The sequence below is a fragment of the Stenotrophomonas sp. SMYL20 genome (assembly GCF_036320045.1).
GTDB classification, from domain to species: Bacteria; Pseudomonadota; Gammaproteobacteria; order Xanthomonadales; family Xanthomonadaceae; genus Stenotrophomonas; species Stenotrophomonas maltophilia_A.
In genome coordinates, this window is record NZ_JAWIRT010000006.1 from 133,276 (window position 1) to 173,814 (window position 40,539).

Genomic DNA, 40,539 nt, shown 5'->3' on the forward strand with positions numbered 1-40,539 from the left:
TTCGGCGGTATTGCTGCCCGCGCGCACGGCACGTGCAAGGCCCGCCGGATACTTCACTGGGACGCCGGCCAGGGTCTGCACATGCTGGGCCGGAGAGATCCTGCTCCTGATCACGAACTCGGCACAGCTGCCTTCGAGCAGATACACAGGCGATCCTGCCGGAAATTCGATCAACCGCAGGATGCGCGCCTCGCCCTCCTGCATGCTGCGGAGGGGCGCCCCCTGCGTCCGCAGGCGGCGCAGCGCGCGCTGGGCGCGGGACCACGGCCAGTAGAAGATGGCGTAGATGGCCACGCCGACAGCATAGACGGCAACGGCCGCCACTACCCACACGGCCGCCTCAGGCATCTGAAAAAATCCTGTCGGTGAAAAACCGCAGTTGAAAACGCAGACGGGCCGTACAAGGACGGCCCGTCTTCAACGCATGCAGGCCCGGACTGGGCATCGCCGAGACGATCTCCAGCCGGAACGACCGCCGCTTACAGGCGGCTGGCGATGGCCTGGGCAAAGCTCATGGTGGTGCCGGTGCCGCCCAGGTCGCCGGTCAGCGAATCCTTGGCTTCCATGGTCGCCACGATGGCCTTGCGCAGGCGCTCGGCATTTTCCGGCTGGCCGACATGGTCCAGCATCTGCGCCGCTGCCAGCAGCAGCGCGCACGGATTGGCCTTGCCCTGGCCAGCGATGTCCGGCGCGGTGCCGTGCACGGCTTCGAAGATCGCCGCGTCCTTGCCGATGTTGGCACCCGGGGCCAGGCCCAGGCCGCCGACGAGGCCGGCGCACAGGTCGGAGATGATGTCGCCGAACAGGTTGGTGGTGACGATCACGTCGAACTGTTCCGGACGCATCACCAGCTGCATGCAGCAGTTGTCGACGATCATTTCCTGGAATTCGATGTCCGGGTACTGCGCAGCCACTTCACGGGCGACATTCAGGAACAGGCCCGAGGTCGACTTGATGATGTTGGCCTTGTGTACGGCGGTGACCTTCTTGCGGCCGGTGCTCTTGGCCAGCTCGAAGGCGTAGCGCACGATGCGCTCGGAGCCCTTGCGGGTGATGCGGGTGCCGGAGAAGGCGGTCTCGCCGTCGGCCGACACTTCCTGGCCTTCGGCCAGGTAGGCGCCTTCGGTGTTCTCACGCACGGTGATCAGGTCGACGTTGTCGAAACGCGACTTGGTGTTCGGGAAGGTGTGGGCCGGACGCACATTGGCGTACAGGTCGAAGTGACGGCGCAGGCTGACGTTGATCGAGGTGAAGCCACCACCGACCGGGGTGGTCAGCGGGCTCTTCAGCGCGACCTTGTTGCGCGCGATCGATTCCAGGGTCACCGCCGGCATCAGGTCGCCGTGCTTTTCCAGGGCCACCAGGCCGGCGTCGGCGTCTTCGTACTCCAGGCCAGTCTTGAGCTGGTCGAGCACGAACAGGGTGGCGTCCATGATTTCCGGGCCAATGCCGTCGCCGCGGATGACCGTAATTTTCTGCGTCATTGATCGATGTTCCGAACAGGGGGAAAAACGCCGTCCGGACGTGCCCGGAAACGCCGGCGCAAAGGAAGTTTCACCGGCAATTATGCCTGAGCCGGGGCCGAGGTCCCAAATAGACCATGGTCCCAGTGCCCGGCTCAGGCAGAATTGCCCGCGCATCCCACCTTATCCCCGCGCCTGTCGGCGCGCCCCCTTGAGCAAACCGCTCTGCGGTTTGCCCGCGCATTCCACCTTATCCCCCCGCCTACCGGCGCGCCCCCTTGAACAACAAGGGGGCTCCTGGGCTGTTGGATCGCGGGAACGGCCCCTGCGTACCAGGTAGCGCCGGGCCACGCCCGGCGGCCGTTCGTTCAGGTGTCCGCCGGGCATGGCCCGGCGCTACCTCAGTGCGCGTGCGCTTCCGGGGCGGCGGCGCCGCCTTCGAGCTGGTCGAGGAAGTCGACCGCGCGGCGCAGGTGCGGGATCACGATGGAACCGCCCACCAGCAGGCCGACCGAGAAGGTCTCGAAGAACTCTTCTCGGGTCACCCCGGCGTCCTTGCACTGGGCGACGTGATAGCTGATGCAGTCGTCGCAGCGCAGCACCATCGAGGCCACCAGGCCCAGCAGTTCCTTGGTCTTCACATCCAGCGCGCCGGCCTGGTAGGTCTGCGTGTCCAGCGCGAAGAAGCGGCGCACCACCTGGTTCGGCTCGCCCAGGATCCGCTCGTTCATGCGCTTGCGGAAGTCGGTGAACTCGGCGATGCGGTCCTTGCTGCCGTCGTCGGCCGCGCTCATGCCTGGCCCTGCCCGGCCAGCAGCGGCTCGAGCTTGCCTTCACGGTGCAGGGCCATCATGTCGTCGTAGCCGCCCACGTGGACGTCGCCGACGAAGATCTGCGGCACGCTGGTACGGCGGGTCAGTGCCATCATCTTCTCGCGCTCGACCGGGTCCAGGTCGATGCGGACCTCGGTCCACTGCTGGCCCTTGCTCTTCAGGAAGTTCTTGGCGGCCACGCAGTACGGGCAGACGGCGGTGGAATAGATGGTGATGGCGGGGGCACCGCCGGCGGTCTGGGCTGTCACGGGAAACTCCACGATGGATCGACGGTCTACATATGGTACCGGTGCGCTGGAATTTCCACGCCACGGCCGCAACACTGTGGATTAACGAATGGTTGCCCCCCACCCTGCCACGCTTGGCGCGCCCTGCCCGAGGACCCACTGCTTGCGAGCCCTGCTGCTGACTACCGCCGTCACCCTGGCCCTGGCCATGCCGCTCGCCCAGGCCCAGGAGAAGCTGCCCGACATCGGCTCCTCGGCCGGCGAGCTGCTGACCCCGGCCCGCCAGGCCGAGTACGGCGCGATGATGCTGCGCGAGCTGCGCAACTACGGCTACCTGCTGGATGACCCGCTGGTCAACGACTGGCTGCAGACCATGGGTACCCGGCTCGGCTCCAACAGCGACCAGCCTCGCCAGCCGTACACCTTCTTCGTGATGAAGGACCGCCAGATCAACGCCTTCGCCACGCTGGGCGGCTACATCGGGGTCAATGCCGGCCTGGTGCTGACCGCCGAGCGCGAAGACGAGGTGGCTGCGGTGCTGTCGCACGAAATCGCGCACGTCACCCAGCAGCACGTGCTGCGCGGGGTCGAGCGTGCCCAGCGCGACCAGATCCCGATCCTGCTCGGCATGCTGGCGGCGGTGGTGGCCGCACAGGCCAGCAACAGCACGTCGTCCGGCAACGCGACGATGGCCGCGATCAGCTCGGGCATGGGCCTGATGCAGCAGCGCCAGATCAACTACACCCGGTCCAACGAGTCCGAGGCCGATCGCCTCGGCATCCGTACCCTGTCGCGCAGCGGTTACGACGTGGACGCCATGGCCGGCTTCTTCGAGCGGATGGCATCGGCGATGCGCGGCAACGAGGGTGGCTACAGCGTGCCCGAGTTCCTGCGCACCCATCCGGTCAACATCACCCGCATCAGCGAGGCGAAGGCCCGCGCCGACCAGATGAAGAAGGACACGGTGCTGCTGACCACCAGCACCCCCAGCGGCGAGCGCAGGGAGCGCGTGGACCCGGCCGATCCCAGCCTGGCCGAACCCCTGTTGCGCGGAACCAACCCGCTGCTGCCCAGCAGCGTGCTGCGCATCCCGATGGGCCAGCTCAGCCGCGGCGCCAGTGGCGACTTCGACTGGGCCCGCGAGCGCCTGCGCGTGCTCAGCGCGGATTCCACCCCCGAGCTGGAACGCGAGTATGCCGATCTGGCCAAGCGTCAGAAGGACGGCCTCAACGATGCCCAGCGCTATGGCCAGGCGCTGGCGGTGATGCGCAGCGGTCGCGCCGGCGCCACCCAGGCCCGGCAGACCCTGGCAGGCCTGCTGCAGACCCGCCCGGACAACCTGTGGCTGGCTCTGGGGCTGGGCGAGGCCGAATCGCGTGCAGGCCAGACCGCCCAGGCCAACAGCCGCTTCGAGCAGTTGCTGCGTCAGCACCCCAACAGCCGTCCGGTGGCGCTGACCTATGCCGAGATCCTGAACGAACAGGGCAGCCGCGAGGCGGGCCAGCGCGCGCAGGCCATGCTGCGGCCCCTGCTGTCGCAAAGCGGTAACGATCCGGTCTTCCAGCAGCGGTACGCCCGCGCCAGCGAGTTGGCCGGCGACAGCGTGCGTGCCAGCGAGGCCTACGCCGAGACAGCCTTCCTCAGCGGCCGGCCGGAACAGTCGCTGATGCAGCTGCAGGCGCTCAAGCGCAATCCGGCGCTGGACTACGTAGGCCGGGCACGGGTGGATGCGCGCATCGAGGCGATCACCCCCACCGTGCTGGAGCTGCGCCGGCAGGGCGTGCAGGACCCGGACCTGGACCGCCGCTGAGCGCTGCATGACCGGCCGATGGCAATCCCGAACGGTTCCGGTCAGGTAGTCACAAACATGTCATCAAACCGTAGTCTACTGGCACCACTCCAGTAACCGAGCCCTACGGTGTCCTCGTGCAGAAACGCATCCTGATCGTCGATGACGAGCCCGCGATCCGTGAAATGGTCGCCTTCGCCCTGCGCAAGGGCGATTACGAACCGGTCCACGCCGGCGACGCCCGTGAGGCCCAGACCGCCATCGCCGACCGCGTCCCCGACCTGATCCTGCTGGACTGGATGCTGCCCGGCACCAGCGGCCTGGACCTGGCCCGGCGCTGGCGCAAGGAAACCCTGACCCGCGAAGTGCCGATCATCATGCTGACCGCCCGCGGCGAAGAAAACGACCGCGTGGGTGGCCTTGAAGCCGGCGTCGACGACTATGTGGTCAAGCCGTTCTCGGCGCGCGAACTGCTGGCCCGCATCCGTGCGGTGATGCGCCGCGCCCGCGAGGACGACGAGGACGGCAGTGTGGCGGTCGGCCCGATCCGCATCGACGGCGCCGCCCATCGCGTGTTCGCCAACGACCAGCCGGTGCCGATCGGCCCGACCGAATACCGCCTGCTGCACTTCTTCATGACCCACCCGGAGCGCGTCTATACCCGCGCCCAGCTGCTGGACCATGTGTGGGGCGGCAGCGTGTACGTGGAGGAGCGCACCATCGACGTGCACATCCGCCGCCTGCGCAAGACGCTGGAACCGTTCAATGCCGAAAACATGGTGCAGACCGTGCGCGGCGCCGGCTACCGCTTCTCCACTGCTACCTGAGCCTCGTCGTGCCGGCGCCACGCACCTGCGGGTGCCGGCGCCGGCAACTCTGCTATAACCCTCGGTTCACCCCAGTGAACCGCCGCACCTCAACGACGAGATCGCAATGCCCCGCCACATCCGCTCTGCCTGGTTGAAGACCCTGGCCACCGTTGCCGCGGTACTGCTGTTCGCCGGACTGGTGGGGTGGTTCACGGGCCATCTGTGGTTGTGCATCGCGTTGGGCGCGCTGGCCACGCTGGCATGGCATTACTGGCGCCTGCGCAGCGTGCTGCGGCGCCTGACCGCGCGCCAGCGCTGGGATACCGCCGAAGAAGGCACCGGCGTCTGGAACGAGCTGGACCGCCTGCTGTACCGCAACCAGGTGGAAATGCGCGTGCGCAAGCGCCGCCTGCTGGACATGCTGCGCAGCTATCGCGCTGCGGCCGCCGCATTGCCCGATGCGGTGGTGGTGCTGGACCGCAACAGCCAGCGCGTGCAGTGGTTCAACGAAGCGGCCACCGCCCTGCTCGGCCTGCATCACCCCGGCGACCTCGGCGAAGCCCTGGTCGAACGCCTGCAGCCGATGCCGCTGGCGCACTGGCTGGCCGGCGGCCGCAATGCCGAGCCGATCCTCGACGTGCCTTCGCCGGTCGATCCGGCGATCCGCCTGAACCTGCGCCTGATTCCCTATTCGTCGGATTACTGGCTGCTGATCGCCCGCGACGTCAGCAAGCTGCTGCGCCTGGAACAGGTGCGCCGCGATTTCGTGGCCAACGTTTCACACGAACTGCGCACGCCGCTCACCGTGGTGCACGGCTATCTGGACATGATGGACCCGGAGGATTTCCCGGGAACCGGACCGATGCTGGAAGAAATGCGCAAGCAGAGCCAGCGCATGGCCCAGCTGGTGGAAGACCTGCTGACCCTGTCGCGCCTCGAATCGCAGGAACACAGCGAGGAAGAGACCGTGGCCATGCAGCCGATGCTGGCGACGCTGCGCCGCGAAGCCGAAGCGCACAGCCAGGGCCGCCACCAGATCAGCATCGACGACCTGGCCGGCGTTGACCTGCAGGGCTCGACCAAGGAACTGCACAGCGCCTTCTCCAACCTGGTCACCAATGCGGTGCGCTATACGCCGGCCGGTGGCCGCATCGCCGTGGAGTTCCGCCGCGAAGGCGACGGTGCCGTGCTGGCGGTGCGCGATTCCGGCTATGGCATCCCGGCCTCCCACCTGCCGCGCCTGACCGAACGTTTTTACCGTGTCTCCAGCAGCCGCTCCCGCGAAAGCGGCGGTACCGGCTTGGGCCTGTCCATCGTCAAGCACATCCTCGGCCTGCACCACGCACGGCTGGAGATTGAAAGCGAGGTCGGCAAGGGCTCGGTGTTCTCCTGCCATTTCGATGCCGACCACGTGCGCCCGCGCGAGTCCGCCCCCCTGACCTCCATCGAAGAATGACGCCATGAGCAGCCTCGGATCCCTCCCCCTCCCCGTGAGCCCGGACAACGATCCGTTGCGCGACCCGGCGCTGTACATCAACCGCGAGCTGTCGCAGCTGGATTTCAACTTCCGCGTGCTGGCCCAGGCGATGGACCCGCAGGTGCCGCTGCTGGAGCGCCTGCGCTTCATGTGCATCTCCTGCACCAACCTCGACGAGTTCTTCGAGATCCGCGCCGCTGCCGTACGCCACGCGCAGGAATTCGGCCTGCCGCCGGCGCCGGACGGGATGAGCCCGCAGGCCATCCTCAACGCCATCCATGACCGCGCCGCGGAACTGGTGGACCAGCAGTACCGCTGCTGGAACGAGACGCTGCGCCCGGCGCTGATGGAGGCCGGCATCGGCGTGCTCGGCCGCCATTCCTGGACCGATCGCCAGAAGCGCTGGCTGCGTGCGTACTTCCGCAACGAGATCATGCCGGTGCTGTCGCCGCTGGGCCTGGACCCGGTGCACCCGTTCCCGAAGATCCTCAACAAGTCGCTGAACATCGTGGTGGTGCTGAAGGGCACCGACGCGTTCGGCCGCGCCGGCCACCTGGCCATCGTGCGTGCGCCGCGCTCGCTGCCGCGCATCATCCAGCTGCCGGAAAAACTCGGCGGTCCGCAGAACTTCGTGTTCCTGTCCTCGGTGCTGTCCACGTTCGTCGATGAACTGTTCCCGGGCATGGAAGTCCAGGGTGCCTACCAGTTCCGCGTTACCCGCAACTCCGAGCTGGTGGTGGACGAGGAGGAAGTGGAGAACCTGGCGCTGGCACTGCGCGACGAACTGGTCGACCGCGGCTACCGGCCGGCAGTGCGCCTGGAAATCGCGCAGGACATGCCGCGCGACATCGTGCGCACCCTGCTGCAGAACTTCGGCCTGACCGAGAACGCGGTGTACCGCATCGACGGCCCGGTCAACCTCAACCGCATCATCCAGCTGTACGACCTGATCGCACAGCCAGACCTGAAGTACCCGCCGATGACCCCGCGCACGCTGCGCGACAGCGACGGCATCTTCGAGACAGTGGCGCGCCACGACCTGCTGCTGCATCACCCGTTCGATGCCTTCACCGCCGTGCTGGACCTGATCCGGCAGGCGGCGGTCGATCCCAACGTGCTGGCGATCAAGCAGACCCTGTACCGCACCGGCAAGGATTCGCTGATTGTCGATGCACTGATCCAGGCCGCACGCAACGGCAAGGACGTGACCGTGGTGGTCGAACTGCGCGCCCGCTTCGACGAGGAAGCCAACCTCGGCCTGGCTGATCGCCTGCAGGAGGCCGGCGTGCAGGTGGTGTATGGCGTGGTCGGCTACAAGACCCACGCCAAGATGCTGCTGATCGTGCGCCGCGAGGGCCGCAAGCTGCGCCGTTACGTGCACCTGGGTACCGGCAACTATCACAGCGGTACCGCCCGTGCGTACACCGACATCAGCCTGATCACCGCCGATGCGGACATCGGCAACGATGTGCACCTGCTGTTCCAGCAGCTGTCCGGGCTGGCCTCGAAGATGAAGCTCAAGCGCCTGCTGCAGTCGCCCTTCACCCTGCACACCGGCATCCTCGGCCGCATCGAGCGCGAGACGCGCATCGCCGCCGCGGGTCGCCCGGCGCGGATCATCGCCAAGATGAACGCCCTGAACGAACCGCAGGTGGTGCGCGCGCTGTACGCCGCCTCGCAGGCCGGCGTGCAGATCGACCTGATCATCCGCGGCGCCTGCACCCTGCGCCCGGGTGTGCCGGGCATCTCGGACAACATCCGCGTGCGCTCGATCGTCGGCCGCTTCCTGGAGCACAGCCGCGTCTACTGGTTCGGCAACGACGGCGCACCGGAGATGTACTGCGCCAGCGCCGACTGGCTGGAACGCAACCTGCTGCGCCGGGTCGAGACCTGCTTCCCGATCCTCGATCCGGAGCTGGCCAAGCGGGTCTACCGCGAGGTCCTGCAGAACTACCTGGACGACAACCTCAATGCCTGGGAACTGGATGCCGACGGCATCTACCACAAGCGTGCGCCCGCCCACGACGAGGCACCGCATTCTGCGCAGATGGCACTGATGCAGGGTCTGTAACCCGGTGTGTCGACCAAGGTCGACACCTACCAGGAGCGGTAGGCACCGATTTGGGGCTGGATAGGATCAGTGCCGACCAACGGTCGGCACCCACCATCAGATCGCAGAAATCTGTCGAAGGCGGGGTGGGTCCGGTTGAGGGGGCGTGAGCCGCATGGATGCGGCGACCGAGCTTACATGGACGTACTTGCAGCGTCCCCCTCGACCGGACCTACCCCGCCATCCCACGGATAGCCCGCTGTTGCTATTGCTGTTGCTTCGGCAGGTGCAGGGCGCAGCCCAGCCGCACTCCCCTCTTCCAAAATGTGAAGGCCGCGCGGTGACGAGCACACCGCCCCTTCGGCTAACATTCGTCCATGCCGCACACCACCACGACTCCGCCCGCATTGCAGGATGGCGACCTGCTGGCCGCCATCGACCTTGGCTCCAATAGTTTCCACATGGTCATCGCGCGCTACACGCTCGGCCAGCTGCGGGTAATCGACCGCCTGCGCGAGACGGTGCGCATGGCCGACGGCCTGGATGGCAAAGGGGGACTCTCCTCCGCTGCCCGGCAGCGCGCGCTGGAATGCCTGGCCCGCTTCGGCCAGCGCATCCGCAATGTACCGCCGCACCGGGTGCGCGCACTGGCCACCAACACCGTGCGCCAGCTGCGTTCACCGCAGTCGTTCCTGGTTCCCGCCGAAACCGCGCTCGGGCACGCCATCGAAGTGGTCAGCGGCCGCGAAGAAGCGCGCTTGATCTACCTGGGCGTGGCCCATGCACAACCGCCCAAGCCCGGCCAGCGCCGGCTGGTCATCGACATCGGCGGCGGCTCCACCGAATTCATCATCGGCATGGGCATGCAGACCCTGGAGCGCGAAAGCCTGCAGGCCGGCTGCATTGCCAGCACCCGGCGTTTCTTCCCCGGCGGCAAGCTGAGCAAGAAGCGCTGGAAGGACGCGCTGGCCGAGATCGGTCGCGAGTTCCAGCCCTTCGCCAGCAAGTACCGCGCGCTGGGCTGGCAGGAAGCGCTGGGTTCTTCGGGCACGCACAAGGCGATCAGCGAGATCTGCGCGACGATGAAGCTGAGCAAGGGCGCGATTACCGCCGAGGCCCTGCCGCAACTGCGCGACGAACTGCTGAAGGCCAAGAAGATCGACGACATACAGTTGCCGGGACTGTCCAGCGACCGCCGCCCGATCATTGCCGGCGGCATCCTGGTGCTGGAGGCCGCCTTCCAGGCACTGGGCCTGCAGAAGCTGCTGGTCAGCAAGGCCGCGATGCGCGAAGGCATCCTCTACGACATCGTCGGCCGCGCTGGCGAGAACGACCTGCGCGATGAATCGGTGTCCGCGCTCAGCCAGCGCTACGGCATCGATACCGTGCAGGCCGACCGTGTGCAGGACACCGCGCTGTCACTGCTGGAACAGGTTCAGGAACGCTGGCGGCTCGATGCCGACGACGCGCGCATGCTCGGCTGGGCCGCGCGCCTGCACGAGCTGGGCCTGATGATCGCGCACAGCGGCTACCACGTGCATGGCAGCTACGTGCTGGAACACTCGGATATCGCCGGCTTCTCGCGGCAGGAACAGCAGATGCTGGCCGCGCTGGTGCGCAGCCATCGCCGCAGCGTGACCAAGACCGCCTTCGACGCCCTGCCCGAGCGCCTGCTGCTGACCGCTCGCCGGCTGGCCGCCCTGCTGCGCCTGGCGGTGCTGCTCAATCGTGCCCATGAGGACGATCCACTGCCGGCGTTGGAACTGACCGCCGACGACAACCGCCTGTCGTTGATCGTGCCGCAGGCCTTCATTGATGCCCGGCCACTGCTGCGCGCCGATCTGATCGGCGAGACCGACGGCATCGCCGGGCTGGGCATCCAGTTCCGGCCCTTCGTAGCCTGAGGCTCACGCCTTCCCGCGAGGGAAAGAAGGTCACACACCGTTACGGTTCGCGCATGCGCCCCCGGTTGACCTGCTGCGACGCAGCAGATCAAGTCGGGGGAGCGCATTCAGCGTTACAGCTAAGCGACTGCTTTTGTTGAGCTTTCGTGAAATCTGACGATGAAGCCTGGTACAAATCGACACGACCTCTTTACAGAGCATTAACCAACGAGACTACTATCGGGTCATCGGTCCGCTTGTGGGCGGCCGATTTCTTCGACGCCCCTTTTGGCGTCCCTGCACGACCTGAGAGAGAGAGAGCTCGTCATGACTTCACGTACCACCCCCCTGGGGCAGGCCATCCGCTACGCCCTGGCAACCACTGCGACGCTGGCCGCCCTGCCTGCGTTCGCCCAGAGTGGCAGCACCGCCGCGCCGACCACCCTGGATCGCATCGAGATCACTGGCTCGCGCATCCGCCAGGTGGACGTGGAGACCGCTCAGCCGGTCCTGGCACTGAGCCGGTTGGACATCGAGCGCCAGGGCTTCAGCTCGGTGGCCGACATCCTGCAGAACGTGACCGCCATGGGCAGCCCGGCGATCAGCCGTGCAAACGCACTGAGCTCGGGCGAAAACACCGGCGGCACCTACATCGACATGCGCAACCTGGGCGCGCAGCGCACCCTGGTGCTGGTCAACGGCAAGCGCCTGGGCATCAGCACCTCGGGCCTGCAGGACGTGTCCTCGCTGCCGGTGTCGGCGGTGGAGCGCATCGAAGTGCTGAAGGATGGCGCGTCGGCCATCTACGGTTCCGATGCGATGGCCGGCGTGGTCAACATCATCACCCGTTCCAACGTCAACGGTGTGACCGCCAACGTCTACCACGGCCAGTACAGCGAAGGTGACGGCGCGCGCGACCGCTTCGACGTGGTGGGTGGCTGGAGCAATGACCGCGTGTCGCTGACCCTGGCACTGGAGCACTCCGAAGAAAAGAGCGTCTGGGCCAAGGACCGCTGGTTCAGCAAGTACGGCGTGAGCGACCGCCACCCGAACGATGCCTCCAACTGGACCACGCTGAGCCAGTGGGGCCAGGTCACCGGCCTGAAGGGCGGCCCGGGCTGCACCAACACCAAGGACGGCTGCGGCTACTCGCTCAACCGTGGTGCTGACCCGACCAACCCGGCCAACTACCACCTGACCGATGCGACCCCGTTCACCGGCGACGTCAGCAACGCCAACGAACAGATGCACGTCATGTATCCGCTCAAGCGTGATTCGGTGTACTTCGACGGTCGCTTCAAGATCACCGACCAGGTCAACCTGCGCACCGAATTCGGCTACAACAAGCGTTCGGCCGAGCGCCAGATTGCAGGCTACCCCCTGCAGTCCAGCTCGGTGTCCATCTCGGGCGACCCGACCGCCACCGGCCTGATGTCCAAGGACAGCTACTTCAATCCGTTCGGCAACCAGCACGGCTATGCCAAGCCAACCGACGTGGCCTGGAACCGCCGCACCTGGGAAATCCCGCGTGTGAGCACCAGCGAACTGAAGACCTACCGTGCGGTAGTGTCGCTGGATGGCAGCTTCGAGATCGGCCAGCGCTACTTCGACTGGGACGTGGGCTACCAGTACAACCGCAACGAGCTGACCGCTACCGCCACCGGCAACCTGCACAAGAAGCGCGTGCGCGATGCTGTGGGTCCGTCGTTCCTGGATCCGGCCACCGGCAAGGTGATGTGTGGCCGTCCGGGCGCGGTGATCAGCGGCTGCACGCCGTGGAACCCGCTGGTGCCCTACGGCAAGAACGATCCGAACGGGCTGACCGGCAATGAAGAACTGATGGCCTGGCTGTTCCCGGCGGAACGCACCACCGGCCGCACCACCACCAAGAACGCGTTCGCCAACCTGTCCGGCAGCATCATGACCCTGCCGGCCGGCGACCTGGGCTTCGCTTTCGGCGTGGAAAGCCGCAAGGAAGATGGCCGCTACACCCCCGATGCCCTGGCCCAGACCGGCGCCACCACCAACCTGGCCGCAGGCCCGACCGGTGGCAGCTACAACGTGAAGGAAGCCTACCTGGAGCTCAGCGTGCCGGTGCTGGCCGACCTGCCCGGTGCGCGTGAGCTGAGCTTCAGTGCCGCCACCCGCTATTCCAAGTACAACACCTTCGGCAACACGCTCAACAGCAAGTTCGGCTTCAAGTGGAAGCCGATCGACCAGCTGCTGGTCCGTGGTACCTGGGCAGAAGGCTTCCGCGCCCCGACCATCAACGACCTGTACGGTGGTGGTTCGGAAACCTTCGCGCAGTTCAGCGATCCGTGCGACACCGTGTTCGGCTCGGCCAAGGGCAGTGCTGAAGTCCGCGCGCGATGCGCACGTGACATCGCCGATGCCGCCAACTTCCGCCAGCTGAAGCAGGGCAACACGCCGGTAACCACGGCGCAGGATGCGACCCCGACGCCGTTCGTGTCCGGTTCGAACCCGCTGCTGGTTCCGGAAACCTCGACCAGCAAGACGCTGGGCCTGGTGTGGAGCCCGACCTTCATCAGCAACTTCAACGTGGCACTGGACTGGTGGAAGATCCGCATCGACAACACCATCGTCGGTGACAGCCCGAACCAGATCCTGAGGGACTGCTACGAGCAGGGCATCGAATCGCGCTGCAGCCGCTTCAGCCGTGACCCGTCCAACGGCATCGTCACCGGCCTGAAGTTCGGCAACCGCAATGCCGGCTTTGCCGAGACCGAAGGTTACGACCTGGATGTCAGCTACCGCGTCGACACCAGCTACGGCAAGCTGAGCGCAGGCTGGACCAGCACCTATGTGAGCAAGAACGTCTACCGCTCCACCAACGATGTCCGCGAAGCGATCACGCCGATCAACGGCGTTGCCAACACCATCGGCACCGCCACCAGCCTTGCGTTCCGCGTGCGCTCGAACCTGGTGCTGGGCTGGGATGTGGGTGACTTCGGCGTCAGCTGGACGGCACGCTACTACTCCGGTGTGAAGGAGCGCTGCCTCAACGCCTCGCGGTATGCGGACGAATGCTCCGATCCGACCTTCCTGGCTCCGTGGCTGAAGTCGCCGACCGCGTACAACGAGCGCGGTGCGGTGACCTTCCACGACGTGCAGTTCCGCTACAACCTGCCGTGGGATGCCACCGTTTCGGTGGGCGCGAACAATGTGTTCGGCAAGGAAGCGCCGGTGATGTACAGCAAGCCGAACTCGTCGTTCTCCTACTACGGTGGCTACGACATCGGTCGTTTCATGTACATGAAGTACCAGCAGCGCTTCTGATCCATCCGCGCTGTTGAAGCTCGACGACCACGGCCCTTCGGGGCCGTGGTTTTTTTCTGCCTCCGCGCAGACTGTCGCTTTCCACATTGACCGTGATGCGTTCAATCAGGGACACGGTCCTCTGCGCTGCGTCCGCCGCGATGCCACAGGTTGGAGCAATCGATTGATTTGCTTCCGCTTTGTGCAGAAGCGTCACGGCCGTCTGCAGCGCTTTCGTCGCTTGCCCATACGTCTCCCCATCCATCTTCACTAGGTTCGAACATCCACCGCCGCGGTGGAGTTGACGCAGCCCCGCTTGGCTGTGTTCCGAAGACTTCGAAGACTGAGAGAGAGACCCATGACCATCCGTATTCCCGAGCTCGGGTTGGCGATCCGTCGTGCACTGGCGATGACGGCCACCACCGCACTGGCCGCCCCCGCATTCGCCCAGCACGCACCGGAAGCCACCACGCTGGACCGTATCGAGATCACCGGTTCGCGCATCCGCCAGGTCGACCTGGAAACCGCGCAGCCGGTGCTGACCATCAGCCGCGCCGACATCGAGCGGCAGGGCTTCAATTCCGTTGCGGACATCCTGCAGAACCTGACCGCGACCGGCAGCCCGGCCTTGAGCCGTGCCAGCCCGCTCAGTGCGGGCGAGGCCGCAGGCGGCAGCTACGTGGACATGCGCGGCCTCGGTGCACAGCGCACCCTGGTGCTGGTCAACGGCAAGCGCCTGGGCATGACCACTTCGGGTTACCAGGATATATCCAGCATTCCCGCCGCTGCCGTGGAACGCATGGAAGTGCTGAAGGACGGCGCCTCGGCCATCTACGGTTCCGACGCGATGGCCGGCGTGGTCAACATCATCACCCGGCGCAACGTCCAAGGCGTGACCGCCAACGTCTACCACGGGCAGTTCAGCGAAGGCGATGGTGCCCGCACCCAGTACGACGTGGTTGCCGGCTGGTCGAATGACCGCGCTTCGATCAGTGTCGCCGCCGAGCATGTCGAAGAAAAGGGCGTTTGGGCGAAGGACCGCGGCTTCAGCGCCTACACCTATACCGATCGTCATCCGGACGATGGCTGGACCACGGTCGGGCAGTGGGGGCGCATCGTCGGCTTCGAGGGCCCGGGCTGCAGCAGCGCCCGTGGCTGCAGCTATTCGCTCGATCGCGGCAGCCAGCCGGGCGGGCCGGACAGCTTCCACCTCAGTGACAACACGCCGTTCACCGGTGATGTCAGCAACAGCAATGAACAGATGCACGTGCAGACACCGATCAAGCGCGATTCGCTCTTCGTCGATGCACGCATGGATCTGAACGACCAGATCCGCTTCAACACCCAGCTGGCCTACAACCGACGCACCACCACGCGCCAGATTGCCGGCTATCCGTTCCAGTCCGGTGCGGCCGGCATCACGCCGATGTCCGCCGACAGCTGGTTCAATCCGTTCGGCCGCCACCACGGCTATGAACGCCCAAGCGACGTGCACTGGAACCGCCGCACCTGGGAGATTCCACGCGTCAGCACCAGTGAACTGACCACCTGGCAGGGTGTCGCAGCGTTTGAAGGCAGCTTCCAGTTCGCCGGTCGCGACTTCGATTGGGAAGCCGGCTACCAGTACAACCGCAGCGAGCTGGAGCAGCGTGCCACCGGCGACCTGCACAAGCAGCGCGTTGCCGATTCCACCGGTCCTTCGTTCTACAACCCGGCCACCGGCAAGGTGGAATGCGGTACACCGGATGCACCGATTGCCGGCTGCAAGCCCTGGAATCCACTGGTGCCGTATGGCCAGGATGACCCGTACGGCCTGACCGGCAATGGCGAACTGCAGGACTGGCTGTTCCCCGAGGAACTCACCCGTGGCCGCAACACCACCCGCAACCTGTTCGCCAGCCTCAGTGGCGGCCTTGCCACGCTGCCTGCCGGGGAACTGGGCTTCGCCCTGGGTGTGGAGAGCCGCCGCGAGGAGGGTCGCTTCATTCCCGATGCGCTGGCCCAGACCGGCGCCACCACCAATCTGGCGGCGGGCCCCACCGGCGGTGGCTACCGTGTCGACGAGGCCTATCTGGAGCTGAGCGTGCCGGTGCTGAGCGACCTCCCCGGTGCACGCCAGCTGACCCTGGACATGGCAACGCGCTACTCGGACTACACCACCTTCGGCGGAACCCTCAACAGCAAGTTCGGCATCTCGTGGAAGCCGATCGACCAGCTGCTGGTCCGTGGCACCTGGGCCCAGGGTTTCCGTGCGCCGACCATCTCGAATCTGTACGGCGGCGGCTCGCAGACCTTCACCACCGGCTTCCGTGACCCCTGCGATACGGTCTATGGCGCCGCCGCCAGCAGCCCGGAGGTACGTGCACGCTGCGCCGCCGACATCGCCAACGCGGACAGCTACCGCCAGCTCGGCCAGGGCAACGAGCCGATCACCGGCAGCAGTGGGCAGACGCCCCTGCCCTTCACCAACGGCTCCAATCCCGACCTGAAGCCGGAAACCTCGACCAGCCGCACGCTGGGCCTGGTCTGGAGCCCGACGTTTGCCGAAGGACTGAACATTGCGTTGGACTGGTGGAAGATCCGCATCGACAACACCATCGTCGCCGACCATCCCAACGACATCCTCCGCGACTGCTACGAACTGGGCATCGCCGAGCGCTGCGGCAGTTTCACCCGCGACCCGGAACTGGGCATCGTCAACACGCTCAACTATGGGAGCCGCAACAGCGGGTTCCGCCAGGCCGAAGGCTATGACCTGGAGATCGGCCACAAGATCGAAACGTCCTGGGGCACGCTGAGCGCCGACTGGAAGACCACCTATGTGGTCGCCGCGGAAGAACGGACCACCAACGAGGCGGATGCCCCGCCCATTCCCAGCAATGGCATCGCCAGCAACGGCGGCATCGGCTTCCGTGTGCGCTCCAACGCATCGTTGGGCTGGGAGCGTGGCAACCTCGGCCTTAACTGGGGCCTGCGCTATTTCTCCGCGGTCAAGGAGCGTTGCCTGGATGCAGCCACGTATCCGGGTGAGTGCTCGCACCCGGGCCAGCGCGCGCCGTGGTTCAGTGGCAGCCGTGACTACAACCGTCGCGGATCGGTCACCTTCCACGACGTGCAGGCGCGCTACAACCTGCCATGGGATGCGACCGTCTCGATCGGTGCCAACAATGTGTTCGGCCGCCAGGGACCGGCCATGTACAGCCAGCCGAGCGCCAACTTCTCCTACTACGGTGGCTTCGACATCGGTCGTTTCATCTACATGAAATACCAGCAGCGCTTCTGATCCACCGCGCCCCCTGCACGACCGCCACGGCCCTTCGGGGCCGCGGCTTCGTACAGGGACCTGACCACCGTCATCCCGTGGTCGCAAAGCGGTCATATCGGCTACATCGCCAGGCCCGAGCATGCCGGAAACCCGGAGGCCCGACATGCGCTATGCCATCGTCACCGAGACCTACCCGCCGGAAGTGAACGGCGTTGCCCTCACCGTGCAGGGCCTGGAGCAGGGACTGCGCAATTCCGGCCATGACATCGACCTGATCCGGCCACGCCAGACCAGCGAAGCACTGGACTCGGCACCGGGCACGCTGCTGGTGCCGGGCGCCGCACTGCCGCGCTACCCCGGCCTGCGCTTCGGCCTGCCTGCACCGATCCGGCTCAACCGCCACTGGCAGCAGCAGCGTCCCGATGCGGTCTACATCGCCACCGAAGGCCCGCTGGGCTGGTCGGCGCTGCGCACCGCGCGCCGCCTTGGCATTCCGGTCGCCAGTGGTTTCCATACCCGCTTCGACGAGTACCTGCCCGACTACGGCGTGGCCTGGCTGCAGGCTGCCGCGATGCGCTGGATGCGCCGGTTCCACAACCAGGCCGATGCAACCCTGGTGCCCACCCGCGAGCTGCAGCAGTTCCTCGGTGAACAGGGCTTCGAACGCGTGCGCCTGCTGGCACGCGCGGTCGACAGCCAGCAGTTCGATCCGGGCCGGCGCGACCCGGCGCTGCGCGAGGAATGGGGCGTGGACGGCAACGGCCTGGTCGCGATCCATGTCGGCCGCATCGCTGCGGAAAAAAACCTTGGCCTGGCGGTGAAAGCCTTCCGCCGCCTGCAGCAGATCCGCCCCAAAGCCCGCTTCGTCTGGGTGGGTGATGGTCCGGCCCGCGAAAAACTGGCACATGAAAACCCCGATTTCATTTTCTGCGGCATCCAGCGCGGCGAAGCCCTGGCACGGCATTTCGCCAGCGGTGACCTGTTCCTGTTCCCCAGCCGCAGCGAGACCTTTGGCAACGTGACCCTGGAAAGCATGGCCAGCGGCCTGGCCACCGTCGCTTTCGACTACGGTGCGGCCCGCGAATACCTGCGTGATGGCGAGAACGGTGCGGCCGTGGAAAACGATGAGCAGTTCATCGAGGCAGCAGTGCAGCTGGCCGCCGATGATGCACGGCGCCGCGAATTCGGCAGCAGCGCCGCGCGTGCGATGAAGCGCCTGCATCCACAGCAGGTGGTTGCCGAATTCGATGCCCTGCTGGCCGAGCTGGCCCAGTCGCGGAGGAGCGGCCATGCGCACCACGCCGCTTGAGCTGCTGGCTGGCCGCGAGGCGCGGCTCTGCCGCCGGGCCAACCACTACTGCCGGCGTCGCCGCGTGCGTCGCCTGTTCTCGGTCATCAGCCGGCTCGGCGATGGCGTGTTCTGGTACGTGCTGATGGGCGCGCTGGTGGCGCTGGACGGCTTCGACGGACTGCGTGCATCGGTGCACATGGCCGCCACCGGCCTGGCCGCACTGCTGCTCTACAAAGGCCTCAAGCGCTGGACCCGGCGTCCCCGCCCGTATGCGGCCGATCTGCGCATCCGCGCCTGGGTGGCGCCGCTGGACGAGTTCAGCTTCCCCTCCGGGCACACCCTGCACGCGGTGTCGTTCACCATCGTCGCGCTGGCCTACTACCCGTGGCTGGCGCCGCTGCTGGTGCCGTTCACCTTCGGCGTCGCGCTGTCGCGGGTGGTGCTGGGCCTGCACTACCCGTCCGATGTACTGGCCGCCACCGGCATTGCCATCCTGCTGGCATCGGCCAGCCTGGCCTGGTTGCCGCTGCCGGTGTAGCCCCCGGGGTCAGATCCCTTCGGTAGCGCCGGGCCATGCCCGGCGGTGGATGCCCTAGAATGCCTGCATGACCACGTTGTTCATTTCCGACCTGCACCTGGACCCCAGCCGTCCGGAGATCACCGACCTGTTCCTGCGCTTCCTGCGCGAGCAGGCGCCCGGCGCCGATGCGCTGTACATCCTCGGCGACCTGTTCGAAGCCTGGATCGGCGACGACACGCCCTCGCCTGCTGCCGATGCGGTGGCCGACGCGCTGAAGGTACTTTCCGACAGCGGCGTACCGGTGTACTTCATCCGCGGCAACCGCGACTTCCTGCTCGGCGAAGACTATGCGCGCCGTGCCGGCCTGCGCATCCTGCCTGACCCGTGCGTGATCGAGCTGTACGGCCGCCCGGTGCTGCTGCAGCACGGCGACCTGCTGTGCACGGACGACATCCCCTACCAGCAGTTCCGTGCACAGACGCGCGACCCGGTGTTCCAAGCGCAGTTCCTGTCGCAGCCGCTGGCCGCACGCATCGCCTTCGCGCAGAAGGCCCGGGAAACCAGCCAGGCCCGCCAGTCGGAAATGAAGCAGGATGATCGTGCGCAGTTCGAGTCGGTAACCGACGTGTCACCCGCCGAAGTCGATGCCACCTTCGTGCGCCATGGCGTGGACACCATGATCCACGGCCACACCCATCGCCCGGCGGTGCACACGCTGCAGGCCGGTGGCCGCGCCTGCAACCGCATCGTGCTGGGTGACTGGTACGAACAGGGATCGGTGCTGCGCGTGGATGCCGGCGGCTGGTCGCTGGATACGCTCGCGCGCGAATGATGGATCGCGGGGTGCCAACCAAGGTTGGCATCTACCAGGGCAGGTGAACGCACCCGGGTAGACGCCGACCTCGGTCGGCGGTTGGCCTCAGCGGAAGGCCGCGATGGTGGCCTTGGTATTGACCAGCACGCGCTGGTTGTCGGCGGTGCTGGCATTGCCCATCGGGATGCCGTTGTAGCTGATGTTCGGGTTGGACCAGTAGTTCAGGCGCGGGCAGCCGGCCGAGCAGTCATAAGCCATGATCGTGCGCCAGCGCGAACCGGAGGACGGCTCGTAGCGATAACCGTGCCCATAGGCATAGGGCGACGTGCTGGGATCACTGGCGATATCGTGCCGCGCACTCTGCAGGTGGCCGATCTCATGCGCGAAGGAGTAATAGCCGGTCGCGCAATCCCAGTACACCGCCGCGAACGCCGTCGATGCCGTCGAACCGATGCCCGAGGCCAACCCGCAGTAGCTCGTGTTGTTGATCAGCAGCACGCCGACATCGGCCGCAGTGTTGTTGCGGCTGGTGTGGATGCTGTCCATGTAGCCGTCGCTGGTGTTGCGGAAGCGGGTCAGGTCGGTGGTGAAGTTGCCGGATTCGGTGTAGCTGGTGGTTTCATAGCCGGCCAGCTGCAGGGTGATGCCCACGTTGCTGTTGACGTAGCCCTGGTTGGATTCGGCCACCGCCAGCTGCACCAGCGACTGCATGTTGCCGCCATAGGCCGTTACCGCTGCATTGGTTGCCACCACCAGCACGCGGATGGTGGCCGGGGTACCGGACGAGGCCTGCGCGATGCCGATGCGGTCATTGTTGCCCATCGGGATTTTCGGCAGCTGGTTGTAGTCGGCCGGATGATCGGCCGGCATCCGCGATTCATCCACTTCCACCAGTACATGGCGGTTGCCCAGTGGGCGCAGGCGATACAGCTTGCCGTCCTTGCGGATCGAACCGGTGAGGGTGTTGCCCGAACGCACCAGGATCACTGAATTACCGGGATCATCCTGGCCATTCGAAGTGGCGGCAGTCAGCCGATCGGACGGCGAGCGCAACTGGCCGTACCAGATGCTGCCGCCATCGGGCAGGGCTTCCACCTTGCTGCGCACCGCCTGCACGCGCTGGCCAAGCAGTTCGAACTCCAGCTGCGGCTGCGCAGTGGCAGCAGCGTCGACACGCACTTCCTGTACCGTCGCGGTGGACGGGGTGGCCAGCAGCTTGCCCAGCGCGGGCTCGCTGTTTGCCGATGCGCGGCTGATGACCGTCACCGGCTCGAACAACGGTGCCGCATGCGCGGCCGCTGCCACCGACAAACCCAACACCAGGCCACCTGCCGCTTTGCCAATCGATCTGGACAACATTGCGTCGCTCCTTGAATGATGTGAACAGCGTTGATGCAGCACGCCCGGGTCTACCGGGTCTGGCCATCTGGCCTGCGCGGGTCGTGTGAATTCAATAGAAGATGGGAATGAAAATCAGGAACTGTGATCGACCGCATCTGCGTTAAGTAAGGTCAAAAGCGTCACTACACTTCGCCAATACACCGCTTTCGCGCTACCGTGACGCAGCCACGACGGGGAATGCACATGGCACCATCGCAGGACACGGACGAAGATGTCGGCTTGCTGCGGATCGGCCTGTTCTTCGATGGCACCCGCAACAACGCACACAACCTGGCACGCGGTCGCCCACAGGTTCCGCAGCCACGCCCGGCGCAGCTGCGCGCGGATGATGATTCGACCTACCAGAGCCGGCTGACCAGCAGCTACGACAACGGCCTGACCAACATCGCGCGCCTGCAGCAGCTGTATCCGGACAGCCGCCGCGATGCGATGGCCGCGCCTTCGCTGTCGATCTATGTCGAGGGCGTGGGGACCCGCGATGATGCCGATGACGATCTGATCGGACTGGCCTTCGGCATCGGTGCCAGTGGCGTTCGCGCGAAAGTGCAGCGCGCGCTGCAGGTGCTGCTGCCGGCGGCACTGGCCGAGCTGTCCGCGCGCTGGCAGCGACCGCTGCGTGGCGTGCAGCTGGATCTGTTCGGCTATTCGCGCGGTGCTGCCGCGGTACGTGATATCGCAAACCAGCTGCAGGCCTGGGACAGCGCGCGCTGGCGCCAGCTGCTGCAGGGCGCCGGCCTGCCCTGCACTGCGGACTTCGCCGCCGTCACGCCGGTGCTGCGCTTCATCGGACTGTTCGACACCGTGGTTGCAGTCAATGGTGGCCGCGCCGATGAACACCCGCAGCTCGCCCTGCGCAGTGGCATCGCGGCACACGTCGTGCAACTGGCCGCGCGTGACGAGCATCGCCAACACTATCCATTGACCAGCGTCGCGCCAACGTTCACCGAGATCGCCCTGCCCGGCGTGCACGCCAACATCGGCGGTGGCTACAACCAGTTGGAAGAAGGGCCCAAGCTGCTCAGCCGTCCACGCCGGCAGCAGCTGCGTCGCCCACCGGTTTCCGACTACCAGGTCCCTCCACTGGCGTTGCTGCAGGCCACCACGGCCTACGCCGAAACGCAGGCCGACGCCGAACGCTGGCGGCAGCAGCTGGGCGTGGGTGAAAAGGAGATCTGGGTGGATGTCTGGCACCAGTGGCAGCAGCAGCGTCGCGCCGGCAGCCGCAGCGTGCTGTTGTCGCCGGTGCTGTATGTGACCGCCGCGGTGGTGCTGCGTCGGCGCATCGACTGGCGTTACCAGCTGATCGCACTGCAGGTGATGCAGCAGCAGGCCATCGATGCTGGCGTGCAATGGACCGCCAATGCCGCTGGAGTTCCCGGCTGGGAGCTGCCGTCCGCCCTGCAGCCGATTGCACGCCGACTGGTGGCCGGACAGCCGCTGACGCAGACACAGGAGGCGCTGCTGCGACGGCGTTACCTGATGCAGTCGGCGCACTGGAACTTCGATGCACTGGGCGACACCGCACTGACCTACACCGCCGATGCCGGCGTCAGCGAACTGCCGTACCGGCCGGGTCCCGGCCTGTTCTACATCAACCGGCCAACGATGGATGGCAAGCGCTTGGTGTTGCCGAACGCATGAAAAAAGGGGACGGAGGGGATTAAGTCGTTTGTGGCACAAACGACTTAATCCCCTCCGTCCCCTTTTCTTCAACCGGCCTGTTCAACCAGGTTGGCCAGCTCATCCGCATCGAACCCGGCCAGCAGGCGCGCTTCGATGTTGAATGGCCCATGCAGGTAGCCGCCGGCGTACTCCACCAGCAGTTCCTTGAAGCGCGCACGCGGCTCGACAGCGGCGCGGTCGCAGTACCAGCGATACCAGCGCGAACCGGCAGCGACGTGCGCCACTTCCTCGCGCAGGATCACTTCCAGCACATCGGCGGTTTCGCCATCGCCGACATTGCGCAGCTTCCCGATCATGCCGGGCGTTACGTCCAGGCCGCGCGCTTCCAGCACGCGCGGCACCAGCGCCATGCGTGCCAGGCCGTCATGGGCGGTCTTTTCGCACATTTCCCACAGGCCGTTGTGCGCTGGGAAATCGGCATAGTCGTGGCCATGCACCTGCAGGCGTTCGCGCAGCAGCATGAAGTGCCGCGATTCGTCGTCGGCACAGCTGACCCAGTCGGCATGGAACGCCGGCGGCAGGCCACGGAAGCGGTATACCGCATCCCAGGCCAGGTCGATCGCGTTGAGTTCGATATGGGCGATGGCGTGGATGAAGGCGGCACGCCCTTCCACACCGCCCAGTCCACGCCGCGGCACTTCACGCGGATGCACCAGCACCAGCTGCGGCGGCCGGCCGGGCATGCGGATCGGCTCCGGCGGCGGTGCATCGGCCGCCACCTTCAGGCGGCCAGCACGGAACGCGGCGGCATAGGCCTGGGTCAGCGCCACCTTGCGCAGCGGGTCGGCTTCGGCCAGGCACTGCTGCGCAGCGCGCAGCAGGTCGCCACCAACGTCGGGTACATCGACCACGCCTGGACCTCAGGCGCGGCGCTTGTGCTTGGCGTCGTCCGAACGCAGCTGCTGGATGCGCTCGAAGTAGCCCGGCTCGATACCCGTCGGGTAGTGGCCGTTGAAGCAGGACGAATCGAAGTTGCGCAGCGCCGGGTTGCCCTCGCTCACCGCCGCTTCCATGTCTTCCAGGTCCTGGTAGATCAGCCAGTCGCAGCCCAGGTGGGCTTCGATCTCTTCCACGGTGCGGTTGTGCGCGACCAGCTCTTCGGCCGCCGGCATGTCGATGCCGTAGATGTTCGGGTAGCGCACCGGCGGTGCCGCGCTGGCCAGGTAGACCTTGCGCGCGCCCGCATCACGGGCCATCTGCACGATCTGCTGGCTGGTGGTGCCGCGCACGATCGAGTCGTCCACCAGCAGCACCACGCGGTTGCGGAACTCCAGGTGGATCGGGTTGAGCTTGCGGCGCACCGACTTCACGCGTTCGCCCTGGCCCGGCATGATGAAGGTGCGGCCGATGTAGCGGTTCTTGATGAAGCCTTCGCGGTACTTCACCCCGAGCACGTTGGAGATCTCCAGCGCGGCATCGCGCGAGGTATCCGGGATCGGGATGATGGTGTCGATGTCGTGGTCCGGGCGCAGGCGCAGGATCTTCTCGCCCAGCTTGATGCCCATGCGCATGCGCGCCTTGTGCACCGAGACGTTGTCGATCATCGAATCCGGGCGCGCGAAGTACACGTATTCGAAGATGCACGGGGTGTGCTCGGCCGGCTCGGCGCAGATTTCCGAGAACAGCTCGCCACGCGCGGTGATCACCAGCGCTTCGCCCGGCTGCACGTCGCGCACGCGCTGGAAGCCCAGCACGTCCAGCGCGGCCGACTCGGAGGCGACGATGTACTCGTCACCTTCGGCGTGGCTGCGCTTGCCCAGTACCAGCGGCCGGATGCCATGCGGATCGCGGAAGGCGACCAGGCCCAGGCCCAGCACCACGCTGACCACCGCATAGCCGCCCTTGCAGCGGCGGTGCACGCCGGCCACCGCGCGGATCGCGGCTTCCGGGCTGAGCTGGCGCTGCTGCTCCAGTTCATAGGCGAACACGTTCAGCAGCACTTCGCTGTCCGAATCGGTGTTGACGTTGCGGCGGTCCTGTTCGAACACCTGCTGGCGCAGCGCTTCGGTGTTGATCAGGTTGCCGTTGTGGGCCAGCGCGATGCCGTACGGCGAATTGACGTAGAAGGGCTGTGCCTCGTCCATGCCTTCCGAACCGGCGGTCGGGTAGCGCACATGGGCGATGCCGACGCTGCCTTCCAGGGTGGACATGGTGCGGGCATCGAACACATCGCGGACCAGGCCGGTGGCCTTCTGCACGCGCAGGCGGCTGCCGCTGGCGGTGGCGATGCCCGCCGCATCCTGGCCACGGTGCTGGAGAACGGTCAAGCCGTCATACAACTGCCCGGCGACGTTCTGGTTGCCGACGATTCCGACGATGCCACACATGGTGCGAGGTCTCCGCTGGGCTGTGCCCAGTTACAAGGAAGGTGGCCGTACCTGGCCGCGGTGGTCGCCGCGCGCGCGGTCGACGTTGGCCGGATCGCCCGGCTCGATACTGTCCGGCAGTGCAGGAGCGTCCGGGCGCACTTCGGCCGGATCGTAGGAATCGCCCTGTTCCGCTTTCGCAGGCCGCAGCCATCCGCTGCCTGCCACTACCTGGTTGAGGATGCCATTATCGCCTGCCGCGCCCGGCTTTCCCAACCCGGCGCCTGCGTTCTTGCCCAACTCCATCAATGCAGATGGGGACAGCGCGTCGGTCGGCAAGGCCTTGGGCAGCAGATCGGCCCCGGGAACCTCCCAGTGCGGCAGTTTGCTGTTCATCCAGGCCACGGTCGGGTTCAGCAACGGACGCACCGCCGAGCGCTGCCAGGAGGGTTCGGCGGTCAGCGGGGTGAAGCTGCCCAGCAGCAGCAGGACCGCGGCGATCAGGCCGCCTCGCACCGCGCCCAGCACCCCGCCCAGCAGGCGGTCCAGGCTGGTCAGCATGCTGCGGTGGACCAGGGCCTTGATGACCATGCCGATCACCGCGACCACGATCATCACGCCGATGCCGACCCCCAGGTAGCCACCGACGAAGTGCTCGCCTCCGGGGGCCGCCGGCGCGGCCCACCAGTGGGCCGCGTCATTACCGAAGGCGAAGGCCGCCCACGCGGCCAGCAGCCACGACAGGGTGCCGATGACGATTCCGACGAAGCCGCGCAGCATCCCCAGCAGGGTCGAGGCGGCGATCACGATCAGCAGCACCACGTCGATCATGGCGCCCCGCTCCTTCGGCGGCGCTGGCAACGGGGCTGCGCGTGGGTCATGGGTGCGGTCGGACCATGCCGGCCACGCCGACCTTGGCGGCGACCTGCGCCTTCAGCTGCTCGGCGTCAGCGCGGTTGGCCACCGGCCCGACGCGGACGCGATGCAGGGTTCCCTTGTCCGTGCGCACCTGCTCGACGAAAGCGCTGAAACCAGCGGCACGAACCTTGTCGCGCAGGGCATTGGCATCGTTGGCCTGACCGAACGCGCCCAGCTGCACGGCAAAGCCGACGCCGCTGGCAGCCGGTGCTGCCGGTGTGGTCGGCACCGTCGCCGGCTTGCTGGCGGTGGCCTCCGGCTTCGGTTCGGGCTTCGGCGCCGGCTTCGGCGGTTCCGGCTTGGCGGCCGGCGGTGCGGTCGCCGTTGGCGTGCTCGGCGGCAGGCTTTCGCTGCGGACCGGGTTGCCGCTGGCCGAGGGCGCAACAGCTGCGGACGGGGTGCTGGCGCTCGGCGCAGCCGGTGCCGGGGTGGCCGCAACCGGGGCACTGCTGCCGGCCGCCGCGTCCAGGGTGATCACTTCGGCCTTCACATCCGCACGGATCTTCACCGCCTGCAGGCGGGCCGCTTCGGCCTGGGCACGGTCGGCGTAAGGTCCAACGCGCACGCGCCATGCCTGGCGGCCGTTGATGGTGGCCGTTTCAGCGAAGCCCGGCAGCTGCGAGCGCTTCAGGTAGGCGATCACCGCATCGGCGTCGGCCTTGCTGCCGTAGGCACCGAAGGTGACCGCATAGTTGCCGGCGGCGACTGCCGGCGAGGTGTCCACGGTCGGCGGCGTAGCCGGCGTGGCAGCCTCCTGCAGCGGCTTGGCCTGCCCGGTCTGCAGGCCGGTGGCACCACCGGCCGGGGCGACCAGCGGCAGCTCACGGGTTTCGAACTGACCATCGGCCGGCGCATCCGGCGCGGCGATCGGCACATTGGCGACACCGCTGTCGGGTGCGGGTCCCTTGACCAGCATCGGCAGGAAAATCACGGCCAGTGCCACCAGCACGATGGCACCAATCAGACGCTGTTTCAGAGGCGTATCCACGTGAGGCAGGCAACTGTCCGGAGATTGCCGTCGATTATACGGGTGCCGGACCGGCCGGCGTCGGCGTTGGCTGAACGCGGGTCAGGCGTCGCCCTGCAGCCACTGCAGGGCCGCAGCGGCGGTATGGAAGGAGCCGAACACCAGCACCCGGTCACCCCGCTCAGCCTGGGCCAGCACCTGCGCCAGCGCCTGTTCGACGCTATCGGCCAGCGGTGCCTTGGCCGCCACCGTACCGCTCAGGCGTGCCTGCAGCTGAGCGGCGCTCTGCCCACGCGGACCGTCCAGCCCGGCCAGGGTCCACTCGGCCACCACGTCCTGCAGGGCCTGCACCACACCCGCCGCGTCCTTGTCCTGCAACGCGGCGTACACCGCCAGGGTGCGGCCGGCTGACACTTCGGCCTTCAGCGCACGCGCCAGCTGGCCCGCCGCCTGTGGGTTGTGGCCCACGTCCACGCGGATCTGCACGCCGTCGCGCTCGAATGCCTGCATGCGGCCGGAGATTCGCGCTGCTGCGATACCCGCGGCCCACGCCGCACGCGGCACCGGCTTGTCCAGCGCGCGCAGGGCGGCGATGGCAGCACCGGCATTGGCCAGCTGGATCGGGCCGGACAGCGCCGGGGTCGGCAGCTCCATGCGCAGGCCGACGTCGCGCCAGCGCCAGCGCTGGGCGTCGATCGGCTCGTAGAAGTAATCGCTGCCGCCGCGGATCGCGTTGGCACCGACCAGATAGGCACGCGCCAGCACGCTGGACGGCGGATCGGTCTCGCCCAGGATCACCGGCTTCCAGCCGCGGATGATGCCGGCCTTCTCGGTACCGATCGATTCGCGGTCCTCGCCCAGCCACTCGGCATGGTCGATGTCCACGGTGGTGATCACCGCCACGTCGGCGTCGACGATGTTGACCGCATCCAGGCGGCCGCCCAGGCCCACTTCCAGCACCGCCAGGTCCAGCCCGGCGTCGGCGAACAGCTGCAAAGCAGCGAGCGTGCCGTACTCGAAATAGGTCAGCGTGGTGTCGCCGCGTGCCGCTTCGACGGCATTGAACGCAGCAACCAGCGCCGCATCGCCCACGTCCTGCCCATCGATGCGCACGCGCTCGTTGTAGCGCAGCAGGTGCGGCGAGGTGTAGGCACCCACCTTCCAACCGGCAGCACGGCCGATGGCCTCGATGAAGGCCACGGTGGAGCCTTTGCCGTTGGTGCCACCGACCACGATGGTGCGCCCGGCCGGCGCGCCAAGACCCATCGCCGTGGCCACGGCGCGCACGCGTTCCAGGCCCATGTCGATGGTCGCCGGGTGCTGGCGTTCAATGTAATCCAGCCAATCGGCCAGGGTGGTCGGGGTGTTCGTCACGGCAGTGCTTCCAGCAGGTACAGGTGGTTCGGTGTGGCGGGTCAGAGTGCGCGGTGCTTGGCTTCGCCGAAGAACGGCGTGTGGTGGGCGCAGTCGTTCAGGCGCACCACTTCCAGGCTGTCCAGGTCGGCGCCTTCGAGCAGGTTGAGCGTGGTCGGTGCCTGGCGGAAGGTCCACAGGCGGGAAATCGGCAGGCCCAGCACCTTGCACAGGATCACGCGGTTGACCGCGTCATGGGCAACCACCAGCAGGGTGTCGTGCTCGCCGAGGCCTTCGGTGGCACGGGCCAGGCCACGCCAGCTGCGTTCCAGCACCAGGCGCAGCGATTCGCCACCGGGCATCAGCACGGTATCGGGCTCCTCGCGCCAGGCCTGCAGGCGCGACGGATCCTTTTCGTTGATCTCGCTGGCGAGCAGGCCTTCCCACTCACCGTGGGCGATTTCCTGCAGCTCCGGCTCGGTCAGCAGCATGTCGGCACGCGCGGCGCCAAGCGCCAGCTGCGCGGTGCGCTGGGCGCGCGACAGCGGCGAGGCGACGGCACGGGTGATGTCCACCGAGGCCAGGCGGGCACCCAGTGCCTGGGCCTGGGCTTCACCGATCGGCGAAAGCGGAATATCGATCTGGCCCTGGTAGCGGCCTTCGGCGTTCCACGGCGTTTCGCCGTGGCGGGCAAGCAGGATGCGCATGCGTGCAAGGGGTCCTGGGGGGAGGAGGTTTCCGCGTTTCGTTCACATCCTGTGAAGTACGCGGAACAGGGATGATACCTGTTCGGCGCACCGGGCCGGGCCGGGCATGAAAAAACCCCGCGACCTGCGTCGCGGGGTTTCGGAAACTCCGGCTATCTGGTCGAGGTTGCCGGCCAGCGGCCGGCACTACCCTCGGTACAGGCAGTAGATCCACGCCATGCGTGGATGGACCGCCCCGAACCGCGAACCTTACTTGACCAGGTTCAGTTCCTTCAGCAGCTGCGGCGCCGGCGCCACTTCCTGCATGATCCACTGCATGTAGCGGCTGTCGACGGCGATCATGCGGGTCATCACCGGGTCGAACACCCAGTTGGAGCTGACCGATTCCCAGTTGCCATCGAAGGCCAGGCCGACCAGCTTGCCGTTGGCATCCAGCACCGGCGAACCGGAGTTGCCGCCGGTGATGTCCAGGTTGGACAGGAAGTTCACCGGCACTGAACCAATGCGCTTGTCTTCCAGGCCGCCGTAACGCTTGGCCTTGACCGCATCGAGCAGCGCCTTCGGCGAATCGAACGGATCTTCACCGGTTTCCTTCGCCGCCACGCCTTCCAGGGTGGTGAACGGGGTGTACTTCACGCCGTCCTTGCCATAGCCCATGACGTTGCCGAAGGTGATGCGCAGCGACAGGTTGGCATCCGGATAGACGAACTCGCCCTGGCTCTTCTTGTAGTCGGCCACGGCCTGCAGGTACAGCGGGCGGGCGGTCAGTGATTCGCCTTCGCGGATCTTCTTCTGCTCTTCCTGCTTCAGCAGTGCCGGCATGACGGCCACGGCGTACTGGATGGCCGGATCGCTGCTGGCTTCAAACGCGGCACGGTCGGCCTTGAACCACTTCAGGCGATTGTCCAGGCTGCCCAGCTCGGTGCCGCCCAGCTTGTTCACCAGCGACTTGACCGCAGCGGCATCGCTGCCGGCCAGCCACTTGTTCAGCACTTCGTTGTCGCGCTGCGCGGCCGGCAGGGCCACGTACTGGTCCAGCCAGTAGGTCTGCAGCTGCTGGTCCATCTTTGCCACGTAGCGACGGTCCATCTGCTTCAGGCCACCTTCGATGGTGGTCAGGTCGCGTTCCTGGTAACCGGCCTCGCGCTCGGCATCCGGCTTGCTGCGTTCGATCGACAGTCGGTACAGGGTGATCGCTGCGCCAACGGCCGAGGTGTTGTTGAACTGGCCGACGAACAGGTCGCGTTCGCGGGTCGACTTGCTGGTATCCAGATGCTTGAGCAGCTGCGCGTGGGCGGCCAGGGCCGGCTTGCCGGCAGCACCCTGCTTCTTCAGCCAGGCCAGCACGGCGGCTTCTTCAGCCTGCTTCTGGCCGGCGGCGTCGATGCGCTTGAAGCCTTCCAGCTGGCCCAGGTAGTTCTTCGCCACGTTGTTCATGCTGGCGGCGGTCGCTGCGTACTTCACCTTGACGTCGGCGTCGGCCTTGCCGGCATCGGCGATCATCTTCAGCACCGCGTTGTAGTGCTTGGCGATGGTCGGGTAGGTGAAGCTGGCGGTTTCGTTGAACTCACCGGCCAGTGCATAGCGGTTGGTGCGGCCGGGGTAGCCGGCCACCATCACGAAGTCGTCGGCGCCCAGCGGCTGGTCGGCGAACTTCAGGAAGTGCTTGGGCTGGTACGGCACGTTGTCGGCGGCGAAGGCGGCCGGCTTGCCGTCCTTGCCCACGTAGGCGCGGTAGAACGAGAAGTCGCCGGTGTGGCGCGGCCACATCCAGTTGTCGACGTCGCCACCGAACTTGCCGACGCTGCCCGGGGGGGCGTAGACCAGGCGCACGTCCTTGATTTCCATGTTGCGGAACAGGCGGTAGGTGTTGCCGCCGGAGAAGCTGTACAGGCGGCAGCGGAAGCCGGCGTCGGCTTCACAGGCGGCGACCTGGGCCTTGTCGAAGGCGTCCAGCGCGCGGCTGCGGGCCAGCGGGTCGTTGCCGGCGCCGGCAATGGCGGCCTTGGCCTGGACGGTGACGTCGGTGATCTGGTCGAGCACGAACACGCGGGCGTTCGGGCCGGCGCTCAGTTCATCCTTCTGGGTCGGCGCATTGAAGCCATCCTTGATCAGGTTATTCTGCGCGGTCGAATTCAGCTGGATGGCGCCATAAGCGCAGTGGTGGTTGGTGACCACCAGGCCCTGCGGCGAGACGAAGCTGGCGGTGCAGCCGCCGAGGGCAACGACGGCGCCCATCGGGTCGCCGGTCAGGTTGGCCAGCTGTTCCGGGGACAGCTTCAGGCCGGCCTTCTGCAGCGGGCCGGCGATTTCCGGCAGCTGCTGCGGCACCCACATGCCTTCAGCGGCATGGGCGACCTGGGCCAGCCCGAGGCTGGCGACGATGGAGAATGCAAGCAGGTTCGAGCGCATGGAGCGGCCCCTGGTAGTGGAACCTTCGATTGTAGCCCGCCGCCCTGCCCCGGCCCGAACCCCGGAAGTCATGGGCCTGCTTCTTGCTCTGCCACACGCACGTCGGCCGCGCACACGGAAATCGTCCAGAGGGGGCGTGGTCACCCTGGACGGGACCGTTGGCGCCATGGATGGCGCCATCGAGCCCCCTGGAGGGGCTTTTGCGTGTCCTGGCCAGGGTGACCACGCCCCCTTTCCCGGATCAGGGAGGCGCCGCTGTTCGCAGCACGTTCGAAACGCCCGCCAACACACGCCTTTCGTTCCGCCACTGCACCCGCAGCGCAACATGGGAAATCCGCGCGGCACCCTATAATCCGCGCTTTCCCCCTGATGAGTTCCACCCCGATGGCGCAGCAAACGATGAAGGCCCTGGTCAAGCGCGAAGCGGCCAAGGGCATCTGGCTGGAAGAAGTTCCGGTTCCGACCCCGGGCCCGAACGAGGTCCTGATCAAGCTCGAGAAGACCGCGATCTGCGGCACCGACCTGCACATCTACCTGTGGGACGAGTGGAGCCAGCGCACCATCAAGCCGGGCCTGACCATCGGCCACGAATTCGTGGGTCGCGTCGCCGCACTCGGCTCGGCCGTGACCGGCTATGAAATCGGCCAGCGCGTCTCGGCCGAAGGCCACATCGTCTGCGGCCACTGCCGCAACTGCCGTGGCGGCCGCCCGCACCTGTGCCCGAACACCGTCGGCATCGGCGTCAACGTCAACGGCGCCTTCGCCGAGTACATGGTGATGCCGGCCAGCAACCTGTGGCCGATCCCGGACCAGATTCCGTCCGAGCTGGCCGCGTTCTTCGATCCGTACGGCAACGCCGCGCATTGCGCGCTGGAGTTCAACGTGATCGGTGAAGACGTGCTGATCACCGGTGCCGGCCCGATCGGCATCATCGCCGCCGGCATCTGCAAGCACATCGGTGCACGCAACGTGGTGGTGACCGACGTCAACGACTTCCGCCTGAAGCTGGCCGCCGACATGGGTGCCACCCGCGTGGTCAACGTGGCCAACCAGTCGCTGAAGGACGTGATGAAGGAACTGCACATGGAGGGCTTCGACGTGGGCCTGGAAATGAGCGGCAACCCGCGTGCGTTCAACGACATGCTCGACTGCATGTACCACGGCGGCAAGATCGCCATGCTCGGGATCATGCCCAAGGGCGCCGGCTGCGACTGGGACAAGATCATCTTCAAGGGCCTGACCGTGCAGGGCATCTACGGCCGCAAGATGTACGAGACCTGGTACAAGATGACCCAGCTGGTGCTGTCCGGCTTCCCGCTCGGCAAGGTGATGACCCACCAGCTGCCGATCGACGACTTCCAGAAGGGCTTCGACCTGATGGAAGAAGGCAAGGCCGGCAAGGTGGTGTTGAGCTGGAATTGACCCTTCGGGTCAATTCCCCCGCAGGTTTCCTTATCCCCGCGCCGTCGGCGCGCCCCCTTGAACAACAAGGGGGCTCTCCCCCAGCCGGGGTAAGGCAAGCTGCTGGAAATGAAAAAGGCGCCCATTGGGCGCCTTTTTCGTGGACATCAGCGAAGGCGCATCAGTTACCGATCGCGACGCTCAGCATCACGCGGCTGTGGGCCAGCTTGCCGGAGTTGTCGCGGCCGTTGCCGTCGGTGCCGTAGTAACCCAGGCCGACCTTGGCCATCCCGAACTGGCGCTCAACGCCGACATTCCAGTCGGTGTAATCCTTGGCGATGCCGTCTTCAAACGTGCTGCGGCCGACATTGGCATTCAGGGTGAAGTCCTTCGGCAGGCCCCAGCTGCCACCCAGGCCGAAGTACCAGCCATCGGTGCTGCTGTTCCATACATCGTTGGTGTAGGCCACCGTCAGCTTGTAGGTGTCATCCAGCGTGGTGGTGGTGATCAGCTCGTTGTAGTTCTGGTGGCTGGACTTCAGGTAGGTGTAGCGGTTCAGCAGCACGTCGACGTTGACGCGCTCGGTGACGTCCACGCCGTAGCCGATCAGGTAGTCGACCTCGGTCTTCGGATCACCTGCACCGAAGTCCACGCCCGAACCCCAAACGCCGGCATACAGGCCAACCGGGCTGGTGTAGGTGAAACCGGCCTGCAGGGTCGGATCCTCGTCGGTCTGCGACACACCACGGAACAGGTAATCGGAAACAGCGGTGACGTTCCAGCTGTACGGCGATTCGTTTTCCTGGGCGCTGGCGGCGAACGGGGCGGCCAGGGTCAGGGCAGCGGCAATGGCGAGGCAGGCACGGGCGTGCTTCATGAGCGTCTCCGGTGGGGGCGGTGGCGTGGAAGGCGGGGAGCGGGCGTAGCGGCCGGAGCGGGACAGCTCCGGTTCACGAATTTTTAACCAGTTTGCTATTGCGATGCAACATGTGCCGGCCGTGGCGATGCCCCATCCGGGCCGGTCGGCAAGCGGCGATGCCCGGTAGAATCAGCGGTTTCCCCGTTCAGAGCCGTGCCCACGCCATGACCGACGCCTCCTCCGCCCTGACCCGCCACTACGCCGAGGAACTGGACGCCATCCGCGCCCAGGGCCTGTTCAAGTCCGAGCGGATCATCACCAGCCCGCAGTCGGCCGAGATCACCCTCGAGGACGGCCGCACGGTGCTGAACTTCTGTGCCAACAACTACCTGGGCCTGGCCGACCATCCGGACCTGATCCAGGCCGCCAAGGATGCGCTGGACACCCACGGCTTCGGCATGGCCTCGGTGCGCTTCATCTGTGGTACCCAGGACCTGCACAAGCAGCTGGAGAAGCAGATCGCCGACTTCTTCGGCAAGCAGGACACCATCCTGTACGCGGCCTGCTTCGATGCCAACGGCGGCCTGTTCGAGCCGCTGCTCGGCGAGAACGACGCGATCATTTCCGATGCGCTGAACCACGCTTCGATCATTGACGGCGTGCGCCTGTGCAAGGCCAAGCGCTTCCGCTATGCCAACTGCGACATGGCCGACCTGGAAGCCCAGCTGCAGGCCGCCGACGCCGCCGGCTGCAAGACCAAGCTGATCACCACCGACGGCGTGTTCTCGATGGACGGCTTCATTGCGCCGCTGGACGAGATCACCGCGCTGGCGAAGAAGTACAACGCGCTGGTGCACATCGACGAATGCCACGCTACCGGCTTCCTCGGTGCCAGCGGCCGCGGCTCGGCCGAAGTGAAGGGCGTGCTGGAAAAGATCGACATCATCACCGGCACCCTGGGCAAGGCCATGGGTGGTGCACTGGGCGGCTTCACCTGCGCCAGCGCCGAGGTGATCGAGCTGCTTCGCCAGCGTTCGCGCCCGTACCTGTTCTCCAACTCGCTGCCGCCGCATGTGGTGGCCGCCGGCATCAAAGCGTTCGAGATGCTGGCCGCCGCTGACGATCTGCGCGACACCCTGGTGGAAAACACCCGCTACTTCCGCGAAAAGATGGTCGCCGCCGGTTTCGACGTGAAGCCGGGCGTACACCCGATCAGCCCGGTGATGCTGTACGACGCACCGCTGGCGCAGAAGTTCGCCGAGCGCCTGCTGGAAGAAGGCATCTACGCGATCGGCTTCTTCTTCCCGGTGGTGCCCAAGGGCCAGGCCCGCATCCGCACCCAGATCAGCGCCGCGCACAGTCGCGAGCATCTGGACCGCGCAATCGATGCGTTCACCCGCATCGGTGTCGAGCTGGGCGTGATCAAGGGTTGATCCCCACCGGCCAAAGCGTGCCGACCAAGGTCGGCACCTACCAGGCGTGAGGGCATGCCGACCGAGGTCGGCACCTTCCCGGCATCACTTCTTTTTCTTCTTGCCCTTCGGCTCGTCCTTGCTGGCCACCACTACCGGCTTGGCGGCAGCATCCTGGCCGTTGCCCTTGGCAACGCGGATGCCGTTGGCCTTCATCCAGGCGTCGAACTCGTCGGCGGTCATCTTCTTGTCGCCGTTGCTCATCAGGAAGCGGTAGCTGCCGCGACCATCCAGCTCCGGGGTCTTCACTTCCACCACCGGGGTCTCGGCCGGCGTTTCCGCCTTGGCCACCTTCTTGTGGCCACCACAGGCGGTCAGCAGCACCATCGGCAGCAGCAGGCCTGCGCAGCGCAGGGTTTGGTTGAGGGTCGGGTGGTACATGGGCAGGCTCCGTTCGGGAAATTCAGCAGCCAGACGCCCCCTACGCCTGGAACGGTGGCCGGCAACCGCCGGCCGCGGGCGATGATCAGCCCGGTGCAGCGGCCCCCAGCCGCTGCTGGTCACTGACCTCCAGCACCCGCCACTGGCCCTTGCCGAGATCGCCGAGCTGCAGCCCGCCGATCGCAACCCGGACCAGGCGCAGCACCTGCAGGTCGAAGGCCGCCAACAGGCGGCGGATGTGGCGGTTGCGGCCCTCGTCGAGGACCACCTCCAGCCACGCGGTCTTATCGCCGCTGCGCAGCACGCGCACAGCCTGGGCGACGAGGAACTCGCCCTCGTCTTCGACACCGGCGCGCAGCGCGGCCAGGGTGTCCTCGTCGGGCAGGCGGTCCACCTGCACGTGATAGGTCTTCTGCGGCCCGGTCTCCGGATCGGTCAGATGCGCGGCCCACTGCGGATCATTGCTGAACAACAGCAGCCCTTCACTGGCCTTGTCCAGGCGCCCGACCGGCGCGATCCACGGCAGGCCGGCACCATCGAAGCACCGGTACACGGTATCGCGGCCACGCTCATCCTGCGCGGTGGTCACCACCCCACGCGGTTTGTTGAGCATCAGGTACAGGCGCTGCGGCGCGCCCATCGGCTGGCCATCGACCTCGATCGGCGGCGCCGGCTGCCCAATCGGGAATTCGGGATCCCGCACGATGCGGCCGGAGACGCGCACGCGGCCATCGGCGATCCAGCGCGCGGCCTCGCTGCGCGAACACACGCCGGCCTTGGACAGCACGCGCGCCAGGCCATGACGGACACCGGCGGCTGTGGCAGCGGGAGCCGCACGCCCACGCGGTGCGTGGGAGCGGGCGGCGGGGGCGGCAGGTGGGCGGCGCGTGCGCAAGCCTCTGCTCCCCGTGGCGCTTACTTCTTGTCGACCGGCTTGGTCTCAGCCGGTGCTTCGGCCGGGGCCGGAGTGGCGGCCGGAGCCGGACGCGCCTTGACCACACGCACGCCACGCGCCTTCATCCAGGCGTCGAACTCTTCGGCGGTCATGCGCTTGCCGTTCTGGCTCATGTCGAAGCGCCAGGGCGTGTTGTCGAATTCGGTCTGCGGCTTGTAGGCCGCCGGATCGTTCGGCTTCACTGCAGGGGCGCTCGGAATGGCCTTGGCGATGTTCTGGCAACCATCGATGCGCAGGCGCTGCAGCACCTGGTCCAGCGACTGCGACGGATCGTAGTTGCTGCTCAGCACGCCGGCCGGCATGCCCAGCTGGTTGCCACGGATGTAGAGCTCGTCGGCCACCGGCGCGATGGTCGTGGCCGGCAACGGCAGCGGCGAGGCGCTGGTGTTGACCGAGCAATCGACCGCAGCGTGGGCGGCGGGAACCAGGGCCAGCGCCAGGAAGGCGGCCGATGCAGAGCGCAGCATGAAGGGCATCCAGGAAAGGAAGTGACGCGGCGAGTTTAGCAATGCCGCGACAGCTTTCAAGCGCCACTTTCAATGAATACGGCAACTCATTGGTTTTACGGATAAAAACCCGACGAACGGTTGTTCCCGGACCGACGGACACGCGGATTCCGGGCCGCAGAAACAACAAGACCCGGCCGAAGCCGGGTCCTGCTGTGTCCTACTGGCAGAGCGTCAGAACTTAGTTCTGGACGTTCAGCTCGGTACGACGGTTCTTGGCGCGACCTTCCGGGTTGTCCGAACCATCCGGGTTGGTGTTCGGAGCAATCGGACGGCTCTCGCCGTAGCCGATCGGGCCGACCAGGCGACCGGCGTCAACGCCGTTCTTGGTCAGGTAGTTGTACACGGCGGTAGCACGACGCTCCGACAGCTTCTGGTTGTAAGCGTCGGTACCCTTCGAGTCGGTGTGACCGGCAACTTCAACGCGCAGATCCGGGTAACGCTTCAGGATCTCGGTGGCTTCGCTCAGGATCGCCACGGCGTCCGGACGCAGGTTCGACTTGTCGAAGTCGAAGTTGACGCCCTTCAGGTCGATGGAGACCGGCACCGGGCAACCGTCCGGACCGATGGTCTGACCCGGCTGCGAGTTCGGGCACTTGTCGTCGCAGTTGTTGACGCCGTCACCGTCGTCATCCAGGTCGGCGCAGCTCGGGGCAACCGGAGCCGGAGCCGGAGCAGCCGCGACCGGAGCCGGGCCCAGCGGGATCACGACGCCGACCGAAGCCAGCACGTCACCGAACCAGTCTTCCTTCGGAGCGGCAACGCTCTGGTCGTCGAAGTCAGCGCGGTAGGCCACTTCGGCGCGGACAGCAACGCGCTTTTCGAAGGTGGTCTGCAGGCCGACGCCCAGCTTGGCGGCAACGTTGCCGTCCTTACGCTGGCGCGGACCGTTGGCATTCAGCGCCGGGTACTCTTCTTCCGACTTCTGGTAGCCCAGGCCACCGACGATGTACGGGTTCCAGCCGCGGCCTTCCTTGATGAAGTGGCGACGCAGGTCCAGCGAGACGCCGTACTGCGACCAGTTCAGGTCCTTGTTCGAATCGAAGTTCGGGTTCTGATAGTTCAGCTCACCGTCCAGCGACCAGTTCGGGCTGATGAACTTGCCCAGGCCCAGGGTCACGAACGGAGCGTCATTGGTCAGACGGTCGCTGTCCTGGAAGTTGAAGCCGGCCGAACCGGTCAGGTACCAGCGGTCATCGAACTCCTGCGCCGAAGCTGCCTGGGCAAAAGCCAGGCCGCCCAGCAGCGCGGCAGTAAGGATCTTCTTGTTCATTGAGTACAGCTCCTATTTCGGGGGTATGAAACCGGTAGAGGCATGGGCCAGCACAAGTGCGTCGATGTACGACAGCCGATTCAGCACGCCACCGCCGCGAACATTATGCTCAGGCGGGTGAAGGCCATGTTAACAGTCCCGTAACATGTGAAGTGTTGCGCCCGACCGTCCGCCGGTCCGACGTTGAAACCCTATACAGGATGATGAAAATCCGCAAGACCCTCACGCTGCAAGGGTTTGACGGGGTTTAGGCGGGGAAAACGACATATTGCGCGGCGCGCTGCATCAAACGGTTCAGCGCGTCTGCGGAAACGTGAGGAACCTTATGATGGAGCCACGAACCCAGCCGGAGCCGTGATGAAAGCCGTCGCCCTGAGTCGTGAATCCGCCCCTGCCCTGTGCGATATCCACCTGCCTCCGCCGCTGCCTCCCCGGGGGCGTGACCTGCTGGTCCGGGTCGAGGCGGTTTCAGTCAACCCCGTCGATGGCAAGCAGCGTGCCAGCACGGATCCGGCCACGCTCCAGGCACCCCGCGTGCTGGGTTGGGACGCTGCCGGCGTGGTCGAGGCAATCGGCGACGAGGCGAGCCTGTTTGCCTCCGGTGACGAGGTTTATTACGCAGGCGATGTCACCCGCCCCGGCTGCAATGCGCAGTACCACTGGGTGGATGAACGCCTGGTCGCGCGCAAGCCAACCACGCTGGATTTCGCTGAAGCCGCAGCGCTGCCGCTGACCACGCTCACCGCCTGGGAGCTGCTGTTCGAGCGCATGCCGCTGCGGCTGGACGATCGCCGCCACGCCGGCCAGCACCTGCTGGTGATCGGCGGTGCGGGCGGGGTCGGCTCGATGGCAATCCAGCTGGGCCGCCATGCGGGTTTCGAGGTGATCGCCACGGCGTCGCGCGAGGCCTCGGCCGACTGGTGCCGGCAGATGGGTGCCCGGCACGTGATCGACCATCGGCAACCACTTCAGGCCCAGCTGCAGGCGCTGGGCATCGACACGGTGCAGGTCGCACTCAACCTGGCCGACACCGATCACTACTGGGACGAACTGGGCCTGCTGCTGGCGCCGCAGGGACATGTGGGCCTGATCGTCGAGCCGCGTGGGCCGCTGCGCATCGGCGATCCCTACAAAGCCAAGTGCATCGGCATCCACTGGGAGTTCATGTTCGCGCGCTCGCGCTTTGCCACTGCCGACTGCATCGAGCAGCACCGCATCCTCAGCCGCACGGCCAGCATGATCGATGCCGGCCAGCTGCGCGGCACCCTCAGTGAAAGCCTGGGCCCGATCAATGCGGCAAATCTGGACATCGCGCATCAGCGCCTGGCCAGCGGACGCACGGTGGGCAAGCTGGCGCTGGCAGGCTGGGGTGACTGAGCCAGGCTGGAACGCCGATGTAAAGCCGAGCCCATGCCCGGCCGTGCGGTCTGATCGTAGCGTCGAGCGTGCTCGACTGATTCATCAGGAGCAGTCGAGCAAGCTCGACGCCACTGTAGCGGCGGATTGATCGGCATCTGTATCTATGGAAGTGACTGAAGCGGGATTACGGTGGAAACAGATTCCTCTCCCCCGAGACCGCCATGCCCACCGCCCTGCCCTTGCGCCTGCTGCAACTGATCACCGGCCTGTTCCTGTACGGATTCGGCGCCTCGCTGATGATCCGTGCGGCCATCGGCGTGGCGCCCTGGGATGTCCTGTCACAGGGCATCGCCGCGCAGACGCCGCTGTCGTTCGGCCTGGCGACCAATGTCATCGGCGCACTGGTGCTGCTGCTGTGGTGGCCGCTGCGGCAGAAACCGGGTGTCGGCACCGTGCTCAACGTGATGCTGATCGGCCCTTCCGCGCAGTTCGGGCTATGGTTGCTGCCGCCGGCCGTCGGCCTTGGCTGGCAGCTGGCGATGTTCTGCGCGGGCATGCTGCTGGTCGCGCTGGCCACCGGCCTGTACATCGGCGCCAGGCTTGGCCCTGGCCCGCGCGACGGCCTGATGACCGGCCTGCATGCCCGCACCGGCTGGCCGATCTGGAAGGTGCGCAGCCTGATCGAAGGCAGCGTATTGCTGCTGGGCTGGTGGCTGGGCGGCAATGTCGGCCTCGGCACCCTCGCCTTCGCCCTGCTGATCGGTCCGCTGTGTGGTGTCACGCTGGGCTGGTTCGGGATCGGTCGCACCCCGGTAGTGGGGGGGGGGGGGGGGGGGGCGCCGGCCCCCGGGGGGGGCGCCCGGGGCGGGCGGCGGGCGCGCGGGCCCCC

At 66.6% G+C, this 40,539-nt stretch carries 31 protein-coding genes and 1 pseudogene (1 of these 32 only partly in view); 15 read left to right on the plus strand and 17 right to left on the minus strand.

The window, feature by feature from the left end; genetic code table 11:
- From V3B48_RS06585 to grxC, 4 genes are all read right to left on the minus strand, one after another.
- A protein-coding gene (locus tag V3B48_RS06585) for a hypothetical protein (protein WP_329893396.1) crosses the window boundary here: on the minus strand, positions 1-348 show its 5' portion. 63 nt of this gene lie to the left of the window's left edge; 348 of the gene's 411 nt are visible here — the first part of the coding sequence; the start codon lies at positions 346-348; the stop codon falls past the left edge of the window.
- 131 nt (positions 349-479) lie between these two features.
- Entirely contained in the window at positions 480-1,484 is a 1,005-nt protein-coding gene (locus tag V3B48_RS06590) for an isocitrate dehydrogenase (protein ID WP_032129081.1), read from the minus strand.
- Positions 1,485-1,864: 380 nt separating this feature from the next.
- The gene (locus tag V3B48_RS06595) at positions 1,865-2,257 is read right to left on the minus strand and encodes a carboxymuconolactone decarboxylase family protein (RefSeq protein WP_329893397.1); all 393 of its coding nucleotides are present in this window, start codon (positions 2,255-2,257) and stop codon (positions 1,865-1,867) included.
- Positions 2,254-2,544: a glutaredoxin 3 gene (grxC, locus tag V3B48_RS06600; RefSeq protein WP_049400919.1), complete on the minus strand. Its 291-nt coding sequence runs from the start codon at positions 2,542-2,544 to the stop codon at positions 2,254-2,256. The genes V3B48_RS06595 and grxC overlap by 4 nt, the downstream gene beginning before the upstream one ends.
- Before the next feature lie 88 nt (positions 2,545-2,632).
- Here grxC and V3B48_RS06605 point away from each other — a divergent pair, with 88 nt between their 5' ends.
- From V3B48_RS06605 to lpxH, 10 genes are all read left to right on the plus strand, one after another.
- On the plus strand, positions 2,633-4,333 hold the full coding sequence (locus tag V3B48_RS06605) for a M48 family metalloprotease (RefSeq protein WP_329893398.1): 1,701 nt from the start codon (positions 2,633-2,635) through the stop codon (positions 4,331-4,333).
- 116 nt (positions 4,334-4,449) lie between these two features.
- Positions 4,450-5,139, plus strand: a complete 690-nt coding sequence (gene phoB, locus V3B48_RS06610) for a phosphate regulon transcriptional regulator PhoB (RefSeq protein ID WP_005408258.1) — start codon at positions 4,450-4,452, stop codon at positions 5,137-5,139.
- Between the two features lie 106 nt (positions 5,140-5,245).
- Positions 5,246-6,577, plus strand: coding sequence for a phosphate regulon sensor histidine kinase PhoR (gene phoR, locus V3B48_RS06615; protein WP_032129078.1), 1,332 nt, complete (start codon positions 5,246-5,248; stop codon positions 6,575-6,577).
- A 4-nt stretch (positions 6,578-6,581) separates the two neighbouring features.
- Complete coding sequence (ppk1, locus tag V3B48_RS06620) at positions 6,582-8,669, plus strand: polyphosphate kinase 1 (protein ID WP_049400920.1); 2,088 nt, start codon at positions 6,582-6,584, stop codon at positions 8,667-8,669.
- A gap of 356 nt (positions 8,670-9,025) precedes the next feature.
- Positions 9,026-10,552, plus strand: a complete 1,527-nt coding sequence (ppx, locus tag V3B48_RS06625) for an exopolyphosphatase (RefSeq protein WP_010483920.1) — start codon at positions 9,026-9,028, stop codon at positions 10,550-10,552.
- 306 nt (positions 10,553-10,858) lie between these two features.
- On the plus strand, positions 10,859-13,828 hold the full coding sequence (locus V3B48_RS06630; protein WP_329893399.1) for a TonB-dependent receptor: 2,970 nt from the start codon (positions 10,859-10,861) through the stop codon (positions 13,826-13,828).
- Positions 13,829-14,165: 337 nt separating this feature from the next.
- Positions 14,166-17,090, plus strand: coding sequence for a TonB-dependent receptor (locus V3B48_RS06635; protein WP_329893400.1), 2,925 nt, complete (start codon positions 14,166-14,168; stop codon positions 17,088-17,090).
- A 145-nt stretch (positions 17,091-17,235) separates the two neighbouring features.
- Positions 17,236-18,381: a glycosyltransferase family 1 protein gene (locus V3B48_RS06640; protein ID WP_032129074.1), complete on the plus strand. Its 1,146-nt coding sequence runs from the start codon at positions 17,236-17,238 to the stop codon at positions 18,379-18,381.
- Positions 18,362-18,901, plus strand: coding sequence for a phosphatase PAP2 family protein (locus tag V3B48_RS06645; protein ID WP_049400923.1), 540 nt, complete (start codon positions 18,362-18,364; stop codon positions 18,899-18,901). Before V3B48_RS06640 ends, V3B48_RS06645 begins: the two co-directional genes overlap by 20 nt.
- 67 nt (positions 18,902-18,968) lie before the next feature.
- The gene (gene lpxH, locus V3B48_RS06650) at positions 18,969-19,715 is read left to right on the plus strand and encodes a UDP-2,3-diacylglucosamine diphosphatase (RefSeq protein WP_253143531.1); all 747 of its coding nucleotides are present in this window, start codon (positions 18,969-18,971) and stop codon (positions 19,713-19,715) included.
- Between the two features lie 87 nt (positions 19,716-19,802).
- Here the strand turns inward: lpxH and V3B48_RS06655 are convergent, their stop codons facing one another.
- A complete protein-coding gene (locus V3B48_RS06655) occupies positions 19,803-21,056 on the minus strand; it encodes a zinc-dependent metalloprotease (RefSeq protein ID WP_049400924.1) in 1,254 nt (417 codons plus the stop codon).
- A gap of 225 nt (positions 21,057-21,281) precedes the next feature.
- Here V3B48_RS06655 and V3B48_RS06660 point away from each other — a divergent pair, with 225 nt between their 5' ends.
- Positions 21,282-22,739 carry a DUF2235 domain-containing protein gene (locus tag V3B48_RS06660; protein WP_329893401.1) on the plus strand — a complete coding sequence of 486 codons (1,458 nt, stop codon included), beginning with the start codon at positions 21,282-21,284 and terminating at the stop codon, positions 22,737-22,739.
- A gap of 68 nt (positions 22,740-22,807) precedes the next feature.
- Here the strand turns inward: V3B48_RS06660 and V3B48_RS06665 are convergent, their stop codons facing one another.
- From V3B48_RS06665 to V3B48_RS06695, 7 genes are all read right to left on the minus strand, one after another.
- Positions 22,808-23,632, minus strand: a complete 825-nt coding sequence (locus V3B48_RS06665; protein ID WP_032129069.1) for a ferritin-like domain-containing protein — start codon at positions 23,630-23,632, stop codon at positions 22,808-22,810.
- A gap of 9 nt (positions 23,633-23,641) precedes the next feature.
- The gene (purF, locus tag V3B48_RS06670) at positions 23,642-25,108 is read right to left on the minus strand and encodes an amidophosphoribosyltransferase (protein WP_032129068.1); all 1,467 of its coding nucleotides are present in this window, start codon (positions 25,106-25,108) and stop codon (positions 23,642-23,644) included.
- 30 nt (positions 25,109-25,138) lie between these two features.
- The gene (locus V3B48_RS06675) at positions 25,139-25,918 is read right to left on the minus strand and encodes a CvpA family protein (RefSeq protein WP_049400926.1); all 780 of its coding nucleotides are present in this window, start codon (positions 25,916-25,918) and stop codon (positions 25,139-25,141) included.
- A gap of 46 nt (positions 25,919-25,964) precedes the next feature.
- Positions 25,965-26,993 (minus strand): SPOR domain-containing protein, encoded by a 1,029-nt coding sequence (locus tag V3B48_RS06680; RefSeq protein ID WP_100437391.1) that lies wholly within the window; start codon positions 26,991-26,993, stop codon positions 25,965-25,967.
- A gap of 81 nt (positions 26,994-27,074) precedes the next feature.
- Positions 27,075-28,346 carry a bifunctional tetrahydrofolate synthase/dihydrofolate synthase gene (gene folC, locus V3B48_RS06685; protein WP_285303139.1) on the minus strand — a complete coding sequence of 424 codons (1,272 nt, stop codon included), beginning with the start codon at positions 28,344-28,346 and terminating at the stop codon, positions 27,075-27,077.
- Positions 28,347-28,387: 41 nt separating this feature from the next.
- On the minus strand, positions 28,388-29,032 hold the full coding sequence (locus V3B48_RS06690) for a histidine phosphatase family protein (RefSeq protein WP_010483945.1): 645 nt from the start codon (positions 29,030-29,032) through the stop codon (positions 28,388-28,390).
- Positions 29,033-29,281: 249 nt separating this feature from the next.
- Complete coding sequence (locus V3B48_RS06695; RefSeq protein ID WP_329893402.1) at positions 29,282-31,444, minus strand: S46 family peptidase; 2,163 nt, start codon at positions 31,442-31,444, stop codon at positions 29,282-29,284.
- 399 nt (positions 31,445-31,843) lie between these two features.
- Here V3B48_RS06695 and tdh point away from each other — a divergent pair, with 399 nt between their 5' ends.
- On the plus strand, positions 31,844-32,866 hold the full coding sequence (gene tdh, locus V3B48_RS06700) for an L-threonine 3-dehydrogenase (protein WP_010483949.1): 1,023 nt from the start codon (positions 31,844-31,846) through the stop codon (positions 32,864-32,866).
- 160 nt (positions 32,867-33,026) lie between these two features.
- Here the strand turns inward: tdh and V3B48_RS06705 are convergent, their stop codons facing one another.
- Positions 33,027-33,722, minus strand: coding sequence for a TorF family putative porin (locus V3B48_RS06705; protein ID WP_032129063.1), 696 nt, complete (start codon positions 33,720-33,722; stop codon positions 33,027-33,029).
- A 206-nt stretch (positions 33,723-33,928) separates the two neighbouring features.
- Between V3B48_RS06705 and kbl the strand changes: the two genes are divergently transcribed.
- On the plus strand, positions 33,929-35,137 hold the full coding sequence (gene kbl / locus V3B48_RS06710; protein ID WP_121504060.1) for a glycine C-acetyltransferase: 1,209 nt from the start codon (positions 33,929-33,931) through the stop codon (positions 35,135-35,137).
- 84 nt (positions 35,138-35,221) lie between these two features.
- Here kbl and V3B48_RS06715 read toward each other — a convergent pair whose 3' ends face one another.
- The 4 genes from V3B48_RS06715 to V3B48_RS06730 all read right to left on the minus strand — a co-directional run bounded on the left by V3B48_RS06715 (position 35,222) and on the right by V3B48_RS06730 (position 38,291).
- Positions 35,222-35,557, minus strand: coding sequence for a hypothetical protein (locus V3B48_RS06715; RefSeq protein ID WP_005412356.1), 336 nt, complete (start codon positions 35,555-35,557; stop codon positions 35,222-35,224).
- Between the two features lie 85 nt (positions 35,558-35,642).
- Positions 35,643-36,452, minus strand: a complete 810-nt coding sequence (locus tag V3B48_RS06720; RefSeq protein ID WP_329893403.1) for a pseudouridine synthase — start codon at positions 36,450-36,452, stop codon at positions 35,643-35,645.
- A 20-nt stretch (positions 36,453-36,472) separates the two neighbouring features.
- Positions 36,473-36,979 (minus strand): hypothetical protein, encoded by a 507-nt coding sequence (locus V3B48_RS06725; RefSeq protein ID WP_010483956.1) that lies wholly within the window; start codon positions 36,977-36,979, stop codon positions 36,473-36,475.
- Between the two features lie 220 nt (positions 36,980-37,199).
- Entirely contained in the window at positions 37,200-38,291 is a 1,092-nt protein-coding gene (locus tag V3B48_RS06730) for an OmpA family protein (RefSeq protein ID WP_010483958.1), read from the minus strand.
- 357 nt (positions 38,292-38,648) lie between these two features.
- Between V3B48_RS06730 and V3B48_RS06735 the strand changes: the two genes are divergently transcribed.
- Together V3B48_RS06735 and V3B48_RS06740 are read left to right on the plus strand one after the other, a co-directional pair.
- Positions 38,649-39,668 carry a zinc-binding alcohol dehydrogenase family protein gene (locus tag V3B48_RS06735; protein WP_032130481.1) on the plus strand — a complete coding sequence of 340 codons (1,020 nt, stop codon included), beginning with the start codon at positions 38,649-38,651 and terminating at the stop codon, positions 39,666-39,668.
- A 203-nt stretch (positions 39,669-39,871) separates the two neighbouring features.
- A pseudogene (locus tag V3B48_RS06740) lies at positions 39,872-40,468 on the plus strand (hypothetical protein); the annotation flags it as partial.
- Between the last annotated feature and the right edge of the window lie 71 nt (positions 40,469-40,539).

What these genes read in the sequence shown, in the direction of transcription:
- V3B48_RS06590 (WP_032129081.1), bottom strand. Translation starts at nt 1,484, where the DNA reads ATGACGCAGAAAATTACGGTCATCCGCGGCGACGGCATTGGCCCGGAA.
- V3B48_RS06595 (WP_329893397.1), bottom strand. Translation starts at nt 2,257, where the DNA reads ATGAGCGCGGCCGACGACGGCAGCAAGGACCGCATCGCCGAGTTCACC.
- V3B48_RS06605 (WP_329893398.1), top strand. Translation starts at nt 2,633, where the DNA reads ATGGTTGCCCCCCACCCTGCCACGCTTGGCGCGCCCTGCCCGAGGACC.
- phoR (WP_032129078.1), top strand. Translation starts at nt 5,246, where the DNA reads ATGCCCCGCCACATCCGCTCTGCCTGGTTGAAGACCCTGGCCACCGTT.
- ppk1 (WP_049400920.1), top strand. Translation starts at nt 6,582, where the DNA reads ATGAGCAGCCTCGGATCCCTCCCCCTCCCCGTGAGCCCGGACAACGAT.
- ppx (WP_010483920.1), top strand. Translation starts at nt 9,026, where the DNA reads ATGCCGCACACCACCACGACTCCGCCCGCATTGCAGGATGGCGACCTG.
- V3B48_RS06630 (WP_329893399.1), top strand. Translation starts at nt 10,859, where the DNA reads ATGACTTCACGTACCACCCCCCTGGGGCAGGCCATCCGCTACGCCCTG.
- V3B48_RS06635 (WP_329893400.1), top strand. Translation starts at nt 14,166, where the DNA reads ATGACCATCCGTATTCCCGAGCTCGGGTTGGCGATCCGTCGTGCACTG.
- V3B48_RS06640 (WP_032129074.1), top strand. Translation starts at nt 17,236, where the DNA reads ATGCGCTATGCCATCGTCACCGAGACCTACCCGCCGGAAGTGAACGGC.
- V3B48_RS06645 (WP_049400923.1), top strand. Translation starts at nt 18,362, where the DNA reads ATGCGCACCACGCCGCTTGAGCTGCTGGCTGGCCGCGAGGCGCGGCTC.
- lpxH (WP_253143531.1), top strand. Translation starts at nt 18,969, where the DNA reads ATGACCACGTTGTTCATTTCCGACCTGCACCTGGACCCCAGCCGTCCG.
- V3B48_RS06655 (WP_049400924.1), bottom strand. Translation starts at nt 21,056, where the DNA reads ATGTTGTCCAGATCGATTGGCAAAGCGGCAGGTGGCCTGGTGTTGGGT.
- V3B48_RS06660 (WP_329893401.1), top strand. Translation starts at nt 21,282, where the DNA reads ATGGCACCATCGCAGGACACGGACGAAGATGTCGGCTTGCTGCGGATC.
- purF (WP_032129068.1), bottom strand. Translation starts at nt 25,108, where the DNA reads ATGTGTGGCATCGTCGGAATCGTCGGCAACCAGAACGTCGCCGGGCAG.
- V3B48_RS06675 (WP_049400926.1), bottom strand. Translation starts at nt 25,918, where the DNA reads ATGATCGACGTGGTGCTGCTGATCGTGATCGCCGCCTCGACCCTGCTG.
- V3B48_RS06690 (WP_010483945.1), bottom strand. Translation starts at nt 29,032, where the DNA reads ATGCGCATCCTGCTTGCCCGCCACGGCGAAACGCCGTGGAACGCCGAA.
- V3B48_RS06695 (WP_329893402.1), bottom strand. Translation starts at nt 31,444, where the DNA reads ATGCGCTCGAACCTGCTTGCATTCTCCATCGTCGCCAGCCTCGGGCTG.
- tdh (WP_010483949.1), top strand. Translation starts at nt 31,844, where the DNA reads ATGAAGGCCCTGGTCAAGCGCGAAGCGGCCAAGGGCATCTGGCTGGAA.
- V3B48_RS06705 (WP_032129063.1), bottom strand. Translation starts at nt 33,722, where the DNA reads ATGAAGCACGCCCGTGCCTGCCTCGCCATTGCCGCTGCCCTGACCCTG.
- kbl (WP_121504060.1), top strand. Translation starts at nt 33,929, where the DNA reads ATGACCGACGCCTCCTCCGCCCTGACCCGCCACTACGCCGAGGAACTG.
- V3B48_RS06715 (WP_005412356.1), bottom strand. Translation starts at nt 35,557, where the DNA reads ATGTACCACCCGACCCTCAACCAAACCCTGCGCTGCGCAGGCCTGCTG.
- V3B48_RS06725 (WP_010483956.1), bottom strand. Translation starts at nt 36,979, where the DNA reads ATGCTGCGCTCTGCATCGGCCGCCTTCCTGGCGCTGGCCCTGGTTCCC.
- V3B48_RS06730 (WP_010483958.1), bottom strand. Translation starts at nt 38,291, where the DNA reads ATGAACAAGAAGATCCTTACTGCCGCGCTGCTGGGCGGCCTGGCTTTT.
- V3B48_RS06735 (WP_032130481.1), top strand. Translation starts at nt 38,649, where the DNA reads ATGAAAGCCGTCGCCCTGAGTCGTGAATCCGCCCCTGCCCTGTGCGAT.